Annotated in this window: 40 protein-coding genes and 1 pseudogene; 18 read left to right on the top strand and 23 right to left on the bottom strand. The window is 73.6% G+C overall.

Annotation, left to right across the window (positions count from 1 at the left end; all coding sequences use genetic code 11):
• Both AB0G35_RS33530 and AB0G35_RS33525 read left to right on the top strand, forming a co-directional pair.
• Positions 1-1,384: transketolase C-terminal domain-containing protein (locus AB0G35_RS33530; RefSeq protein ID WP_360957408.1), on the top strand; the 1,384-nt coding region annotated here is incomplete at its 5' end.
• A gap of 198 nt (positions 1,385-1,582) precedes the next feature.
• Entirely contained in the window at positions 1,583-3,118 is a 1,536-nt protein-coding gene (locus AB0G35_RS33525) for an amino acid permease (RefSeq protein WP_360957405.1), read from the top strand.
• 92 nt (positions 3,119-3,210) lie between these two features.
• Here AB0G35_RS33525 and AB0G35_RS33520 read toward each other — a convergent pair whose 3' ends face one another.
• Complete coding sequence (locus AB0G35_RS33520; RefSeq protein WP_360957419.1) at positions 3,211-3,432, bottom strand: hypothetical protein; 222 nt, start codon at positions 3,430-3,432, stop codon at positions 3,211-3,213.
• A gap of 145 nt (positions 3,433-3,577) precedes the next feature.
• Positions 3,578-3,664 (bottom strand): annotated as a pseudogene (locus tag AB0G35_RS33515) (NAD(P)-binding domain-containing protein); the annotation flags it as partial.
• Between AB0G35_RS33515 and AB0G35_RS33510 the strand changes: the two are divergent.
• A complete protein-coding gene (locus AB0G35_RS33510; RefSeq protein WP_360957402.1) occupies positions 3,663-4,352 on the top strand; it encodes a hypothetical protein in 690 nt (229 codons plus the stop codon). The pseudogene AB0G35_RS33515 and the gene AB0G35_RS33510 overlap by 2 nt on opposite strands.
• On the opposite strand, the gene AB0G35_RS33505 is transcribed toward AB0G35_RS33510, so the two are convergent.
• From AB0G35_RS33505 to AB0G35_RS33495, 3 genes are all read right to left on the bottom strand, one after another.
• On the bottom strand, positions 4,264-4,647 hold the full coding sequence (locus AB0G35_RS33505) for an NTP pyrophosphohydrolase (RefSeq protein WP_360957399.1): 384 nt from the start codon (positions 4,645-4,647) through the stop codon (positions 4,264-4,266). The two genes, AB0G35_RS33510 and AB0G35_RS33505, sit on opposite strands and share 89 nt — an antisense overlap.
• 103 nt (positions 4,648-4,750) lie before the next feature.
• Complete coding sequence (locus tag AB0G35_RS33500; protein ID WP_360957397.1) at positions 4,751-6,883, bottom strand: 3-hydroxyacyl-CoA dehydrogenase NAD-binding domain-containing protein; 2,133 nt, start codon at positions 6,881-6,883, stop codon at positions 4,751-4,753.
• On the bottom strand, positions 6,880-8,106 hold the full coding sequence (locus AB0G35_RS33495) for an acetyl-CoA C-acyltransferase (protein WP_360957394.1): 1,227 nt from the start codon (positions 8,104-8,106) through the stop codon (positions 6,880-6,882). The genes AB0G35_RS33500 and AB0G35_RS33495 overlap by 4 nt, the downstream gene beginning before the upstream one ends.
• A gap of 259 nt (positions 8,107-8,365) precedes the next feature.
• Between AB0G35_RS33495 and AB0G35_RS33490 the strand changes: the two genes are divergently transcribed.
• A complete protein-coding gene (locus AB0G35_RS33490; protein ID WP_360957392.1) occupies positions 8,366-9,025 on the top strand; it encodes a PepSY domain-containing protein in 660 nt (219 codons plus the stop codon).
• A 42-nt stretch (positions 9,026-9,067) separates the two neighbouring features.
• Here the strand turns inward: AB0G35_RS33490 and AB0G35_RS33485 are convergent, their stop codons facing one another.
• The 3 genes from AB0G35_RS33485 to AB0G35_RS33475 form a co-directional block, all read right to left on the bottom strand.
• Complete coding sequence (locus tag AB0G35_RS33485) at positions 9,068-10,348, bottom strand: ribonuclease D (RefSeq protein ID WP_360957389.1); 1,281 nt, start codon at positions 10,346-10,348, stop codon at positions 9,068-9,070.
• Between the two features lie 78 nt (positions 10,349-10,426).
• The gene (locus AB0G35_RS33480; RefSeq protein ID WP_084774702.1) at positions 10,427-11,089 is read right to left on the bottom strand and encodes a response regulator transcription factor; all 663 of its coding nucleotides are present in this window, start codon (positions 11,087-11,089) and stop codon (positions 10,427-10,429) included.
• Between the two features lie 300 nt (positions 11,090-11,389).
• Positions 11,390-12,046, bottom strand: coding sequence for a DUF3000 domain-containing protein (locus AB0G35_RS33475; RefSeq protein WP_360957386.1), 657 nt, complete (start codon positions 12,044-12,046; stop codon positions 11,390-11,392).
• Between the two features lie 102 nt (positions 12,047-12,148).
• On the opposite strand from AB0G35_RS33475, the gene hemE reads away from it, so the two are divergent.
• Positions 12,149-13,216 carry a uroporphyrinogen decarboxylase gene (gene hemE / locus AB0G35_RS33470; RefSeq protein ID WP_360957383.1) on the top strand — a complete coding sequence of 356 codons (1,068 nt, stop codon included), beginning with the start codon at positions 12,149-12,151 and terminating at the stop codon, positions 13,214-13,216.
• 46 nt (positions 13,217-13,262) lie between these two features.
• Here the strand turns inward: hemE and AB0G35_RS33465 are convergent, their stop codons facing one another.
• Positions 13,263-14,648, bottom strand: coding sequence for an FAD-dependent oxidoreductase (locus tag AB0G35_RS33465; protein WP_360957380.1), 1,386 nt, complete (start codon positions 14,646-14,648; stop codon positions 13,263-13,265).
• Positions 14,649-14,807: 159 nt separating this feature from the next.
• Here AB0G35_RS33465 and AB0G35_RS33460 point away from each other — a divergent pair, with 159 nt between their 5' ends.
• On the top strand, positions 14,808-14,966 hold the full coding sequence (locus AB0G35_RS33460; protein ID WP_360957378.1) for a hypothetical protein: 159 nt from the start codon (positions 14,808-14,810) through the stop codon (positions 14,964-14,966).
• A gap of 121 nt (positions 14,967-15,087) precedes the next feature.
• Here AB0G35_RS33460 and AB0G35_RS33455 read toward each other — a convergent pair whose 3' ends face one another.
• Positions 15,088-16,284, bottom strand: a complete 1,197-nt coding sequence (locus tag AB0G35_RS33455) for a thiolase family protein (RefSeq protein ID WP_360957376.1) — start codon at positions 16,282-16,284, stop codon at positions 15,088-15,090.
• A 96-nt stretch (positions 16,285-16,380) separates the two neighbouring features.
• Positions 16,381-17,430 (bottom strand): DUF4349 domain-containing protein, encoded by a 1,050-nt coding sequence (locus tag AB0G35_RS33450; RefSeq protein ID WP_360957374.1) that lies wholly within the window; start codon positions 17,428-17,430, stop codon positions 16,381-16,383.
• Positions 17,431-17,570: 140 nt separating this feature from the next.
• Between AB0G35_RS33450 and hemG the strand changes: the two genes are divergently transcribed.
• A complete protein-coding gene (hemG, locus tag AB0G35_RS33445) occupies positions 17,571-19,064 on the top strand; it encodes a protoporphyrinogen oxidase (protein ID WP_360957371.1) in 1,494 nt (497 codons plus the stop codon).
• Positions 19,061-19,813, top strand: a complete 753-nt coding sequence (gene hemQ / locus AB0G35_RS33440; RefSeq protein WP_360957368.1) for a hydrogen peroxide-dependent heme synthase — start codon at positions 19,061-19,063, stop codon at positions 19,811-19,813. Before hemG ends, hemQ begins: the two co-directional genes overlap by 4 nt.
• A 62-nt stretch (positions 19,814-19,875) precedes the next feature.
• On the opposite strand, the gene AB0G35_RS33435 is transcribed toward hemQ, so the two are convergent.
• The 7 genes from AB0G35_RS33435 to AB0G35_RS33405 all read right to left on the bottom strand — a co-directional run bounded on the left by AB0G35_RS33435 (position 19,876) and on the right by AB0G35_RS33405 (position 26,690).
• Positions 19,876-21,561 (bottom strand): alpha/beta hydrolase, encoded by a 1,686-nt coding sequence (locus tag AB0G35_RS33435; RefSeq protein ID WP_360957366.1) that lies wholly within the window; start codon positions 21,559-21,561, stop codon positions 19,876-19,878.
• Between the two features lie 84 nt (positions 21,562-21,645).
• Positions 21,646-22,464, bottom strand: a complete 819-nt coding sequence (locus tag AB0G35_RS33430) for a TIGR04222 domain-containing membrane protein (protein ID WP_360957363.1) — start codon at positions 22,462-22,464, stop codon at positions 21,646-21,648.
• A gap of 186 nt (positions 22,465-22,650) precedes the next feature.
• Positions 22,651-23,700, bottom strand: a complete 1,050-nt coding sequence (locus tag AB0G35_RS33425; protein ID WP_360957360.1) for a TIGR04222 domain-containing membrane protein — start codon at positions 23,698-23,700, stop codon at positions 22,651-22,653.
• Positions 23,700-24,221, bottom strand: a complete 522-nt coding sequence (locus AB0G35_RS33420) for a hypothetical protein (protein WP_360957357.1) — start codon at positions 24,219-24,221, stop codon at positions 23,700-23,702. The genes AB0G35_RS33425 and AB0G35_RS33420 overlap by 1 nt, the downstream gene beginning before the upstream one ends.
• Entirely contained in the window at positions 24,205-25,068 is an 864-nt protein-coding gene (locus tag AB0G35_RS33415; protein WP_360957355.1) for a DUF692 domain-containing protein, read from the bottom strand. Before AB0G35_RS33415 ends, AB0G35_RS33420 begins: the two co-directional genes overlap by 17 nt.
• 145 nt (positions 25,069-25,213) lie before the next feature.
• Entirely contained in the window at positions 25,214-25,927 is a 714-nt protein-coding gene (locus AB0G35_RS33410; RefSeq protein ID WP_360957352.1) for a LysE family translocator, read from the bottom strand.
• A 10-nt stretch (positions 25,928-25,937) separates the two neighbouring features.
• Positions 25,938-26,690 (bottom strand): peptidyl-tRNA hydrolase, encoded by a 753-nt coding sequence (locus AB0G35_RS33405; RefSeq protein WP_360957349.1) that lies wholly within the window; start codon positions 26,688-26,690, stop codon positions 25,938-25,940.
• A gap of 338 nt (positions 26,691-27,028) precedes the next feature.
• Here AB0G35_RS33405 and AB0G35_RS33400 point away from each other — a divergent pair, with 338 nt between their 5' ends.
• On the top strand, positions 27,029-27,970 hold the full coding sequence (locus AB0G35_RS33400) for an ABC transporter ATP-binding protein (protein ID WP_360957416.1): 942 nt from the start codon (positions 27,029-27,031) through the stop codon (positions 27,968-27,970).
• Positions 27,967-28,632, top strand: a complete 666-nt coding sequence (locus AB0G35_RS33395) for an ABC transporter (protein WP_360957346.1) — start codon at positions 27,967-27,969, stop codon at positions 28,630-28,632. The genes AB0G35_RS33400 and AB0G35_RS33395 overlap by 4 nt, the downstream gene beginning before the upstream one ends.
• 105 nt (positions 28,633-28,737) lie before the next feature.
• On the opposite strand, the gene AB0G35_RS33390 is transcribed toward AB0G35_RS33395, so the two are convergent.
• Both AB0G35_RS33390 and zapE read right to left on the bottom strand, forming a co-directional pair.
• The gene (locus AB0G35_RS33390; protein WP_360957343.1) at positions 28,738-30,111 is read right to left on the bottom strand and encodes an alkaline phosphatase PhoX; all 1,374 of its coding nucleotides are present in this window, start codon (positions 30,109-30,111) and stop codon (positions 28,738-28,740) included.
• A 115-nt stretch (positions 30,112-30,226) separates the two neighbouring features.
• On the bottom strand, positions 30,227-31,321 hold the full coding sequence (zapE, locus tag AB0G35_RS33385) for a cell division protein ZapE (protein ID WP_360957413.1): 1,095 nt from the start codon (positions 31,319-31,321) through the stop codon (positions 30,227-30,229).
• A 106-nt stretch (positions 31,322-31,427) separates the two neighbouring features.
• Here zapE and AB0G35_RS33380 point away from each other — a divergent pair, with 106 nt between their 5' ends.
• Both AB0G35_RS33380 and AB0G35_RS33375 read left to right on the top strand, forming a co-directional pair.
• Complete coding sequence (locus AB0G35_RS33380; protein WP_360957340.1) at positions 31,428-32,252, top strand: dihydrofolate reductase family protein; 825 nt, start codon at positions 31,428-31,430, stop codon at positions 32,250-32,252.
• 137 nt (positions 32,253-32,389) lie between these two features.
• Entirely contained in the window at positions 32,390-32,887 is a 498-nt protein-coding gene (locus tag AB0G35_RS33375) for an indole-3-glycerol phosphate synthase (protein ID WP_360957337.1), read from the top strand.
• 30 nt (positions 32,888-32,917) lie between these two features.
• On the opposite strand, the gene AB0G35_RS33370 is transcribed toward AB0G35_RS33375, so the two are convergent.
• Positions 32,918-33,604 (bottom strand): ABC transporter ATP-binding protein, encoded by a 687-nt coding sequence (locus AB0G35_RS33370; RefSeq protein WP_360957334.1) that lies wholly within the window; start codon positions 33,602-33,604, stop codon positions 32,918-32,920.
• Positions 33,601-34,683 (bottom strand): ABC transporter permease, encoded by a 1,083-nt coding sequence (locus AB0G35_RS33365; protein WP_360957410.1) that lies wholly within the window; start codon positions 34,681-34,683, stop codon positions 33,601-33,603. The genes AB0G35_RS33370 and AB0G35_RS33365 overlap by 4 nt, the downstream gene beginning before the upstream one ends.
• Positions 34,684-34,868: 185 nt before the next feature.
• Between AB0G35_RS33365 and AB0G35_RS33360 the strand changes: the two genes are divergently transcribed.
• The 6 genes from AB0G35_RS33360 (at position 34,869) to AB0G35_RS33335 (ending at position 41,311) form a co-directional block, all read left to right on the top strand.
• On the top strand, positions 34,869-36,104 hold the full coding sequence (locus AB0G35_RS33360; protein ID WP_360957331.1) for a sensor histidine kinase: 1,236 nt from the start codon (positions 34,869-34,871) through the stop codon (positions 36,102-36,104).
• Positions 36,101-36,742, top strand: a complete 642-nt coding sequence (locus tag AB0G35_RS33355; RefSeq protein WP_360957328.1) for a response regulator transcription factor — start codon at positions 36,101-36,103, stop codon at positions 36,740-36,742. Before AB0G35_RS33360 ends, AB0G35_RS33355 begins: the two co-directional genes overlap by 4 nt.
• Before the next feature lie 321 nt (positions 36,743-37,063).
• Entirely contained in the window at positions 37,064-38,464 is a 1,401-nt protein-coding gene (gene murC, locus AB0G35_RS33350; protein ID WP_360957325.1) for a UDP-N-acetylmuramate--L-alanine ligase, read from the top strand.
• 17 nt (positions 38,465-38,481) lie between these two features.
• Entirely contained in the window at positions 38,482-38,889 is a 408-nt protein-coding gene (gene msrB / locus AB0G35_RS33345; RefSeq protein ID WP_360957322.1) for a peptide-methionine (R)-S-oxide reductase MsrB, read from the top strand.
• A 165-nt stretch (positions 38,890-39,054) separates the two neighbouring features.
• Positions 39,055-39,870: a hypothetical protein gene (locus AB0G35_RS33340; protein WP_360957320.1), complete on the top strand. Its 816-nt coding sequence runs from the start codon at positions 39,055-39,057 to the stop codon at positions 39,868-39,870.
• Between the two features lie 361 nt (positions 39,871-40,231).
• A complete protein-coding gene (locus AB0G35_RS33335) occupies positions 40,232-41,311 on the top strand; it encodes an FAD-dependent oxidoreductase (protein WP_360957317.1) in 1,080 nt (359 codons plus the stop codon).
• A gap of 333 nt (positions 41,312-41,644) precedes the next feature.
• Here AB0G35_RS33335 and AB0G35_RS33330 read toward each other — a convergent pair whose 3' ends face one another.
• Entirely contained in the window at positions 41,645-41,899 is a 255-nt protein-coding gene (locus AB0G35_RS33330; protein ID WP_360957314.1) for a hypothetical protein, read from the bottom strand.
• Positions 41,900-42,083 lie beyond the last annotated feature (184 nt).

The raw sequence follows: 42,083 nt of genomic DNA, 5'->3' as shown, positions 1-42,083 counted from the left end.
CGCCACCCTGCGCACCACCGACGGCTACGAGCGTTTCCTGGCCCGCGGCAAGGACCTGCTGGAGCGCACCCCGGTCGTCGGCAAACCGCTCTACGAGACCCTGCACGGTGCCAAGAAGGGCCTGAAGGACTTCATCGCGCCGCAGGGCATGTTCGAGGACCTGGGCCTGAAGTACGTCGGCCCGATCGACGGCCACGACATGGAGGCCCTGGAGTCCGCGCTGCAGCGCGCCAAGCGGTTCGGCGGCCCGGTCATCGTGCACTGCCTCACCGAGAAGGGCCGCGGCTACAAGCCGGCCGAGCAGGACGAGGCGGACCGCTTCCACGGCATCGGCGTCATCCACCCCGACACCGGGCTGCCGGTGGCCTCCGGCGGCGCCAGCTGGACCTCCGTCTTCGGCGACGAGATGGTCAAGCTGGGCCGGGAGCGCGACGACATCGTGGCGATCACCGCGGCGATGCTGCAGCCGGTGGGCCTGGGCAAGTTCGCCAAGGCGTTCCCGGACCGGGTCTACGACGTCGGCATCGCCGAGCAGCATGCGGCCGTGTCGGCGGCGGGCCTGGCCACCGGCGGTCTGCACCCGGTCTTCGCGGTCTACGCCACGTTCCTCAACCGCGCCTTCGACCAGGTCCTGATGGACGTCGCGCTGCACAAGTGCGGTGTCACCTTCGTCCTGGACCGGGCCGGGGTCACCGGTGACGACGGCGCCTCGCACAACGGCATGTGGGACATGTCCCTGCTCCAGGTCGTGCCGGGCCTGCGGATCGCCGCCCCGCGCGACGCCGACCAGGTGCGTGCGCAGCTGCGCGAGGCCGTCGAGGTCAAGGACGCGCCGACCGTCGTGCGCTACTCCAAGGGCAAGGTCGGCCCCGCCGTCGAGGCGGTGGGCCGGGTCGGCGGCATGGACGTGCTGCGCGAGCCGGCCGCCGGTGGCGAGCGGCCGGACGTGCTGCTGGTGTCGGTGGGCGCGCTGGCCCCGATGTGCCTGGAGATCGCCGACCTCCTCGACAAGCAGGGCATCTCCACGACCGTCGTGGACCCGCGGTGGGTCAAGCCGGTCGACGAGGCGCTGCCCGGCCTGGCCGCGCGGCACCGGGTCGTCGTCACGGTCGAGGACAACTCCCGTACCGGCGGCGTCGGTTCGGCGATCGCGCAGGCGCTGCGGGACGCCGGTGTGGACCTGCCGCTGCGGGACTTCGGCATCCCCGAGCGGTTCCTCGACCACGCCTCCCGCACGGAGGTCATGGCGGAGATCGGGCTCACCGCCCCCGACATCGCCCGCCAGGTGACCGGCCTGGTCGCCAAGATCGACAACCGTGACGAGGACGCCGCCGGCACCGCGTCGGCAAAGGACGCGGAGCCCGCCGAGGTCGCCCGGGACTGAACCCCGCGCACGGACGGCGATGGGCCGGCCGGTCATCCGTACGGATGTGCCGCCCGGCCCATCGGCATGACGGCAACCGCCCCCCATCGGGTGAATCCCCACCGCCCGGGGGCCCGCCGAAGCTGACTGTTTCACGCCATTGCGGAGACTCGGTCAGTTCAGGAGAGTTGCCAGGGTCGTCCAGGCGGAGGTTCGCCCATGAGCACACAGCACGGACCAGACATCGGACCACGACACTCTGCACGGCGGGACAGCGGGCTGTTCCGCACCAAGTCCGTCGAGCAGTCGATCCAGGACACCGAAGAGCCGGAACACACCCTCAAGAAGTCCCTCTCGGCGCTCGACCTGACCGTATTCGGTGTCGGTGTCATCATCGGCACCGGCATCTTCGTCCTCACCGGAAAGATCGCCAAGGAAACGGCCGGACCCGCCGTCGCGGCGTCCTTCGTCGTCGCCGGCGTGGTCTGCGCGCTGGCGGCGCTGTGTTACGCGGAGTTCGCCTCCACCGTGCCGGTCGCCGGATCGGCCTACACCTTCTCCTACGCCTCGCTGGGCGAACTGCCCGCCTGGATCATCGGCTGGGACCTGATCCTGGAGCTCGCCCTGGGCTGCGCGGTGGTCGCGGTCGGCTGGTCCGGGTACATCCGCTCCCTGCTGGACAGCGCCGGATGGCATCTGCCGCCCGGACTGGCCGGCACCCACGAGGGGCAGTTCGGGTTCGATCTGCTCGCCTGCGTCCTCGTCCTCGTCCTGACCGGCATCCTCGTCCTCGGGATGAAGCTGTCCTCCCGGGTGACCGGCGTGGTCGTGGCGATCAAGGTGACCGTGGTCCTGCTGGTCATCATCGCCGGGTCCTTCCTGATCAGCGGTGCCAACTACGAGCCGTTCGTCCCGCCCAGCCAGCCGAACGAGGCCGGCGGCGGGGTGTCCGCACCCCTGGCCCAGCTCCTCTTCGGGTTCGCCCCGTCCAACTTCGGCACCATGGGCATCTTCGCCGGCGCTGCCGTGGTCTTCTTCGCGTTCATCGGCTTCGACGTCGTGGCCACCGCCGCGGAGGAGACCCGCCACCCCCAGCGGGACGTGCCCCGCGGCATCCTCGGCTCGCTGGCCATCTGCACCCTGCTCTATGTCGCGGTGTCGGTGGTGGTCACCGGCATGGAGAGGTACAGCAAGCTCTCTGTCGACGCCCCGCTCGCGGACGCGTTCAAGGACCTCGGCAAGCCGTTCTTCGCCGACGTCATCAGCTTCGGCGCTGCCGTCGGCCTGACCTCGGTCTGCATGATCCTGCTGCTCGGCCAGAGCCGGGTGTTCTTCGCGATGAGCCGGGACGGGCTGCTGCCGCGGGTGTTCTCCCTCGCCCACCCGCGGTTCGGCACGCCCTACCGCTCGACCATCGCCCTGGGCGTCGTCGTCGCCGTCGTCTCCGGCTTCACCTCGATCGACGTGCTCGCGGAACTCGTCAACATCGGCACGCTGTTCGCGTTCGTGGTCGTCGCCATCGGCGTCATCCTGCTCCGCCGCTCCCGGCCCGACCTGCCGCGCTCCTTCCGCACCCCGTGGGTGCCGGTGGTACCGATCCTGTCGGTCCTCGCCTCGCTGTGGCTGATGCTCAACCTGCCCGCCGAGACCTGGATCCGGTTCGCGATCTGGATGGCCATCGGCTTCGTCATCTACTTCCTCTACGGCAGATCGCACAGCCGCCTCGGCCTCCGCAACCGGCAGGGCAACGGCTAGCGCGGCCCGTCCTGCGTATCACCCGAGCCGGCCGGGGCCCCGACCGGACCTGCCCGGCCCGGGTGATCCGTAAGAGCCCTGACGAACGACCCCTACGGACGGTCCGCCGTCGGGTTGACCGTGCTCCAGTCCTCCTTGCCGCGGCCCTCGGTCAGCGCCGTGGCGAACAGGGACAGCACGCCGTCCAGGAGCGGGTGCGGGAGCCCGCCGGCCATCCGGGCCGCGTACTCCACGTCCTTGTGGGCCCACTCCGCCGAGAAGTTGACCGGCTCCGGCGGGGTCAGATGGCTGCTCCAGGCGAGTTCGGTGACCACCCCGCCGGGCCGCTCCAGCAGGGCCGCGCCGACCTGTCCGGTGTCCAGCCCGGCCGCCCGGGCCAGAGGAGGTGTCGTCGGCCGTGACCTCGAAGACCACCTCCGCGCGGGCGGCCGCGGCCGCCGGGCTCCCGGCCACCACGGCCCCGGCCGCCACCAGGTCCGCGGCCCGCTCCGGGGTGCGGTTCCAGACCACCACCTCGTGCCCGTTCTTCAGCAGGTTCTCGGCCATGCCCCGGCCCATGATGCCCAGGCCCACCACGGTCCTGCGGATGCTCGATATCGTCGCGCCCTGCCCGGCGTACGTACTGGCCCGCTCCAACGACCTGCTGGCCGCCAACACCGCCGGGATGCGGCTGCTGCCCGGCATCGAGGAGTGGCCGGTCCGGCAGCGCAACACCGCGCGCTACACCTTCCTGCACCCGCGGGCCCGCACCCTCTACGGCAACTGGGACGAGGTCGCCGCGGCCACGGTGGCCCATCTGCGGGCGGTCGCCGGCGCCCACCCGGACGCGCCCGACCTCACCGGCCTGATCGGCGAACTCGCCGTCAAGAGCGAGGAGTTCGCCACCCTCTGGCAGCGCTACGACGTGCGCGCACGGACCAACGGCCGCAAGTGCTCCGCGGATTCGGCGGTCGGGCGGATGGACCTGAGCTACGAGGCGTACACGGTGGCCCGCACCGACGGCCACCGCCTCGTCGTCCACCAGGCCGAGCCCGGCACCCCGGACCACGACGCGATGCTCCTGCTGAGCCTCGCGGACGCCCCGGCCGCCCCGACGGCCCCTGACCACGGCCGTCGTCGCGCTCCCGGCGCGGCCGCGGCGAGCGCTATCCGCGCCCGGGCCGGACCGCGCGCGGCCCGGTCACCCGGGCGCCCAGCGCCTGGACGCGGTCGCGCAGTCCACGGTCCGCGGTGACCACCAGGCAGTCCCGCCCGGTGCCCTCGTCCGCGACCAGTTCCACGATCCGGTCGTCGCCGCTGCCGGCCGCCGCAACCACCCGTACGCCCTCCACGGACGTCACCCCGCGCGCCGCGCCCTCCACCACCAGGACCATCTCCAGGGGCGGGTCGGCCAGTCCCGGCAGTCCGCCCGCGGCACAGGCCGGCAGGGTGTCGCGCAGCCGCTCCGCCGCGCCGTGGCGGTCCCGCCACCAGCCGTCGGGCACCGAGCCGACGACGTTCGCGGCATCGACGATGACCAAGGTATCCATGGCGCCACCCTGCCATGCCCGGGCGCCGGCGGACCCCGCCCGGACGTACGGAAGGCGCGGACCGGCTCCGCCGAGCCGGCCCGCGCCTTCCGTACCAGCCGCGTTACGCGGGCACGCTCGCCACGCCCGGGGCCAGGAACTTCTTGCCGGTCACCCGCTCGGAGACGCCCGCACGGTCCAGGTACGGCGTGATGCCGCCCAGGTGGAAGGGCCAGCCGGCACCGGTGATCAGGCACAGGTCGATGTCCTGGGCCTCGGCCACCACGCCCTCGTCGAGCATGATGCCGATCTCCTCGGCGACCGCGTCCAGCACCCGGTCGCGGACCTGGGCCTCGGTCAGCACCGAGTCGCCCTGCTTGAGCAGCGCGGCGACCTCCGGGTCCAGCTCCGGCTTGCCGCTGTCGTAGACGTAGAAGCCGCGCTTGCCGGCCTCGACGACCGCCTTGAGGTTCGGGGACACCTTGAAGCGGTCCGGGAAGGCCCGGTTGAGGGTCTCCGAGACGTGCAGGCCGATCGCGGGGCCGACCAGCTCCAGCAGCACCAGCGGGGACATCGGCAGACCCAGCGGCTCGATGGCCTTCTCCGCGACCTCGACCGGGGTGCCCTCGTCGATGACGTTCTGGATCTCGCCCATGAAGCGGGTCAGGATGCGGTTCACGACGAACGCCGGGGCGTCCTTGGTGAGGACCGCGGTCTTCTTCAGCTTCTTGGCGACGCCGAAGGCCGTGGCCAGCGCGGCGTCATCGGTCTTCTCACCGCGCACGATCTCCAGCAGCGGGAGGATCGCGACCGGGTTGAAGAAGTGGAAGCCCACGACCCGCTCGGGGTGCTTGAGCTTCGACGCCATCTCCGTCACCGACAGCGAGGAGGTGTTGGTGGCGAGGATCGCGTGCTCCGGCGCCACCGCCTCGACCTCGGCGAAGACCTGCTGCTTGACGCCGATCTCCTCGAAGACGGCCTCGATGATGAAGTCCGCGTCCGCGAAGCCCTCGGCCTTGTCGAGGACGCCGCTCACCAGGGCCTTGAGGCGGTTGGCCTTGTCCTGGTTGATCCGGCCCTTGCCCAGCAGCTTGTCGATCTCGCCGTGGACGTAGCCGACGCCCTTGTCGATGCGCTCCTGGTCGATGTCGGTGAGGACCACCGGCACCTCCAGGCGGCGCAGGAAGAGCAGCGCCAGCTGAGAGGCCATCAGACCGGCGCCGACCACGCCGACCTTGCTGACCGGGCGGGCCAGGCTCTTGTCCGGGGCGCCGGCGGGCCGCTTGGCGCGCTTCTGCACCAGGTTGAACGAGTAGATCCCGGCGCGGAGTTCGCCGCCCATGATGAGGTCGGCGAGCGCCTGGTCCTCGGCGTCGAAACCGGCCTGCAGGTCACCGCTCTTGGCGGCCGCGATGATGTCCAGCGCGCGGTACGCGGCCGGGGCGGCGCCGTGCACCTTGCCGTCGGCGATGAAGCGGCCCTTGGCGACGGCCTGGTCCCAGGCCTCGCCGCGGTCGATCTCGGGACGCTCGACGGCGAGGTCGCCCTTGAGCACCTGCGCGGTCCAGATCAGCGACTGCTCCAGGAAGTCCGCGCCCTCGAAGATCGCGTCGGCGATGCCGAGGTCGAAGACCTGCTGGCCCTTGAGCTGCTTGTTCTGGTTGAGCGAGTTCTCGATGATGACCGAGACGGCCTTGTCCGCACCGATGAGGTTCGGCAGCAGGGCGCAGCCGCCCCAGCCGGGGACCAGGCCGAGGAAGACCTCGGGAAGCGAGAAGGCCGGCAGGGCCTTGGAGACCGTGCGGTACGAGCAGTGCAGACCGACCTCGACGCCACCGCCCATCGCGGCGCCGTTGTAGTACGCGAAGGTCGGCACGGCGAGCTGGGAGAGCCGCTTGAAGACCTCGTGGCCGCCCTTGCCGATGGCCAGCGCGTCCTCGTGCCGCTTCAGCAGCTCGACGCCCTTGAGGTCGGCGCCGACCGCGAAGATGAACGGCTTGCCGGTGAGGCCGGCGCCGACGATCTCGCCGTCCGCGGCCTCCTTCTCGACCTGGTCGAGCGCCGCGTTGAGGTTCGCGAGCGAGGCCGGGCCGAAGGTGGTCGGCTTGGTGTGGTCGAAGCCGTTGTCCAGCGTGATGAGGGCGAACCGGCCCGCACCGAAGGGCAGGTCGAGGTGGCGGACGTGCGCCGAGGTGACGACCTCGTCCGGGAACAGCTCGGCCGCGCCCTTCAGGAGCTCAGCGGTGGTGGTGCTCACTTGTCGCCTCCGGCGTCCTTGTGGTTCGGGTTCTCCCAGATGACCGTCGCGCCCATGCCGAAGCCGACGCACATGGTGGTCAGGCCGTAGCGGACCTCGGGCTGCTCCTCGAACTGGCGGGCCAGCTGGGTCATCAGCCGGACGCCGGAGGAGGCGAGCGGGTGGCCGAAGGCGATGGCGCCGCCGTACTGGTTGACGCGCTCGTCGTCGTCCGCGATGCCGTAGTGGTCGAGGAAGGCGAGGACCTGAACGGCGAACGCCTCGTTGATCTCGAACAGGCCGATGTCGCCGATGCCCAGGCCCGCCTTGGCGAGCGCCTTCTCCGTCGCCGGGATCGGGCCGTAGCCCATGACCTCGGGCTCGACGCCCGCGAAGGCGTAGGAGACCAGGCGCATCTTCACCGGGAGGTCGTGCTCCCGGGCGAAGTCCTCGGACGCGATGATCGAGGCGGTGGCACCGTCGTTGAGACCGGCGGCGTTACCGGCGGTGACCCGGCCGTGCGTACGGAACGGCGTCTTGAGGCCCGCGAGGTTCTCCAGCGTCGTGCCCGGGCGCATCGGCTCGTCGGAGGTCACCAGACCCCAACCGGTCTCGCCCACCTCGGCGTTGGTGTTGCGCACCGAGATCGGGACCAGGTCCTGCTGGATCTTCCCGTTGGCGTACGCCTTCGCGGCCTTCTCCTGCGAGCGCACCGCGTAGGCGTCGGCGCGCTCCTTGGTCAGCTGCGGGTAGCGGTCGTGGAGGTTCTCCGCGGTCATGCCCATGAACAGGGCGGACTCGTCGACGAGCTTCTCGCTGACGAAGCGGGGGTTGGGGTCGACCGCCTCGCCCATGGGGTGGCGGCCCATGTGCTCGACACCGCCGGCGATCACGGCGTCGTACGCGCCGAAGGCGATGGAGCCCGCGGTGGTCGTGACGGCGGTCAGCGCACCGGCACACATGCGGTCGATGGAGTAGCCGGGCACCGACTGCGGGAGGCCCGCGAGGATGCCGGCGGTGCGGCCGAGGGTCAGGCCCTGGTCGCCGATCTGGGTCGTGGCGGCGATGGCGACCTCGTCGATCTTCGCCGGGTCGAGACCGGGGTTGCGGCGCAGCAGCTCCCGGATCGACTTCACGACCAGGTCGTCGGCGCGGGTCTCGTGGTAGATGCCCTTCGGGCCCGCCTTGCCGAACGGGGTGCGGACGCCGTCGACGAAGACGACGTCCCTAGCGGTACGAGGCACGTTGGCTCTCCTCCAGGTGCGGGATGGCACTGCTGCGGGGCGCCCCCAGGGACGCTTCCCACCGACATGCTACTTACGGGTAACCAACCTGCCCACCCCCACCGCCGGGAGCGGTGAAGGTCACACCGGATGGAGGTGCGGGGCGGCCGCTGCGGTGCGCCGTCCGCGGGGAACGGCGCGGCGGGAACCGGTGATCGAAAACGTCCGGATGTCGTCGGGCCTGGCGCAAACCGCACCACATCCCACTTAAAGTGACCGTATGGATACAAAGAGGAGTGCGGCGCTCTGTGCCGCCGTCACCCTGGGCGGCGCCCTGCTGGCGGGCTGCGGCAACGGGAGCACCAACGGGACCGGGACGCCCGGCCGGGACAGCGGGGCGCCCTCCCGGCCGGTACCCGCCTCCGCCCCCGGCTCACCCGGCACCACGCTCACCGCGGACCAGACCGAACGCAAGGCGCTGATCCCCGCCGCCAAGGTGGACTACGAACGGGCGCTCCGCGCGGCCGTCGCCGCGGTGCCGTCCTCGGAGCCGGTCGCGGCCGAACTCAAGGGCACGCCGAAGGACCCCTACTGGCAGACGGCGGTCGCGACGTCCGACGGGACCGCGCACGCCGTCCGCGTCAACGCGGTCTCCGGCAAGGCCGATCCGCCCCGCACCGAGTCGGACGACGCCGACGACAAGAAGCAACTGGCCGCCCGGCTCGCCGAGGCCACCGTCACCGCGCAGCAGGCCGTCGAGACGGCCACCGCGAAGACGAAGGGCACGGTCAGCGCCGTGGAGCTCGGCGAGGCCGACAACGGCGGCAAGCAGGCGGCCTGGTCCGTCGACGTGGTCACCACCGACGACTGGAACAAGACCACCTACGACATCGACGCGACCAACCGCAAGGTGCTCCGGATGCACGTCGACCAGGACTGATCCGCGGATCGTCCCTGGTCGGCGTGGTGGTGGGCGGGCGGCTCAGCCGTCCTCGGCGCCCGTCAGCAGGGCCTCGGTGAGGATCGGGGCGACCTGTTCGATCTGCCAGGGGCGGGCGCCGTGGCCGGTGAGGATCTCGGCGACCGACTCGCGGCTGGGTACGGCGGGCGGCTCCCAGCACAGCCGGCGCACCGTGTCCGGCGTGATCAGGTTCTCCTGCGGCAGGTTGAGCTCCTCGGCCAGCGCGGTGACCGCGGCGCGGGCGGCCGCCAGCCGGGCCGCGGCGGCCGGGTCCTTGTCGGCCCAGGAGCGGGGCGGCGGGGGGCCGTTGAGCGGCTGGCCGGGCTGCGGCAGCTCGCTCTCGGGCAGTGCGCGGGCACGGTCGACGGCGGCCTGCCACTGCTCCAGCTGGCGCCGGCCCATGCGGTGGCCGAAGCCGGGCAGCGCGGCCAGTGCGTGGCTGTTGGGCGGGAGGTTCAGCGCCGCCTCCACGATCGCCGCGTCGCCCAGCACCTTGCCCGGGGAGACGTCGCGCCGCTGGGCGACCTGGTCACGGGCCGTCCACAACTCCCGTACCACCGCCATCTGGCGGCGCCGGCGGACCTTGTGCATGCCGGACGTACGGCGCCAGGGGTCCTTGCGGGGCGGTGCCGGGGGCGCGGCGGCGATCGCCGCGAACTCCTGGCGGGCCCACTCCAGCTTCCCCTGCCGGGTCAGCTCCTCCTCCAGTGCGTCGCGCAGGTCCACCAGCAGCTCGACGTCGAGCGCGGCGTAGCGCAGCCAGGGCTCGGGCAGCGGACGGGTGGACCAGTCGACCGCGGAGTGGCCCTTCTCCAGCGCGAAGCCGAGGACCTTCTCGACCATCGCGCCCAGACCGACCCGGGCGAAGCCCGCCAGCCGCCCGGCCAGCTCGGTGTCGAACAGCCGGGTGGGGACCATCCCTATGTCGCGCAGGCACGGCAGGTCCTGAGTGGCGGCGTGCAGCACCCACTCGGCGTCGCCGATCGCCTCGCCCAGGGCCGACAGGTCGGGACAGCCGACCGGGTCGATCAACGCGCTGCCGGCGCCCTCGCGGCGCAGCTGCACGAGGTAGGCGCGCTGGCCGTAGCGGTAGCCCGAGGCGCGCTCGGCGTCGACGGCCACCGGGCCGGTACCGGCCGCGAAGGCCGCCACCACCTCGGCGAGCGCCTCGTCCGTCGCGACCACCGGGGGGATGCCCTCGCGGGGCTCCAGGAGAGGGACCGGCGCCGGTCGGGGATCCGGAGGGGAGTCTCCGGGGGCTCGCAGTGTCGTGTCTGCTGCGGTCTTTTGGGCGTCGGTCACCAGTCAAGGGTATCTGTGTATGCACGTCGCCCGTCGAGGGAACGTTCCCTCGACGGGCGAGCGGGGCGTGTGAACGGGTCAGTGGATGATGCCGGTGCGCAGCGCGACCGCGACCATTCCGGCCCGGTCGCCGGTGCCGAGTTTGCGGGCGATCCGGGCGAGGTGGCTCTTGACGGTCAGGGCGGACAGCCCCATCGACACGCCGATGGCCTTGTTGGACTGGCCCTCCGCCACCAGCCGCAACACCTCGACCTCACGGCCCGACAGCTCCCGGTAGCCGCCGGGGTGCCCGGGGGCGCCCGGCGGACGGCGCTGCATACGGGCCGCGTTGGCCCCGATGGGCGAGGCGCCCGGCCGGCCCGGGATGCCCAGGTTGGTGCGGGTGCCGGTGACGACATAGCCCTTGACGCCACCGGCCAGGGCGTTGCGGACGGCGCCGATGTCGTCGGCGGCGGAGAGGGCGAGGCCGTTGGGCCAGCCGGCCGCCCGGGTCTCGGACAGCAGGGTGAGGCCGGAGCCGTCGGGAAGGTGGACGTCGGCAACGCAGATGTCACGCGGGTTGCCGACACGGGGGCGCGCCTCCGCGATGGACGACGCCTCGATCACGTCACGTACTCCGAGGGCCCACAGGTGGCGGGTGACGGTGGAGCGGACACGGGGGTCGGCCACGACGACCATGGCCGTCGGCTTGTTCGGGCGGTAGGCGACCAGGCTCGAAGGTTGCTCAAGGAGAACAGACACCGGGCCTCCTGGGGGAGTGGCGGGGGACGGAAGCCGACTTGGGGGAGCCGGAATGATCCGTGTTTGAAGGGTCACTGACCTCTTCGGCAGCAATCCGGCCGGACTTTAGACTTTGATCACGATTTAGTTAGGGGCAATTCGGGCAAATCGGATGCGTGATCGATCAGGTGGGCACCCACTGCATACCGAGTTGATCAGAGCCGGCGCGAACGTGATCATTGCGGCCGGAGCGCGTCCGGCCGCCACGGCGCTCAGTGGGGAGGAGCACCGCAGCCGTCAGCGGGAGGGGCGCCGCAGCGGTCAGCGGGGATGGGCACCGCGGCGCTGCGGCAGCGGAACGACCCCGCCGCGCGGACCCGCCTCCGGCGCGGCCGGCGGCAGCCCCGCGACCTGGGCCAGCAGATCGCACCACGCCGCCAGGTGCACGCCCAGGTCCAGCGCTCCGCCCGGCCCCTCGGCCGGCGTCCAGGACGCCCGGATCTCGATCTGGGTCGCCGGCTCCCGCGACGCGAGCCCGCCGAAGTAGTACGACCCGGCCCGGGTCACCGTGCCGCTCGGGGCGCCGTACCGCACCCCCCGGGCCTCCAGCGCACCCGTCAGCCAGGACCAGGAGACCTCCGGCAGCAGCGGATCGGCGCCCATCTCCGGCTCCAGCTCCGCCCGTACCAGCGTCACCAGGCGGAACGTGCCGTGCCAGGCGTCCTCGCCGGCCGGATTGTGCAGCAGCACCAGCCGGCCGTCCGCCAGGTCCCGGTCCTCTTCGCCCGGCGCCGCCGCCCGCTCGACGACCGCCGCCTCCAGCGCGTACGCGTACGGGGCGAGCCGCCTCGGCGCGGGTGCCGGGTCGATCTCGACCTCCGGCCGCAGTCGTGCCGCGCGGAGCGCCTCGACCGCCTGCCGGAAGGGGATCGGGGCCTCGTCCGCGCCGTCCGCGAGGTGTTCGTGAGCCGCAGCCATGCCCGGAAGATTAGGCGGAACCGGGCCCGCATACGGGGAGGACACCCGGTACACACGTCGCCCGTTCGGAGGCGCCCCGGAGCGCATGCGAAGATTTGGGGCGTGAGCGCCAACCAGAGCCCTGCGGGCCAGCAGCAGACCGGTACCCACGACTCGGCCTTCCTCCGGGCCTGCCGGCGTGAGCCGGTACCGCACACGCCGGTGTGGTTCATGCGTCAGGCCGGGCGCTCGCTGCCTGAGTACCGCAAGGTCCGCGAGGGCATCGCGATGCTCGACTCGTGCATGCGGCCCGACCTCGTCACCGAGATCACGCTGCAGCCCGTGCGCCGCCACGGCGTCGACGCCGCCATCTACTTCAGCGACATCGTCGTCCCCCTCAAGGCCATCGGCATCGACCTCGACATCAAGCCCGGCGTCGGCCCGGTCGTCGAGAGGCCCATCCGCACCCGCGCCGACCTGGCGCAGCTGCGCGACCTGGAGCCCGGCGACGTCTCCTACGTCACCGAGGCCATCGGCATGCTCGTCCGCGAGCTGGGCACCACCCCGCTCATCGGCTTCGCCGGTGCGCCGTTCACGCTCGCCAGCTACCTCGTCGAGGGCGGCCCGTCCCGCAACCACGAGCGCACCAAGGCCCTCATGTACGGCGACCCGCAGCTGTGGGCGGACCTCCTGGACCGCCTCGCCGACATCACCGCCGCCTTCCTCAAGGTCCAGATCGAGGCCGGCGCCGGTGCGGTGCAGCTCTTCGACTCCTGGGTCGGCGCGCTCGCCCCGGCCGACTACCGCCGCTCCGTGATGCCCGCCTCCACCAAGGTCTTCCGGGCCGTCGCCGATTACGGTGTCCCGCGGATCCACTTCGGTGTCGGCACCGGCGAACTCCTCGGCCTGCTGGGCGAGGCGGGCGCGGACGTGGTCGGCGTCGACTGGCGGGTGCCGCTCGACGAGGCGGCCCGCCGGGTCGGCCCCGGCAAGGCGCTCCAGGGCAACCTCGACCCGGCCGTCCTCTTCGCCCCCCGCGAGGCCGTCGAGGCCAAGGCCGACGAGGTCCTCGACGCCGCGTCCGGCCTCGAAGGCCACGTCTTCAACCTCGGTCACGGCGTCCTGCCGACCACCGACCCGGACGCGCTCACCCGCCTCGTCGAGTACGTCCACACCCGTACGGCCCGCTGACCCTACGGCCCGCTGACCGGTACGGGAGCGGTACGCCGCGGCGCGGTCAGGTGCCCGCCGCCCGTACCGCACCCGCGGCCTTGCGGGCGGCCACCAGGATCGGGTCCCAGACCGGGGAGAACGGCGGGGCGTAGCCCAGGTCGAGGGCGGTCATCCGCTCCACCGTCATCCCGGCGGTGAGGGCGACCGCGGCGACGTCCACGCGCTTGCCGGCGCCCTCCCGGCCGACGATCTGCACGCCGAGCAGCCGGCCGGTCCGGCGCTCGGCGAGCATCTTGACGTGCATCGGCCGGGTGCCGGGGTAGTAGCCGGCGCGGCTGGTGGCCTCGACGGTGACCGCGACGAACCGCAGTCCGGCGGCGTGCGCCTGGCTCTCCAGCAGCCCGGTCCGGGCGATCTCCAGATCGCAGACCTTGCTGACCGCCGTGCCGACCACCCCAGGGAAGGTCGCATAACCGCCGGCCACATTGGCGCCGATGACCTGGCCGTGCTTGTTGGCGTGGGTGCCCAGCGCGATGTGGCGGGTGCGGCCCGAGACGAGGTCCAGCACCTCGACGCAGTCGCCGCCGGCCCACACGGCGTCGTGGCCGCGCACCCGCATCGCCAGATCGGTGAGCAGCCCGCCGGACTCGCCCAGCGGCAGCCCGGCAGCCTCGGCCAGCGCGGTCTGCGGTCGTACGCCCAGGCCCAGGACCACCACGTCCGCCGGGTACTCGGCGTCCTCGGTGGTGACCGCGCGGGCCCGGCCGTCCTCATCCGTCAGTACGCCGGTGACGGCGGCGCCGAGCACCGTCTCGATGCCCATCCCGCACATCGCCTCGTGCACCAGCGCCCCCATGTCCGGGTCGAGGGTCGACATCGGCTGGCCGGCCTGCTCCAGGACGGTGACCTCGTAACCACGGTGGATCAGTGCCTCGGCCATCTCCACGCCGATGTAGCCCGCCCCGACGACCACGGCCCGCCGGCCCGCGGACTTCTCCAGCGTGTCCAGCAGCGCCTGGCCGTCGTCCAGGGTCTGCACGCCGTGCACGCCGGGGGCGTCGATGCCCGGCAGCGGGGGCCGCTTGGGCGTCGCGCCGGTCGCCAGCACCAGCTTGTCGAAGCCGGTCCAGGTCTCCCGCCCGCCGTTGTCCAGCTCCCGGCTGCGCACCCGCCCCCGGTCCAGGTCGAGTTCGGTGACCTCGGTGCGCATCCGCAGATCGATCTCCCGGGCCCGGTGCTCCTTCGCCGTACGGGCGATCAGCGCGTCCGGTCCGTCGACCTGGCCGCCCACCCAGTAGGGGATGCCGCAGGCGGAATAGGACGTGAAGTGGCTGCGCTCGAACGCGGTGATCGCCAGCTCCTCGGGCTTCTTCAGCCGGCGCGCCTGCGACGCGGCCGCCATCCCCGCCGCATCGCCCCCGACGATCACCAGTCGCTCGGCCGTCGCCATGCCATGTCCCTTCGTCGGATGTCTGAGGTACCTGATGTGCCCTGATGTGCCGGTCGCTCCTGCTGGGTACCCGGTCGTCCCCCGCGTCTACCGCCGGCCCGTACGGGCCCGCCGGATCCTCCGCGGGGCGGCGCGGTTCCGCCGCGCGGGGGAGCGGTGATGCGTCCGCTGGGCGGCCGCACCGTGCCGGCGTCGGCCGCGCTGGTCCCGGCCGTCCTCGGCGCCCTCGGTGCCGCCGGAGTCGTCGGCTACTTCGTCGCGTCCGTATGGATGACGGGCTCCCGCCCGGCCATACCGCCACCGAGGAGCCGGTGCTGACGGTCTGTTACCTCCCGCTGCCGGCCTGGGGCCCGCTGGTGGGGGTGCTGGCGTACGCCTGCCACCGGCGCCGGGCGGGCTACGGAACCGTCCGGGCCGCCCGCGCGCAGGGACGGTGGCGTCACCGCTCCAGTACGAGGGCCAACCCCTGGCCCACGCCGATGCACAGGGCGGCCAGGCCGGTGCCCGAGCCCGCGGTGGCGAGCTGGTGGGCGACCGCGCCGGCCAGACGGGCGCCGGAGGCACCGAGGGGGTGGCCGATGGCGATCGCGCCGCCGCGCGGGTTCACCACGGACGGGTCGAGGTCCGGCCACTGGCCCAGGCAGCCCAGCGCCTGGGCTGCGAACGCCTCGTTCAGCTCGACCGTGGTGAGGTCGGCGAAGCCGCGCCCGGACCGGTCCAGTGCGCGCCGGACCGCCTCCACCGGACCCAGCCCGAACAGCTGGGGCTCGATACCGGTCACCGCGCCGGCCCGAATGCGGGCCAGCGGCTCCCGCCCGGTGGCGCGCAAGCCCTCGTCGTCGACCAACAGGAGCGCGGCCGCACCGTCGTTGAGCGGTGAGGAGTTGCCGGCGGTGACCGTGCCCCCGGCCGTCCGGAACACCGGCTTCAGCTTGGACAGCGCCTCCAGGGAGGAGCCTTCGCGAATCGTTTCGTCACGGCCCAGATCGACGCCCGGGAGCGGGACCACCTCGGCGTCGTAAGCGCCCTCCCGCCAGGCCCGCACCGCCTTCTGGTGGCTGGCCAGCGCGAACACGTCCTGCTGTTCCCGGGTGATGCCGTGCGCGTCGGCGATCAGTTCGGCGCCCTCGCCCAGCGCCACCGTCCACTCCGGGCGCATCCGCGGATTGACCATCCGCCAGCCCAGCGTCGAGGAGAACATCTCCTGGTGGCCGGCGGGGAAGGCCCGCTCGGGCTTGCGCAGGACGTACGGCGCGCGGCTCATCGACTCCACCCCGCCGGCCACCACGATCTGCGCGTCGCCGTGCGCGATCGCCCGGGCCCCCTGGATGACCGCTTCCAGACCGGAGCCGCACAGGCGGTTGACGGTCACGCCGGGCACGGTCGCCGGCAGCCCGGCGAGCAGCACGGCCATCCGCGCGACGTTGCGGTTGTCCTCGCCGGCGCCGTTCGCGTCGCCGAAGCAGACGTCGTCGATCCGCGCCGGGTCCAGGTCCGGGGTGCGGTCGACCAAGGACCGCACCACATGGGCGGCGAGGTCGTCGGGCCGGATGCCGGCCAGCGCGCCGCCGTATTTGCCGACGGGGGTCCGTACGGCGTCGACGATGTAGACATCCCGCAGGCGTGGCTCGGTCATCAGGCGCTGTCCTCGCTGTCCCGGCTCTCGAACGGTCGGCGGACGGTACGAAGATCGCCGCCGCCCACCCGAGTCTTTGCCCGCCGCCGCCCGCTGTCAACGGGGTCCTCGGTCACCCTCCCCGGCCGGCCCGGTCCGGGCGGGGGCCGGCGGGGCGTCCGCCGGCCCGTCGTCCGCGGCACGCGGCCCGTCGGACGGTGCCGGCGCCTCCCGGGTGTCCGCGGCCCGGCGCCGGCGCCGGAGCGCCGACGGCAGCCGGCCGCGGACCAGCCGCCACAGGCCGTACAGCAGCCCCACCGCCCCCGCGAACGGCAGCACCGCGCCGAGTGCCACCAGCAGCCACTTCACGGCCGCCAGGAAGGCGTGCCAGCCGCCGGCCAGCGCGTCGCCGAAGGACCTGTCGCTGTCGTCGTCGGACGCTCCGTCGGGGGCGGCGTCCGGCTGCCGGAGCAGCAGCGTGACGGTGGCCATCGCGGTCCGGTCCCTGAGCGACTTCAGCCGCGCCTCCAGGGACTCCAGATCCGCCTGCCGGCTGCTGAGTTCGGACTCCAGCGAGACGATGTCGGCGATCGACGCCGCCTTCTCCATCAGTGCCCGGACCCGCGCCACGCTCGCCCGTTGCGTCCGGACCCGGCTGTCGACGTCCACCACCTGGTCGGTGACGTCCTTCGCCGCGAGCCGACGGGACACCACGGTGCCCAGACGGGCCAGCCGCCCCAGGACGGCGTCGTACTCCGCCGGCGGTACCCGCAGCACCAGCCGCGACCGCTCATGCCCCTCCGGGTCCCGGTCGGTGGTCTCGGCGGCCGGGTAGCCGCCCGCGCCGTCGACGACCGCCCGCGCCCTGGCCGCCGCCCCGGAGACGTCCTCGGTCCGCACGGTGAGCGTCGCGGTCCGGACGACCTGCGGCGATGCCGCCCCCGGCACCTTGGCGAGCGTGCCGCCCGGGCGGGCCGGGGCGCCCTCCGCGGCGCCCCGGGCACCGGTCCGGCCGTCGGCCGCCGCCCGGTCCGGCGCGGCCTTGCCGGGCAACACCCCCTCGGCCGTGCGCGGGCCGGCCGAGGCGCTGCACCCGGCAGCCGTGAGGGCGACGGTGAGCAGCAGTCCCGCCGTCGCCGCTCGCCCCGCTCCTGCTGGTCCCCGCATGTGCGCTCCCCACGAAGTGACGTGCCGGTGGCGCTCTTTCGACCGGCGCTTCTTCGACGGGCACGCCCGGAGAGGGGTTGCGCTTTCCCGGGTCGCGATCCGGTCACGGCGCTGTCAGTGCCCTTTGAGAGAGTGGAGCCATGAGCGCAGCGCACACGAGTACGGCCACCGGCCCCGGCGGCGCCGGGCATGTCGTCGTCATCGGCGGCGGCATCTCCGGACTGGCGGCCGCCCACCGGCTGCTCGAAGGCGGCGCCCGGGTGACCGTCCTGGAGGCCTCGGACCGGCTCGGCGGCAAGCTGCGGGCCGGCGAGATCGCCGGCGTCCCGGTCGACCTCGGGGCCGAATCGATGCTGGCCAGGCGGCCGGAGGCGGTGGAGCTGGCGCGCGCCGTCGGGATCGGCGACCGGCTGCAGCCGCCCACGACCGCGACCGCCTCCCTCTGGACCCGCGGTGCGCTGCGCCCCATGCCCAAGGGCCATGTCATGGGCGTCCCCGGGGACCTCGCCCCGCTCGCCGCCTCCGGTGTCGTCTCCCCGGAGGGCCTCGCCCGCATCGAGGAGGACGCCGAGCTGCCCCGGACGGAGATCGGCGCGGACGTCGCGGTCGGTGAGTACGTCGCCCGGCGTCTGGGCCGCGAGGTGGTCGACCGCCTGGTGGAGCCGCTGCTCGGCGGGGTGTACGCCGGCGATGCGTACAAGATCTCCATGCGGGCCGCCGTACCGCAGCTGTTCGAGGCCGCGCGGACCAGCCGTTCGCTGTTGGAGGGGGTCCGCGGCATCCAGGCCCGGACCGCCGCCACGATGCACCAGATCGGCCCGGCGGCCGGCGGAGGCGGCCCGGGGGCCCCGGTGTTCATGGGGATCGAGGGCGGGATCGGGACGCTGCCCGGCGCGGTCGCCGAGGCCGTCCGGGCCAAGGGCGGCGAGATCCGTACGGGCACCCCGGTCGGCGCGGTCCGGCGGTCCGCCGACGGCTGGCGGATCGAGCTCGACGGCGCGGCGCTCACCGCGGACGCGGTCGTCCTCGCCACCCCCGCGCCGGACACCGCCCGGCTGCTCGCCCAGGAGTGCGCGCCGGCCGCCCGCGAACTGGCCACCGTCGAATACGCCTCGATGGCCCTGGTCACCCTGGCCTTCCGCCGCTCGGAGCTGGAGCGGCAGCCCACCGGCAGCGGCTTCCTCGTCCCGCCCGTGGACGGCCGCAAGATCAAGGCGGCCACCTTCGCAGGCAACAAGTGGGGCTGGATCGACCGCGCCGACCCGGATCTGTTCGTGCTGCGCACCTCCCTCGGACGCTACGGCGACGAGGCGGACCTGGCGCGCGAGGACGCCGAGCTGACCGCCCTGGCCCGCGCCGACCTGCGCGAGGCGATCGGGCTGGCCGCCGCGCCGGTCGCCGCCCGGATCACCCGTTGGGAGGGCGGCCTGCCCCAGTACCCGGTCGGCCATCTGGAGCGGGTGGCCCGCATCCGGGAGGCCGTCGGACAGCTGCCGGGCCTGCGGGTGTGCGGTGCGCTCTACGACGGCGTCGGCATCCCGGCCTGCATCGCCTCGGCCCGCACGGCCGCCGAGGACATCCTCGGCACCCTGCGGCCGGCCGGCCTCCCCGGCGAGCGAGAATGGACGACATGACAGACGCTTCCACCCCCGCTTCCGCACCGCAGACCCCTGCGGCGCCCGACAAGGCACCGAACGCCGGCAAGAAGGCCAAGGACCTCAACGAGGTCATCCGCTACACCCTCTGGTCGGTGTTCAAGCTGCGCGACGTCCTCCCCGAGGACCGCACCGGCTACGCCGACGAGGTCGAGGAGCTGTTCGCGCAGCTCGCCGCCAAGGACGTGGTGGTCCGCGGCACCTACGACGTCTCCGGCCTGCGCGCCGACGCCGACGTCATGATCTGGTGGCACTCCGAGAGCTCCGACGCCCTCCAGGACGCCTACAACCTCTTCCGCCGCACCCGGCTCGGCCGCGCGCTCGACCCGGTGTGGTCCAACATGGCGCTGCACCGCCCCGCCGAGTTCAACAAGTCGCACATCCCGGCCTTCCTGGCCGACGAGCGGCCCCGCGCCTATGTGAGCGTCTACCCCTTCGTGCGCTCCTACGAGTGGTACCTCCTCCCCGACGAGGACCGCCGCCGGATGCTCGCCGACCACGGCAAGATGGCCCGCGGCTTCCCGGACGTCCGCGCCAACACCGTGCCGTCGTTCTCGCTCGGTGACTACGAGTGGGTGCTCGCCTTCGAGGCGGACGAGCTCTACCGCATCGTCGACCTGATGCGTCACCTGCGCGGCTCCGAGGCGCGGATGCACGTCCGCGAGGAGATCCCGTTCTACACCGGCCGTCGCAAGGCGGTCGCCGAGCTGGTCGCCGGGCTGGCCTGACCGCCCGGCACGGACGAGCGGGCCGCCCCTGCCCCGGGGCGGCCCGCTCGTCGGTCGTCGCGTTACTTCCCCGGGCGCGCGTGCTGGGCCCGGGACGTCTGCTGGCCCGGCACCGGCTCGGCGCGCGGCGCGCAGTAGACCTTGTGGGCCGGGATCTTCCCGTGCAGCAGATACGACTCGGCGTAGCGGTTCACGCAGTCGTTCTCGCCGAAGGCGATGCCGTGGGTGCCCGCACCGTTCTCGGTGACCAGCGACGAGCCGGGCAGCCGGTGCTGGAGCTCCAGCGCGCCCCGGTACGGCGTCGCCGCGTCCCGCTCGGCCGCCAGCAGCAGCACCGGCGGCAGCGCACCGGGCTCGGTGTGGACGTCGAGCGGCAGGCGCCGGCCGTGCAGTGCACCGTCCAGCGCGGTGCTGGCGGCATGATCGGCGGCGTCCGCCAGCTCCTGGCCCGACCCGTGCTCCGTGCGGCGGGCCGCCGTGTCGATCCCGGCCGCCGCGGACTGCGTCCGCTCCGGCCAGAAGGCGCACGGCAGGTTCATCCAGGCGTTGTCCCAGGTCTCGAACGGCGCGATCTCGGCGACGTCGGTGTTGTCCCGGTCCCAGGTCCGCCAGGACCGCGGCCAGGGCGCGTCGTTGCACTCCACGGCCGTGTAGACCGCGTTGGCGTTCTCCGCGTCCTTGGCGCCGGTCTCCCGGGGCAGGGCCTGGGCGATCAGCGGTTTCGGATCGCCGTGCAGATAGCTCGCGAGCGCCTCGGCGCGCAGCGGCCAGAAGCCGTCGTTGTAGCCCGTCTTGAGGAAGGCGGACTGCAGCTCACCGGCGCCGATCTTGCCGTTGACCGGGTGCCGGCGCAGCTTCCCGAGGGCGGTGTCGTACGCCTGCTGCACGGCCTTCTTGGTCTTGCCGAGGTGGTAGTGGTCGTCGTGCTTGGCGACCCAGCGCAGCCAGTCGCCCCAGCGCCGCTCGAAGGCGATGTCCTGGTCGAGGTTGTTGCGGTACCAGATCTGCCGGGGCGAGGGGTTGACCACGCTGTCGAAGACCATCCGCCGCACATGGCCGGGGTAGAGCGTCGCGTAGACCGCGCCGAAGTACGTCCCGTACGAGGCGCCGAAGAAGGTCAGCTTCTTCTCGCCGAGGGCGGCCCGCAGCATGTCCAGGTCGCGGGCGTTGTTGACCGAGTTGTAGAACGGCAGGTCGGCGCCGGCCCGCCGGGCGCAGCCGCGGGCGTACGCCCTGGCCTGGGCCCTCTTCTTGCGCTTGAACGCCGCATCGGGGTACATCCGGCTGTCGGTGGGCGCCTTGGCGAACTTCTCGGGATTCTGGCACGACAGCGGCGCCGAACGGCCCACCCCGCGCGGGGCGTAACCGACGAAGTCATAGGCCCGGGCCAGCCGGCTCCACTTGGGCAGCGCGCCGTAGAGCGGGAACTCCAGGCTGGAGGCGCCGGGGCCGCCCGGGTTGAACACCAGTGAGCCCTGTCGTTCGCGGTGCGCGGTGGCCCGCGCCCGGCTGACCGTGAGCTGGATCTTCTTGCCGTCGGGGCGCGCGTAGTCGAGGGGGACGGTGAGTTTGCCGCACTCGACGGACGACGGCAGATGCTCCACCGGCGCGCACCGGCCGAAGTCGATGCGGTGCGCGCCGGGCGTGGGCGGCGCCCCGGCCGGCTGCGTGGTGCCGCCCGCCGGGGCGGTGGCGAGGGCGGTCACGATCAGCGACCCGATGGTGCCGTACAACGCAAGTGCTCTCACTGGCCGTCCCTTCGTGTGTGCATACAAAAGGGATAGTTGGGGCGGTGATTGGCGATGTAAAGCACCGGGCACCGGTGTCGGACGCTATGCCCCGGAAGAGTGGAGCGCGGCGCGAAGGGCGGGATCGGTGAGGGCGGTGGGGCCGTGCAGGGCGAGGGAGATGAGGGAGGTGAGGGGTACCAGGGTGCCGGAGGAGGGCCGTGAGTCAGGCCGCTCGGCCGTCCCGGGAAGGCGCCGTTCACCCGCGTCGGTGGCCCAGTCGCGGTACGGGTGGAGTTCGAAGCGGGCCACGGCCAGGGTCCCCAGACAGAGCACCAGCGGCAGCGAGAACCACCCCAGGAGCAGCGCGGTGTCCGTGCCGGGCGGTGCCATCCAGTACGCCGCGGCGGCGGCCAGTACGACCAGGAGGGCGGCGGCCCACACCTGGCGCACGCCGCTGCGGATGCCCGGGCGGGCCGCGGCCGGCAGCGCCAGCCCGTCGGCCACCAGCTTGTCGGCCACCGCCCGCACCGCCTCGTCGGCCACCAGGGCCTCCCGCACCGCGGGTATCGCGCGCTGTCCGTCCGGGCCTATCGCGCTGAGCGTCGCCCGCTCGACCGGGTCCTGTGCGACCGGCTCGACGACGGTGGCCCAGCCGGTGTGGGCGAGCAGCAGCCGCCGCTTCTGGGCCATCAGCACCAGGACCACATCGGCGAGCCGCTGCGGCCCGCCGGAGAGGTAGGCCATCTCGTACAGGGTCAGTCCGGGTGTGGGCCCGTCGTCACCGGTCGGATCCGGGACGGGCGCGGCGGCCGGCGGCCGGGCCGGACGTCCGGTCCGGGCCGCGGCGACCGCGGCCCGGCACACCCGCGCGCAGGAGAACACCGCCGCCACCGCGGCGACGAGGAGGAAGAGCAGCCACATAGCCCATTTTCTACGGGAAGGTCCATGACAATGGCCAACAATTTTCCCCTCATGTGGATCACATCACGTTCCTGCCTGCCCTGATCAGGCCAGGTGCGGCCGAATTTCCCGGACCGGCCGCCTCCGCCCCAGGGGCGCCTCCCCGGTCGGTCCGGATCAGGGCGGCACCCCTGCGGCGGCCGTCGCTCAGCCGCCGCCGCAGCCGCCGCCCCCGCCGCAGGACGAGCCGCCACCGCACGAGGACCCACCCCCGCACGAGGAGCCGCCGCCGCACGACGACCCGGAGCCGCAGGACGAGCCGCTGCCGCAGCCCGAACCCGAGCCGCCGTCGGACGAGCCGCACCAGGAGCTGTCGCCCCCCGGGTCGCCCCCGGAGGCATAGCCGGACGACGCGCTGCCGGACGACGACGAGCCGCCGGCGCCGGCCAGTGCGGCGGTCCGCTGGGCCTCCTCGAACTGCTGCCGCAGCAGCTCGTCCGCTATCAGCGCCGTACCGCCGAGCGCCACCGCCAGCCCGGCGGGCTGCCATGCGCCGCCCACACCGCCCGGGGAGTGGCCGGCCTGCGCGGTGCGCAGCGCGCGGGCGCCCGCCTTGGTGACGCGGTTCCGGAAGACCGTCCGGCACAGTGCGGCCACGATCAGACCCGCGATCAGCGCGGGCATGACCGTGATCACCACCGGCGGGTCGAATCCCTCGGCGAGGCCGTCGCTGACGTCGTCGCCGAGGCCGGCGTCGTTGGCGACGTCCGCGACCGAGAGCAGCGCCCCGACGGCGAACAGCACGAAGACGGACGCCATTTGGGTGCTCGCCAGCTGCCGCCAACCGCGCCCCCGCCGCGGATGACGCATCAGCCCGCGGGCCGCCAGCCGGTCGCCGACGCCCTGGACCGCCGGGCTGCGCATCGCCTCGGCACGCACCGCGGCCAGCGCCCCGCCGGGCGTCCGGGCGACCGCGTCGAGGACGGCGGTCTCCACGGCGTGCTGTGCGGTGGCCTGACGGACCGTCACCACACCGGGGCCGCCCACCGCCAGCCGGCCGTCCTCGCACATCCCGGCGAGCGCGGCGTCCACCACCCGCCCGGGACCGCCGGCGAGGAACGCCGTCTCCCACACGTCGCGGGCCTGCGCCTCGCTCCGCCGTACGGACGGGGTGCCGCGCCGCACCAGGATCGTGCCGAGCAGCAGTACCAGCGAGGAGGCACCGAGGCCCACATACACCCACTGCGTGAAGGACATCACCGCCACCTTCCCTTCAGAGCCTGGCGGACGGCGCGGGCGAGGCGGGCCGCGGGCCCGGCGGACGGCGGGGTGGGGCCCGCGCGATCCCGCCACCAGCGGGTCAGCCGCTGCCGGGCGGCGGCGTCCGCGGGGCGGCCCTGGGCCAGCAGATGCGCCGCGAAGTCCAGGGCGTCCTGGCGGTAGCCGCCATGCATCGGCCGGTTGTGGGCATAGCCGGCGAACGCCGGACGGTAGTCGGCGCCGAGGATCTCGGGCAGCTCGGGCGCGACCTTGGCGACCACCGCGGACCGCTTGGCGGTCAGCGCCCGGCTCTGCACGCCCAGCCGGGTGCGGTCGAAGCCCTCCGGCGCCGGGGTGCCGGCGACCAGGGCGGAGAGCAGCGCGGTCTGCGCCAGGGCCAGCCGCTGCCGCGCCGCGTCGGTGCCGTTGCCGGGGGCGGTGGTGGCCGCGGTGGCGCGGGCAGCGGTGGCGGGGGTGCCGGTGCCCGGCTCCGGTACGGGCTCAAGCCGCCTGGACATGACGGGCCTCCTTCAGGACGGTGCGGATCGCGTCGAGTTCCCCGGCCAGCTCGCCGGCCTCGGGGAAGTCGTCGTCGCGCTCCAGCAGGACACCGGGCGGGGCGGTCCGGGCACACAGCTCGGCGAGCACGTCCAGCACCGGCTGGGTCACCGGGTGGGCGTGGCTGTCGTGCCAGACCCCGTCCCGCTCGATCCCGCCCGCCACATGGACGTAGGCGATCGCCTCGACCGGCAGTTCGTCCAGCGCCACGGCCGGGTCCTCACCGCGGTTGACGTGGTTGGTGTGGAGGTTGGCGACGTCGATGAGCAGCCGCACCCCCGTCCGCTCGACCAGCTCGGCCAGGAACTGCCCCTCGGTCAGCTCCTCGTCCGGCCAGTTGATCAGGGCCGCGATGTTCTCCAGCGCCAGCGGCACCGGGAGCGCGTCCTGGGCGATGCGGACGTTCTCGCAGAGCACGTCCAGCGCGTCGCGGGTGCGCGGGACCGGCAGCAGGTGCCCGGCCTCCATCAGCGGCGAGGCGGTCAGCGGCCCGCCGGCCCGGACGAACGCGATGTGCTCGGTGACCAGCGGGGCGCCCAGCACCTCGACGCGCTCGGCGAGGGCGGCCAGGCGGCCGGCGTCGGGGCGGTCGGCGCCGCCGAGGCCGAGCGAGACGCCGTGCGGGACGACGGTCGTTCCGCGCTCGCGCAACTCCCGCAGGGCGTCCGGCAGATGGCCGGGGCAGAGGTTCTCCGCCACCACCTCGACCCAGTCCACACCGGGCAGCCCGGCGATCTCCGCGGCGATTTCCGGCCGCCAGCCGATGCCTGTCCCCAGGCGCGCGATGTCCGTTCCCGGACGCTCCATGGTTCCCCCTCTTGCTCCGTGGTCGGGGTACTCATGGCCACGTCATGACGGGCCGAATCCTGCACCTGCCGAGTTCAGAGCTTCATTTGAGCTTCCCGCCGGGGCTCCCGCCTCCCCGCGGGAACCCGTCGGCCGCCCCCGCCGGTCAGCGCGCGGTCTCGAACCCCACCGCGGCACCGAGCGCCAGCAACACCCCACCGGTGGCCTGATCCAGCCGCCGCCGTATGCGCGGGCGTTGGAAGACGGCCCGCGCGCGGTGCACCGCGAAGGCGATCCCGCCGAGCCACAGCACGCCCAGCACGGCATGGATGGCCACCAGCAGCAGCGTCGTCGCCAGTACCGGCGCGCCGTGCGGGATGAACTGCGGCAACAGCGACATGTAGACCACCCCGACCTTGGGGTTGAGGACATTGGTCAACAGCCCCGTCCGCAACGCCCGCAGCGGGCTCGCCGCGCGCGGCCCCCCGCCGTCACCGCCGCGCTCCCGCGCCGCGGCGGACACCCCGGCGTCCGGCCCCCCGGCCTCCGGCGCCCCGGCCCGCGGCAGCCCCGCCTCCGGCTCCCCGGCGGTCCGTATGCGCCGGGCGCTGCGCAGCGCCTGTATACCAAGCCACATCAGATACAGCGCGCCGGCCACCCGCAGGACGTCGTACGCCGTCTTCGACGCGGCGAGCATCGCCGTCAGCCCGACCGCACCGGCCAGCCCCCACACGAAGCATCCGGCGGCTATGCCCAGCGCGCTGAACAGTGCGGCGCGCCGCCCCGAGCCGAGCGCGGTCCGCAGGACCACCGCGAAATCGGGGCCGGGCGAAATGGTCAGCAGCGCGGCCACCAGGGTGAAACCGACCAGGGACGTCATCACGGCCGCCTCACCGCCCCTGCACCGGTGCGCCGCGCAGCGCGGGGTGGTCCGCGACGACCGTGCAGGAGCCCGGTGCGATCTCCGTGAACCCGGCATCGCGCACCACGGGCAGCCCGCTGCGGGTCAGCGCCTCCCAGCGCGCGGGATCCGCGGACCGGACGGCCAGCGGGAACCCGGCCGCGCGCCAGGCCGCCCGCGCCTCCTCGGACAGCTCCCACCACGCCAACTGGGCGCCGTGGCCGGCCTGTGCCATCCCCTTGCCCGCCGACATCTCCAGCGTCGGGTTCAGCCACAGCACGGGCACGCCGTCGGCGGGCGGGCCGGGCGGCTCGGGGTCGTCCAGCTCCGTGCCGGAAACCTGCAGCTTCACCAGCTCCTTGGGCCAGCCGTCCAGCGGGACCGGGGGATAGACCCGCACCTCGGCGCGGCGTCCGGTGACCGTGATCCCGGGCAGTGCCCCGGCCCGCCGCCACTCCGCGCCGCGCGCCCGCCGCACCACCTTCCGGACCCGGGCGTCCTGCCAGTCCCGCACCGCCGCCGCCCACTCGCCGTCCCCGGCCGACCGCTCGTCCGACAGCAGCACCAGCACCGCCCGGGCCGCCGTCTCCAGCGCGTCCGTACGCGCCGGGGGCTCGGCCCGCTCCAGCCGCACGACGAGCGGCAGCACGAACTGCGGCGCCGCGTCCCGGTCGCTCTCGTCGGGCCGGAAAGGGCTGGTGGAATCGTTGCCGGGCTGTCCGGCGGTCTCGGTCCTGGTCACCCGATCAGTCTGCCAGCCGCCACTGACAATGCCCGTGCGGCCGTCGGCGCGGGCCCCCACCCGCCCGCACATGCCCGCCCGCGCATGCCCCCGCGCGGGCCCGCCCCCACCACCGCCCCCCGGGATCCGCCCGCCAAGGTGCCCCGCCCGCGCTGCGCCCGTCGCGTCCCTGAGCGGGCATCGGGCGGACGGGCCCGCTACCGTCGGGGACGGCGGGCGGCGCAAGGCCGTACGGCGGCGGACCGGTGGCGTACGGCCACGGGCGTGCCGGCACGGCGGACCGGAGCGCCGGACCAGGCAGTGCCGGGGACACGGGGAGGCAGCGGGTGCCGGAGCGGATGCGGCTGGACGGGGTGGGGCGGCGTTACGGGGTGCAGGGTCCCTGGGTGCTGCGCGAGGTCGACCTCACGGTCCCCGAAGGCGCGTTGTTGCGGATCGAGGGGACCAACGGCACCGGGAAGTCCACCCTGCTGCGGCTGCTCGCGGGGATCGACCGGCCCAGCACCGGACGCATCACCGGCCGGCCGCGCCGCGCCTACGTCCCCGAGCGCTTCCCCGCCGCCATGCCCTTCACCGCCGCCGGCTACCTCACCCACCTCGGCCGCGTCCACGGTCTCACCGGCGCGCAAGCGGCCCGGCGCGCCGCCGAGTGGCTGGAACGCTTCGGCGCGGCCGGGCACGCCCGTACCCGGCTGGCCGAGCTGTCCAAGGGGACCAGTCAGAAGGTCGCGGTCGCCCAGGCCCTGCTCGCCGAGCCCGAACTCCTGGTCCTGGACGAGGCGTGGACCGGCCTGGACCGCGGCGCCCGCGAGGTGCTCGACCGCGCGGTCGCCGAACGGGTCGCGGACGGCGGCACGGTGGTGTTCGTCGACCACGACCCGCAGCGGCTGGCCGGCGCGGCGGACGCCCGCTACCGGGTCGCGGACGGGCGGCTGCTGGCCCAGGAGGAGCGGACCGGCAGGCCCACGGATCCGGGCGCCGCGACCGGCCCCCGGGTGATCGTCGAGGCCGAGGGCCCACCGGGCGCCGCCCCGCCGACCGGGCCGGGGACGGCCGCCGACGGTCCGCGGCTGCCCGGCGCCCCGGAGATCACGCCAGGACCGGACGGCACGTTCCGGCTCACGGTCCCCGCCGCCCACTCCGACGCCCTGCTGCGCGCCCTGCTCACCGCCCGCCCGCCGTGGCACATCCGCGCCGTCACCACCGCCCCGGGACCGGCCGTACCGCCGGGTCCCGCACACCCGACCGCCCCCGACCCCGACGAGGCCCCCTACCCGTGACTGCTCTCCTCCGCTATCAGGTGGCGCTGCTCGTCGGCTCGCACCGCTGGCTGCCGCCGGTCATCCTCTACGCGGCGTTCCTGGCCGTCGGCATCCAGAGCGGCGGCCCGATCCTCGACGCGTTCGGCTACGCCGCGGTCGGTGTGCTGCCGGTCGCGGTCTGGCTGACCCGGATCTGCGTGACCAACGAGCCGCCCGCTGCCCGTAGTTGTGCGGCGGCCGCCGCCGGGCCCGGCCGGGCGCACCTCGCGTGCGTACTGACCGCGGCGGGTGCCGGGCTGCTGCTCGGGCTGCTCGGTACGGCCCTGGTGGTGCTGGTGTCCGACCCGCACTCGGCCCACGGGGTGGCGGTACCCGTCCTGCCCGCGACCGTTGCCGGCCTCTTCGCCGTACTGAGCTGTCTGCTGACGGGCGTGGCGATCGGCGCGCTGTGCGCCTGGCCGGTGCTGCGTACCCCCGGCTGGGGCATTCCGGCCGGCCTGCTCGGCTCGTTGCTGCTGCTCGTCCTGGGCGGCTCGCCCGCCAACGCCGCGATGACGGGCCTGGTCACCGGCTCCCTGCACGGCACGATCACCGTCCCCTGGATCCCGGTCGCCACGGCCGCCCTGCTCGCGGCCGCCGCCACCGCCACCGCCTGCGCCCTGGCCTCCCGCCGTAGCTGAAGGCCGGGAGCCGCGCGGCCCCGGGTACGTACGCGGCGCCGCACGGCGCAATGGTGAGCGACCACCACGGCGGGGCGGTCGACCCCGCACGCGGCGCCGCACAGGTCAGTGGTGCCAGGGGCCGGTCACCGCGAACGTCGTGCCGGGCGTGTAGCAGTTGACGTACATCGTGCGGTGGTCGGGCGCGAAGGTGACGCCCGCGAACTCGCCCCACTCCGGCTTCTCCGGCGTGCCGATGTTCTGTCGCCCACGGGCCATCGGGTAGACCTCGCCGCCCCGGGTGAGCCCGAAGACGTGCTGGGCACCGTCGCCGTCCTCGCAGACCATCAGGCCGCCGCCGGGCGCCAGGCAGATGTTGTCGGGGGACTCGCCGGGCAGTTGGAGGTCGGTGTCGGGACCGAAGACGACGACGAGGGTGAGCCGGCGCCGCCGCGGGTCGTACTGCCAGACCTGGCCGTAGTGGTCGGCCGCCGAACCGGCCGAGCGGTGCGCGAAGCTGGAGACGAAGTGGACGCAGGAGCCGCCCCAGTAGCAGCCCTCCAGTTTCTGCGCGTGGGTGATGCCGCCGGCACCGAAGTCCTGGAAGCGGATCGGCGTGGTCCGGGCCAGCGGGTCGGGGACGTCGACCCAGGTGACGTGGTCGAAGGCGGTGCCGGGTTCCTGGACGGTCGACAGGTCGGGCACACCGGGCACCCGCAGCGCCTGGAGGCGTCCGCCGGCCCGCAGTGAACCCCGGCCGCCCAGCGGCTTGTCGGGCAGGAAGCGGTAGAAGAGCCCGAACGGCTTCTCGAAGGCGTCCTCGGTCTCGTAGACGGTGCCGGTGCCGGGATCCACGGCGATCGCCTCGTGCTGGAAGCGGCCCATCGCGGTCAGCGGTACGGCCCCGGTGCGCAGCGGATCGTACGGGTCCACCTCGAAGATGAAGCCGTGGTCCTTGGTGTAGTTCTGGTCGCCGGCCCGGAACTCGGTCTCCTCGCAGGTCAGCCAGGTGTGCCAGGGGGTGGGGCCGCCCGCGCAGTTGGTGGAGGTGCCGGCGATGGCGACCCGTTCCGAGCGCACCGTGTTGTCGCGGCCCAGTTCAAGAGCCGTACAGCCGCCCTCGCCACCGGGGTCGTAGGTCAGATCGCGCACCCGGGGGACGGCGGAGCGGGAGCCCGTCCGGTTCTCGTGGTTGCGGACGAGGTACGTTCCGCCGCGGTGGCCGGGGGCGGGGAAGGCGGCCATGCCGTCGCAGTTGCCGGGCACCTTGCCCTCGCCGGAGCGCAGCGGATCGCCCTCCCGTGAGAGGACCCGGTAGCGGAAGCCTTCGGGGAGGTCGAGCAGACCGTCCGGGTCGGGGACCAGCGGGCCGTACCCGCGCCGTCCCATGCCCTCGGCGGTCGCGGTTCCCGCGAAGACCGCACCGAGGCTTCCGGAGAAGGCGAGGGACGCCCCCAACGCACCGGTTCTTGCCAGAATCTGACGCCGTGTCGCAGACATGGGCAACTCCCTGATGGCGGACAGGTGACGTGACCCGCTTGTGTGTACCACGCACCCGGCCGCCCGGGAACCAGGCGGACCGACGGCCCCGCCAGACCCCCCTGACGGACGTCGCCTAGCGGACCTCGCCGGTCACCAGGGACTTCGCGTCGCGCGCCAGGGCCGTCAGCCGGGAGATCGCCCGGAAGTACTTCTTGCGGTAGCCGCCGCGCAGCATCTCCTCGCTGAACAGCTCGTCGAAGGGCTTGCCGGAGGCCAGCACCGGCACCTCGCGGTCGTAGAGCCGGTCCGCGAGGACCACCAGGCGCAGCGCGGTGGACTGGTCGGGCACCGCCTGCACGTCGGTCAGGCAGACCGCCTCGATGCCGTCGCACATCGCGCCGTACCTGCTGGGGTGCACCTTCGACAGGTGGTCCAGGAGGGAGGGGAAGTCGTCGAGCGAGGCCCCGGGCGTGCGGTACGCGGTGCGGGTGACGGTCTCGTCGTCGAACGGGGCGGGCGCCTCGGGCAGACCGCGGTGGCGGTAGTCCTCGCCGTCGATCCGCAGCGGGCGGAAGTGGGCGCTCAGGCCCTGGATCTCACGCAGGAAGTCGACGGCGGCGAACCGGCCCTCGCCGAGCTTGCCGGGCAGCGTGTTGGAGGTGGCGGCCAGCGCCACACCAGCCTCCACCAGCTTGCCGAGCAGCGTGGAGACCAGCACCGTGTCGCCGGGGTCGTCCAGCTCGAACTCGTCGATGCACAGCAGCTTGTGCTCGCCGAGCGTGCGGACGGTCTGCTGGAAGCCGAGCGCGCCCACCAGGTTCGTCAGCTCGACGAAGGTGCCGAAGGCCTTCTGTTCGGCGGGCGCCGGGGCGGCGTGCCACAGGGAGGCGAGCAGATGGGTCTTGCCGACGCCGTAGCCCCCGTCCAGATAGACGCCCCGCGGGCCCTTGGGGGCGGCGGCCTTCTTGGGGCTTCTGGCGAACCAGCGGCGCTTGCCGCCGCCGGTGTCCGCGCCGGCGCCGATGCCGTCCGCGAAGTCGCCCAGGACCTGGACCGCCTCGGCCTGGCTGGGCTGCTTCGGGTCGGGGATGTATGTGTCGAACCGGGCGTCCTGGAAGCGCGGCGGCGGCACCATCTCGGCGACCAGGCGGTCGGCCGGGACGTGCGGGGCGCGGGCGGTGAGCGCGGCGGGGGCCGCGGCGTCCGCGTCGGCCGGCGGTCCGGCTATCGGGTCGGGCTGCGGCGCGGAGGGCTGGGAAGGCGACACAATCGTCCAGCCTATCTCCTTCGCCGGAGGGGCCGGACCGTCCGGCAAGGCATGTCACACTGCCGCCATGCGACGCCTGTTCCCCCTCCCCGCCCCGCCCGCCCCCGCCGCCGACGGGACGGCCGCCGCGCCCGCGGTGCCCGGTGCCGACGACCGTGAGTGGACGCTGGACGAACTGGCCGACGCCTACGCCTACCCGGCGGCGGACGACCCGGTGCGTGCGGGGCGTCCGGGCTGGCTGCGCGCCAACATGGTGTCCTCGATGGACGGCGCGGCCCACCACGAGGGGCACTCCCAGCCGCTCTCCAGCGACGCCGACATGCGGATCTTCGGGGTGCTGCGGGCGGTCGCGGACGTCGTGGTGGTGGGGGCGGAAACGGTGCGCCAGGAGGGCTACCGGCCAGCCCGCGCCCGGGAGGCCTTCGCCGCCCGCCGGGCCGCCGCCGGACAGTCTCCGGCGCCCGCCATCGCGGTGGTCACCGCCGGGCTCGGGCTGGACTTCGGGCTGCCCCTGTTCACCGAGGCGCTGGCGCCGACCGTCGTCCTGACCGGCGCGGGCGCCCCCGCCGACCGGGTGGCCAAGGCCCGGGCGGCCGGTGTGGAGGTGCTGTTCGCCGGTGAAGGCCTGGGCGTCGACCCGGCGCGGGTGGCCGGTGTCCTGGCCGAACGCGGCCACTCCCGGCTGCTCACCGAGGGCGGACCGATGCTCCTGGGGCAGTTCGCGGCGGCCGGTGCGCTGGACGAGATGTGCCTGACGCTCGCTCCTGTGGTTACCGTCGGAGATGCGCCGAGGATCATGAAGGGGCCGGCCGTCGAGGTTCCCGAGCGGTTCACCCTGGCATCCGTATTGGAGGAGGCCGGGTTCCTGTTCACTCGCTACCGTCGGTCCTGACAAACAGCGGAATTATCTGTTCCGCTTAGCTTCCTTTGGGCACACTAAAAGCCAACAGGTCCCGCGCCGCGACGGGGCAGGATGGTGTCTGTCGGGCTCCGCGCAATGCGGCGCTGAGGAGAAGAAGGGCGTCCGTCGTGTTCACGAGCGTATTGATGATCGAGAAACCTCTGACGCCCGCCGACGTGGAGTTCGTGACCACCCTGCACGGCGACGACCAGGTCTCCTTCGTCGTGCTCATGCAGCCCCGCGGCAAGCAGGACGTTCTGCTGCGGGCCATCGACGACGTGGCTCTGGGCGAGTTCGACGACGCGGTGCGCGAGGGCGCCGAACCAGCCGGCGCGCAGGCCGAGGCGCCCGCCGGGGTCGGGCTCTCGCACACCCTCCAGGCGCTCCGGGGCGCCGGTGCCCAGGCCGTCGGACAGGTGGTCGAGGACCATCCGCTGGACCTGCTGCGCTCCGTCGTGGACGAGACCGGGGCGGACGAGGTGATCGTCCTGACCGCCCCGCACTTCGTCGAGGAGTTCTTCCACCGCGACTGGGCCTCCCGCGCCCGCCACAAGGTCGGCGTCCCGGTCCTCAAGCTCTTCTCGCACGCCGCCGACGACCAGCCCCAGGGGACGCCCGGGGGCTGACCCCGCCCCGGGGGCCAACCGGCGGCGCGGTCACAGCCGGGCGGCCGGGCGGGGGCACAGCCGTCCGTCGTGCACCTCCGCGATCTCGTCCGCCACGTCCAGATGGCTGTGGTCGTGGGTGACCAGCACCGTCGCCGTCGCCCGCTCATGGGTCAGGGTCAGCAGCAGCTCCAGCACCGCGGCGCCCCGCTCGTGGTCCAGCGCGCTGGTCGGCTCGTCCACCAGCAGCACCGCGGGGTCGTTCATCAGCGCCCGGGCGATGTTGATCCGCTGCCGCTGACCGCCCGACAACTGGTGCGGCCGCCGGTCGGCCAGCCCCTCCAGGCCCACCGCCGCCAGCAGCTCCCGCGCCCTGGCGCGGGCCGTACGCGGGGAGCGGCCGTCCAGATGGGCCATCACCTCCAGCTGCTCGGCGGCGGTCAGCGACGGCAGCAGGTTCGGCTGCTGGAAGACCATGCCGAGGGCCGTCCGGCGCAGCGCGGTCAGCTCGGCGCGGCCGAGGCCGGTGGTGTCCGTGCCGTCGATCACCACCCGACCGCGGTCCGGCCGGATCAGCGTCGCGGCGACCGCCAGCAGGCTGGACTTCCCCGACCCGGACGGTCCGATCACCGCGGTCAGAGAGCCGGCGGGCACGGTCAGCGAGACCGCGTCCAGCGCGGTCAGCCGGTCCTCGCCGTCCGGGTAGGTCAGGGTCACATCGGTCAGTTCGAGGCTCATCGGGCACTCCCCAGGGCGGTCAGCGGATCGACGGAGGTGATACGGCGGATGGACAGCGCGGCCCCGGCGGCGCCGAGCGCGATCATGACCAGGGCAGGGACCAGCACCGTGGGCGGATCGAGCACGAACGGCACCGCGCCGCCGATCCCCGCACCCACCCCCGCCGCCACCGCGGTGCCCAGACCCGTCCCGATCACCAGCAGGACGACGGCCTGTCCGAGCGCGTCCCGCAGCAGATAGCGGGTCGAGGCGCCCAGCGCCTTCAGCACCGCGACGTCGCCGCTGCGCTGAATCGTCCAGACCGTGAAGAACGCGCCGATCACCAGCGCCGAGATGGCGAACAGGAAGCCGCGCATCAGCTGGAGCGAGCCGTTCTCGGCGGAGTACGAGCCGATGGCCTGCAGGGCGTCGTCGAGGGGCACCGTCTTCGTGCCGAGCCGCTTGTCGGCGGCGGCGAGGCCCTGCGTCCCCGTGGTGGAGAGCGCCAGCACCGTCGCGCCGGAGGAGCCGCCCCGGGTGCCGCCCGTCAGCCCCCGCCAGTCGGCGAGCGACGTCCAGACCACCGGGGTGTGGCTGTACATGGCCGCTCCCGATACCGCCGCCACCCGGAACGACCGCCCGCCCAGCGACACCGAGCCGCCGGCCCGCACCCCGAGCGTGTCCGCGGCCTTCTCCGAGAGCACCACCGCGCCGTTCCCGGCCGGTCCGTGCGCCGGGGCCAGCGGCGACCCGGGGCGCACCCCGAACGCCGACACCGCGGCCGCCCGGTCACCGGCCTCCGCCTTCGCCGTCGTGATCCCCAGCGGCTCGGCCCGCCGTACCCCGGGCACCCGCGCCCACTCCCGTACGGCGTGCCCGGTCAGCAGGGAGTCGGTGAAGGCGACCGCACGGCCCTCCAGGGGCGCCGAGAACACCAGGTGGTCGGCGGGCAGCCCGGTGATCGCCGAGGTGTTCTCCCGGCCCAGGCCCGCCGTCAGGCCCGACAGCAGGCCCACCAGCACGGTGATCAGCACCACGACGGTGCCCATCAGGGCGAACCGCCCCTTGGCGAATCTCAGATCTCTCCAGGCGACGAACACGGCCTCGGCCATCCTCCGGGAACGGGCGCCGGGCCCGGTGCCCGGCGGCTGGCTCCCACCGTCGCCCGCCGGAGGGCCCCGTGGCATCGCGCCGCGGAGTGGTCCGCGGAGATCGAAAGGTGCGCCCCGGCATCAACCCTTCGGTTGATGCCGCAGGCCGGCTCCACCCGTAGCCTGAAGAGGCCGTGACCGAAGAAGCCGTGACCGCCCACTCCCTCACCCCCGTCCTGCGGGTCCTGCGCAGCTGCCTCCATCTGATGGTGGCCGCGCTGCTCGGGCTCGCCGCCGTCCGCGCGCTCGCCGATCACCGCCCGCACGCACCCGCGGTCCTCGCCACCGCCGTCGTGCTGTTCGCGCTCTACGTCGCCGGCCCCCGACTGCCCCGGCTGCGCAGCTCCACCGGAGCCGCCGCCCTCTGGCTCACCGCCGTCGGGCTGGTCTGGCTGGTGCTGCTGGCCCTCACCCCGGACGGCGTCTGGCTGGCCTTCCCGCTGTTCTTCGTCCAGCTGCACCTGCTCCCGCTGCGCTGGGCACTGCCCGCCGTCGCGGCCACCACCCTCGCCGCCGTCGCCGGCTTCGGCTGGCACGCCCACGCCCTCACCGTCGGCACGGTCCTCGGCCCGGCCCTCGGGGCGGCGGTCGCGGTCGCCGTCGTCCTCGGATACGAGGCCCTCTACCGCGAGAGCGAACAGCGCCGCCGGCTGATCGAGGAGCTGACCGCGGCCCGCAGCGAGCTGGCCGCCGCGGAGCACGCCGCCGGGGTCCTTGCCGAACGGGAGCGGCTGGCCCGGGAGATCCACGACACGCTCGCCCAGGGCCTGTCCAGCATCCAGTTGCTGCTGCGCGCCGCCGAACGCGCCCTGCCCGAGCGGCCCGGGGCGGCGCTCGGGCACGTCCGGCAGGCCCGTACGGCCGCGGTCGACAACCTCGCCGAGGCCCGCCGGTTCGTCCGCGCCCTCAGCCCGCCCGACCTGGAGACCGGATCGCTGCCCGCCGCCCTGGAGCGGCTGTGCGCCACCACGGCCCGCACCTCCGGTCTGGCCGTGCACTGCCAGGTCTCCGGCGCGCCCACCGCGCTGCCCACCCCGCACGAGGTCGCCCTGCTGCGCATCGCCCAGTCCGCGCTCGCCAACACCGTCCAGCACGCCGCGGCCGGCCGGGTCGAGCTGACCCTCAGCTACATGGACACCGAGGTCGCGCTGGACGTCGTCGACGACGGCACCGGATTCGTCCCGGCGGAGGTGCCCGCGCCGGGCTCCGCGGCGGCCTCCGGCACCGGCTTCGGGCTCGCCGCGATGCGCGCCCGGGCCCGCGCCCTCCAGGGCACCCTCGCCGTCGAGTCCGCCCCCGGAGAGGGCACCGCCATCGCCGTCACCCTGCCCTGCCCGACAGCGCCCGTCACCCCGGAGGCCGCCCCGTGACCAGCCCCGCGACCCCCATCCGGCTGCTGCTCGCCGACGACCACCCCGTCGTCCGGGCCGGACTGCGCGCCGTCCTGGAGACCGAACCGGGCTTCGAGGTCGTCGCGGACGTGCCCACCGCCGAGGAGGCCGTCGAGCTCGCCGGCCGGTGCGAGGTGGACGTGGTCCTCATGGACCTCCAGTTCGGCGGGCGGATGCTGGGCTCCCAGGCCACCGCCGCGATCACCGCCCGGGCCGCCGCCCCGCGCGTGCTGGTCCTGACCACGTACGACACCGACGCCGACATCCTCGCCGCCATCGAGGCCGGAGCCACCGGCTACCTCCTCAAGGACGCCCCGCCCGAGGAGCTCGCCGCCGCGGTGCGCACCGCCGCGGCCGGGAAGTCCGCGCTCGCGCCCACCATCGCGCTGCGCCTGATGGACCGGATGCGGACGCCCGCCACCGCGCTCTCCCGTCGCGAGACCGAGGTCCTCCAGCTCGTCGCGGACGGCCTGTCGAACGCCGCGATCAGCAAACGGCTCTTCCTCAGCCAGGCGACCGTCAAATCCCACCTTGTCCACATCTACTCCAAGCTGGGGGTGGACTCCCGCACGTCCGCGGTCGCCGCGGCCACCGCGAAGGGCCTGATCCGCCGCTAGCCTCACCGGCCGGCGCTCACCCGGCCGGTGCCCGGCCCGGTGAGCGCCGCCGGTTGGCGCGCGGCCGGTGACCGCTGACCGGTGGCGGCAGGTCCGGCGGCGGCCGGGCCGGGCACCACCGTTCCGTGGCCGTCCGGGGTCCGCGGACCGCCACTGTCGGTGCCGGGTGCGACAATCTTCGGCAGCAGGACAGCGGTACCGGCAGCACGACGGCCGATACCGGCAGCAGAACCGCAGCACCACAGCAGCACCACAGCAGAACCGCACGACCGCAGAACCGCACCACCGCTCGCGATGATCGACGATCAGGGAGACCCGCTCATGGCACCCGCCATCCCAGCCTCGATGGACCGACCGCACTTCATCGGTATCGGCGGAGCCGGCATGTCGGGCATCGCCAAGATCCTCGCCCAGCGCGGTGCCCGGGTGGCCGGCAGCGATGCCAAGGACTCCGCGACCGCCGAGGCCCTGCGCGCGCTCGGCGTCACCGTCCACCTCGGCCACGCCGCCGAGCACCTCGCCGCCGACGCCACCAGCGTCGTGGTCTCGTCCGCGATCCGCCCCGACAACCCCGAGCTGACCGCCGCCCATGAGCGCGGCATCCCCGTCGTGCACCGCTCCGACGCCCTCGCCGCCCTCATGGAGGGCCTGCGCCCGATCGCCGTGGCGGGTACGCACGGCAAGACGACGACCACCTCCATGCTCGCCGTCTCCCTCGGCGCCCTCGGCCTCAAGCCGTCCTACGCCATCGGCGGCGACCTCGACGCCCCCGGCTCCAACGCCGAGCACGGCGCCGGCGAGATCTTCGTCGCCGAGGCCGACGAGAGCGACCGCAGCTTCCACAAGTACGCCCCCGAGGTCGCCATCGTCCTCAACGTCGAGCTGGACCACCACGCCAACTACGCCTCGATGGACGAGATCTACGAGTCCTTCGAGACCTTCGTCGGCCGCATCCGCCCCGGCGGCACCCTGGTCATCGCCGCCGACCACCCCGGCGCGCGCGAACTGACCGCCCGGGTCTCCGGCCGCAAGGACATCGAGATCGTCACCTACGGCGAGTCCAAGGACGCCGACGTCCGCATCCTCCAGGTCACTCCGCACGGCCTGACCAGCGACGTCACCGTCAGCCTCACCAGCGGCAAGATCCTCACCTTCACCGTCTCCGTCCCCGGCCGGCACTACGCCCACAACGCCGTCGCCGCCCTCGCCGCCGGGGTCGCCCTCGACCTGCCGCCGCACAACCTCTCCACCGCGCTCGGCAAGTACACGGGCGTCAAGCGCCGCCTCCAGCTCAAGGGCGAGGCAGCCGGCGTCCAGGTCATCGACTCCTACGCGCACCACCCGACGGAGATGACCGCCGACCTCGAAGCGATCCGCGGCGCCGTGCCGGGGGGCTCCCGCGTCCTGGTCGTCTTCCAGCCGCACCTCTTCTCCCGCACCCAGGAGCTCGGCACGGAAATGGGTCAGGCGCTCGCCCTCGCCGACGCCTCCGTCGTGCTGGACATCTACCCGGCCCGCGAGGACCCGATCCCGGGCATCACCAGCGCCCTGATCATCGACGCCGCGCGCGCCGCCGGCGCCGAGGTCACCGCCGAGAGCGACAAGTCCGCCGTCCCGGACGTCATCGCCGGAATGGCCCGGCCCGGTGACCTTGTTCTCACCATGGGCGCGGGCGATGTGACCGACCTCGGCCCCGCCATCCTGACCCGCCTGGGCAGCTGAGCCGGAGGAGGCCCCAGATGTCGTACGAGATCGACAAGCCCGATGAGCAGTGGCGCGCCGAGCTGACCCCCGCCGAGTACCAGGTACTCCGCCAGGCCGGCACCGAGCCCGCCTTCGTCGGTGAATACACCGACACCAAGACCCCGGGCATCTACTCCTGCCGCGCCTGCGGCGCCGAACTCTTCCGCTCCACCACCAAGTTCGAGAGCCACTGCGGCTGGCCGTCCTTCTACGACCCCAAGGATTCCGACGCCGTCGAGCTCCTGGAGGACCGTTCGCACGGCATGGTCCGCACCGAAGTGCGCTGCGCCCGCTGCGGCTCCCACCTGGGGCACGTCTTCGAGGGCGAGGGCTACCCGACGCCTACGGACCAGCGGTACTGCATCAACTCGATCTCGCTGCGGCTGGTTCCGGACGAAGGCTGAGACCTGGACGGATGTACCTGGTCGGCGGAGCGGCGGCCTGCTGACACGGTTGTGCCTGGGCAGGCCGCTCCCTCGGCCCTCGGGGCCACCCCCACAGGCGCGGGGAGCAGGGGTTGCCGTGACCGTCCGTGCCTGCGTGTGCGCCGGGTCGCATCATCGGCGTTCATGCGAGAGGCGAGGGGGTCGGAGTCGCCAGAGCCGACCGAGCACTACATCTTCAACGACAGCCGGACGATCGTGCTGGAATGCGGAATCCAGTGGGGATCCGCGCCCGTCCAGAATGCGATCGAGCTGGAGCGAACGACCGCGCACCGTGCGGTCCGAGCGCTGACTGTGCTGTGTGAAGGGCTCATCAGGCCGATGACGTTCTGCGTGACCAGGAACTGGGTGGACGAGTACGGGTGGCCGGCCGACGACGACCCTCCGCGAGGGAACTGGTTCCTCAAGACACCGCAGTCGCCGTCTGACGCTCGCCCGACCCATGCGGACCCCCAGGTCATGGAGACGGCAACGCTGGACGAGCGGTCGATGCTGGCCGTCGTCGACCGCGTGCTCGACGACCGGTGTGAGGCACGCCAAGGCCGGCGCCTGGCATGGGCCGAGATGCTGGTGGATCACACCTGGGCCCGGCTGCCCGAGCCCGCACGGCACATGCAGAACGACGAACTGCGCATCGACGACCACGACAACAAGCTGCGTCGCGTTCTGGTCCCGTATGAGTGCGTCAACGGCCGCACATGGGTGACCGTGCCGGAGACCAGCGTGTGGTATCCGTTCCTGCTGAGGGTGACCAAGTCCTGCGGCACGTCGTATTCCGACGGGCACGAGTACGACGAGTTCATCGAGATGACGATTGACGTCAATTGGTCACTTTGGTGGCACCCCGGGGAGGGCCGAACCATGCTCGAACGAGCCGTGGACCGCCTGCTTCGGCAAGGATGGCGCCACGCGAACCCGCACCTCGGAACCCGCCTCCAGTGATCACCCCGTGCGCAGCAGCGGCGACGACTGAGGCCGCAGCGGCTCGTCCGGGCCCCACCACGCCGTGGGAGGGTGGGTGCCGTGACGGCGGCGGAAGCGACGAACGCAGCAGTGGGCGAGGTCGAAGCGCTGGCAGCGGACGCTGTGCGGTGGCTGCTCGGGAGCGCTCGCTGACGAGACCGACCCCTCGCTCTACAGCGGAACGGCCGCGCACTCGTCCCTGAAGGTACCCGCCGCCCGGGAAAGCCGCCCGCCCCGGGAAGGCGCCTGCCCCCGTGGCCTACCTCGCATTGCCGTCATGTCACACCGGGCGGGCTTCCGGCGTCTCATGTTCGACCAGTTGCTCTGATGGGAGGCCGAGATGAAGGTTGTGGTGGTGGGCGCGGGGTACGCCGGTACGTTCGCGGCGAACCGGGTGGCCAAGAAGGTGAAGGGCGCCGAGGTCACGGTGGTCAACGTGCGACCCGAGTTCGTGGAGCGGGTGCGGCTGCATCAGCAGATCGCCGGCACCGCCGCGGCCGCGACGCCCCTCACGTCGATGCTGAGGGACGGGATCACGTCGCGGGTCGGCACCGCCGCGAAGATCGGCGACGGCACCGTCACCCTCGACGACGGCGGGACCCTCGACTTCGACCACCTCTTCCTCGCTGTCGGCAGCACGGTTCGGCCCCTGGTGGGCACGGTCCCGGTCGGCACGTGGGAGGGGGCCGAACAGGCCCGAGCGGCTCTCGCCGTCCTCCCCGCCGGGAGTGCCGTGACGGTGGTCGGGGGCGGTCCGACGGGCATCGAGACGGCGACCGAGGTGGCGGAGGCCAGGCCCGATGTCCAGGTGCGGCTCGTCGGGTCGTCGGTCGCCGGGAGTTTCTCCGGTGGGGCACGCCAGCGGGTGCTCGCCGCGCTGGACCGGCTCAAGGTCGAGGTCATCGTCGACGGGGTCGAGGAAGTGGCCGTGGGGGACGGGGAGTTCGACGGTGTGGTGCGCTTGCGGTCGGGAGCGGACGTCGCCTCCGACCTGACCCTGTGGGCGATCGTGGCGGGCGTCCCCGAGCTCGCGGCGCGCAGCGGACTCGTGGTCGATGCGGAGGGTCGTGTCGTCGTGGACGAGTTCCTGCGCAGTGTCACCGACGAGCGGATCTTCGCGGTGGGCGACTGCGCGGCGGTGCCGGGCGCCCGTTTCGGCTGCCAGACCGCCGGGGCGCAGGCCGGGGCCGCGGCCGACGCCCTGGCGGCCAGCCTGATCGAGGGCCGCAGGCCCCAGCCGTACTCGCTGCGCTACGTGGCCCGGTGCGTCAGCCTCGGACGCAAGGACGCGGTGGCCCAGTTCACCCACCACGACGACACCCTCCGGGAGCGCTACATCAAGGGGCGCGCCGCGGTGGTGGCCAAGGGGATCACCGTCAGCGGCGCGAAGTTCGGCTCCCGCAAGGCCGTCGGTGCCTGAACGCCGGAGCACTGTCCGACGGACGGGTGCCCGCACCTCGATGACGCCCACCGGCCTGCCTACGCCCACCGGCCTGCCCAAGGCCGGCGGGCGATCGTGACGCTGTCCTGGCTCGTCGGGGTGAGGGGGCCGCGGCTCCGGTCGCCGTACCGGGCCGCGGGCCAGGCGCTCGCCTGCGGCGGTGAGGCGCCCGCGCCGTCGGCACCCGTAGCGACCGCGCCGGCCTCCTCCGTTCCAGTCTTGGCCGTGTTCGCCCGTGGGGGCCGCTCTCGGGAGGGCAGGCATGCCCCGGCACCGGGCGCGGGGCGGTCCGAGAAGTGTCTGCGTTCCGGGCTATGCGGCGTCGGCGAGGATGCGTCGTACCACGGGGGAGCGGGGTTCGAAGACGTCGAGGAGGCCGATGGTGCGCAGTACAGGGGCGAGTTCCCGCATCTGCGTGACGAGGGCTTCGTACTCGGGGGTGCCCTCGGTGAGGTCGTCGAGCTGCAGGGCGTTGGCGACGAATGCGGCCACCGAACCCTTGCGGACGGTGAGTCCGTTGATCGCGGTCGAGTCGACTCCTGCGGGGAGGACGTCTTCGGGGCGCACGGTCGACTGAGGCTGAGGTTGACGCTGATGCGACATGGCGGAGCCCTTTGCGCGTGAGAGACGCGTGCTTTTTGCACGCAATGACGACGCTAGGGAGCGTATTTGGTTGTGATCAAGGGGCCGCTCGCGTGAGGTCCTTGATCCAGATCACGGAGGCCCGGAGGTGGAGTCCCGCGAGGTAGCT

Origin of the sequence: Streptomyces sp. NPDC021749, assembly GCF_040640655.1 — a bacterium.
Classification (GTDB): Bacteria; Actinomycetota; Actinomycetes; order Streptomycetales; family Streptomycetaceae; genus Streptomyces.
The sequence above is the reverse complement of the archived record's forward strand: the minus strand, read 5'-3'. Positions and strand labels throughout refer to the sequence as shown.

Excerpts from the sequence above, each read along its gene's own strand:
- AB0G35_RS33525 (WP_360957405.1), top strand. The coding sequence starts at position 1,583 with ATGAGCACACAGCACGGACCAGACATCGGACCACGACACTCTGCACGG.
- AB0G35_RS33510 (WP_360957402.1), top strand. The coding sequence starts at position 3,663 with ATGCCCCGGCCCATGATGCCCAGGCCCACCACGGTCCTGCGGATGCTC.
- AB0G35_RS33505 (WP_360957399.1), bottom strand. The coding sequence starts at position 4,647 with ATGGATACCTTGGTCATCGTCGATGCCGCGAACGTCGTCGGCTCGGTG.
- AB0G35_RS33490 (WP_360957392.1), top strand. The coding sequence starts at position 8,366 with ATGGATACAAAGAGGAGTGCGGCGCTCTGTGCCGCCGTCACCCTGGGC.
- AB0G35_RS33475 (WP_360957386.1), bottom strand. The coding sequence starts at position 12,046 with ATGGCTGCGGCTCACGAACACCTCGCGGACGGCGCGGACGAGGCCCCG.
- AB0G35_RS33465 (WP_360957380.1), bottom strand. The coding sequence starts at position 14,648 with ATGGCGACGGCCGAGCGACTGGTGATCGTCGGGGGCGATGCGGCGGGG.
- AB0G35_RS33460 (WP_360957378.1), top strand. The coding sequence starts at position 14,808 with ATGCGTCCGCTGGGCGGCCGCACCGTGCCGGCGTCGGCCGCGCTGGTC.
- AB0G35_RS33455 (WP_360957376.1), bottom strand. The coding sequence starts at position 16,284 with ATGACCGAGCCACGCCTGCGGGATGTCTACATCGTCGACGCCGTACGG.
- AB0G35_RS33450 (WP_360957374.1), bottom strand. The coding sequence starts at position 17,430 with ATGCGGGGACCAGCAGGAGCGGGGCGAGCGGCGACGGCGGGACTGCTG.
- hemG (WP_360957371.1), top strand. The coding sequence starts at position 17,571 with ATGAGCGCAGCGCACACGAGTACGGCCACCGGCCCCGGCGGCGCCGGG.
- hemQ (WP_360957368.1), top strand. The coding sequence starts at position 19,061 with ATGACAGACGCTTCCACCCCCGCTTCCGCACCGCAGACCCCTGCGGCG.
- AB0G35_RS33430 (WP_360957363.1), bottom strand. The coding sequence starts at position 22,464 with ATGTGGCTGCTCTTCCTCCTCGTCGCCGCGGTGGCGGCGGTGTTCTCC.
- AB0G35_RS33425 (WP_360957360.1), bottom strand. The coding sequence starts at position 23,700 with ATGTCCTTCACGCAGTGGGTGTATGTGGGCCTCGGTGCCTCCTCGCTG.
- AB0G35_RS33420 (WP_360957357.1), bottom strand. The coding sequence starts at position 24,221 with ATGTCCAGGCGGCTTGAGCCCGTACCGGAGCCGGGCACCGGCACCCCC.
- AB0G35_RS33415 (WP_360957355.1), bottom strand. The coding sequence starts at position 25,068 with ATGGAGCGTCCGGGAACGGACATCGCGCGCCTGGGGACAGGCATCGGC.
- AB0G35_RS33410 (WP_360957352.1), bottom strand. The coding sequence starts at position 25,927 with ATGACGTCCCTGGTCGGTTTCACCCTGGTGGCCGCGCTGCTGACCATT.
- AB0G35_RS33400 (WP_360957416.1), top strand. The coding sequence starts at position 27,029 with ATGCGGCTGGACGGGGTGGGGCGGCGTTACGGGGTGCAGGGTCCCTGG.
- AB0G35_RS33390 (WP_360957343.1), bottom strand. The coding sequence starts at position 30,111 with ATGTCTGCGACACGGCGTCAGATTCTGGCAAGAACCGGTGCGTTGGGG.
- AB0G35_RS33380 (WP_360957340.1), top strand. The coding sequence starts at position 31,428 with ATGCGACGCCTGTTCCCCCTCCCCGCCCCGCCCGCCCCCGCCGCCGAC.
- AB0G35_RS33370 (WP_360957334.1), bottom strand. The coding sequence starts at position 33,604 with ATGAGCCTCGAACTGACCGATGTGACCCTGACCTACCCGGACGGCGAG.
- murC (WP_360957325.1), top strand. The coding sequence starts at position 37,064 with ATGGCACCCGCCATCCCAGCCTCGATGGACCGACCGCACTTCATCGGT.
- msrB (WP_360957322.1), top strand. The coding sequence starts at position 38,482 with ATGTCGTACGAGATCGACAAGCCCGATGAGCAGTGGCGCGCCGAGCTG.
- AB0G35_RS33340 (WP_360957320.1), top strand. The coding sequence starts at position 39,055 with ATGCGAGAGGCGAGGGGGTCGGAGTCGCCAGAGCCGACCGAGCACTAC.
- AB0G35_RS33335 (WP_360957317.1), top strand. The coding sequence starts at position 40,232 with ATGAAGGTTGTGGTGGTGGGCGCGGGGTACGCCGGTACGTTCGCGGCG.